The sequence below is a fragment of the Paenibacillus sp. W2I17 genome, assembly GCF_030815985.1.
Lineage (GTDB): Bacteria > Bacillota > Bacilli > Paenibacillales > Paenibacillaceae > Paenibacillus.
On the sequence record NZ_JAUSXM010000001.1, the window covers coordinates 6,339,704 to 6,397,374 of the forward strand.

46 protein-coding genes and 1 pseudogene (1 of these 47 cut by a window edge) are annotated in these 57,671 nt (G+C 43.9%); 31 read left to right on the plus strand and 16 right to left on the minus strand.

What is annotated here, in order from left to right; genetic code table 11:
• The 12 genes and pseudogenes from QF041_RS28255 to QF041_RS28310 all read left to right on the plus strand — a co-directional run.
• Positions 1-2,029, plus strand: the final stretch of a protein-coding gene (locus QF041_RS28255; RefSeq protein WP_307416481.1) for an SDR family NAD(P)-dependent oxidoreductase. Its footprint begins 6,938 nt before the window's first position; 2,029 of the gene's 8,967 nt are visible here — the last part of the coding sequence; its start codon lies off the left edge, out of view; its stop codon occupies positions 2,027-2,029.
• A gap of 27 nt (positions 2,030-2,056) precedes the next feature.
• Positions 2,057-2,909 (plus strand): annotated as a pseudogene (locus QF041_RS28260) (3-hydroxyacyl-CoA dehydrogenase family protein).
• A 35-nt stretch (positions 2,910-2,944) separates the two neighbouring features.
• On the plus strand, positions 2,945-3,178 hold the full coding sequence (locus QF041_RS28265; protein WP_017686948.1) for an acyl carrier protein: 234 nt from the start codon (positions 2,945-2,947) through the stop codon (positions 3,176-3,178).
• Positions 3,179-3,236: 58 nt separating this feature from the next.
• The gene (locus QF041_RS28270) at positions 3,237-4,307 is read left to right on the plus strand and encodes an HAD-IIIC family phosphatase (RefSeq protein ID WP_307416482.1); all 1,071 of its coding nucleotides are present in this window, start codon (positions 3,237-3,239) and stop codon (positions 4,305-4,307) included.
• A 30-nt stretch (positions 4,308-4,337) separates the two neighbouring features.
• Positions 4,338-5,612 carry an ACP S-malonyltransferase gene (fabD, locus tag QF041_RS28275; RefSeq protein WP_307416483.1) on the plus strand — a complete coding sequence of 425 codons (1,275 nt, stop codon included), beginning with the start codon at positions 4,338-4,340 and terminating at the stop codon, positions 5,610-5,612.
• 87 nt (positions 5,613-5,699) lie between these two features.
• Entirely contained in the window at positions 5,700-6,680 is a 981-nt protein-coding gene (locus tag QF041_RS28280) for an ABC transporter ATP-binding protein (protein ID WP_307416484.1), read from the plus strand.
• A complete protein-coding gene (locus QF041_RS28285; RefSeq protein WP_307416485.1) occupies positions 6,677-7,549 on the plus strand; it encodes an ABC transporter permease in 873 nt (290 codons plus the stop codon). Before QF041_RS28280 ends, QF041_RS28285 begins: the two co-directional genes overlap by 4 nt.
• Before the next feature lie 36 nt (positions 7,550-7,585).
• Positions 7,586-11,272 carry an amino acid adenylation domain-containing protein gene (locus QF041_RS28290; RefSeq protein WP_307416486.1) on the plus strand — a complete coding sequence of 1,229 codons (3,687 nt, stop codon included), beginning with the start codon at positions 7,586-7,588 and terminating at the stop codon, positions 11,270-11,272.
• On the plus strand, positions 11,265-12,290 hold the full coding sequence (locus QF041_RS28295) for a hypothetical protein (RefSeq protein ID WP_101314508.1): 1,026 nt from the start codon (positions 11,265-11,267) through the stop codon (positions 12,288-12,290). The genes QF041_RS28290 and QF041_RS28295 overlap by 8 nt, the downstream gene beginning before the upstream one ends.
• Before the next feature lie 154 nt (positions 12,291-12,444).
• Complete coding sequence (locus QF041_RS28300; RefSeq protein WP_307416487.1) at positions 12,445-13,677, plus strand: MFS transporter; 1,233 nt, start codon at positions 12,445-12,447, stop codon at positions 13,675-13,677.
• Between the two features lie 71 nt (positions 13,678-13,748).
• Positions 13,749-15,071, plus strand: coding sequence for an LLM class flavin-dependent oxidoreductase (locus QF041_RS28305; RefSeq protein ID WP_307416488.1), 1,323 nt, complete (start codon positions 13,749-13,751; stop codon positions 15,069-15,071).
• A gap of 145 nt (positions 15,072-15,216) precedes the next feature.
• Complete coding sequence (locus tag QF041_RS28310; RefSeq protein ID WP_307416489.1) at positions 15,217-16,044, plus strand: sugar phosphate isomerase/epimerase family protein; 828 nt, start codon at positions 15,217-15,219, stop codon at positions 16,042-16,044.
• Between the two features lie 70 nt (positions 16,045-16,114).
• On the opposite strand, the gene QF041_RS28315 is transcribed toward QF041_RS28310, so the two are convergent.
• A complete protein-coding gene (locus QF041_RS28315) occupies positions 16,115-16,993 on the minus strand; it encodes an SDR family NAD(P)-dependent oxidoreductase (RefSeq protein ID WP_307416490.1) in 879 nt (292 codons plus the stop codon).
• Between the two features lie 135 nt (positions 16,994-17,128).
• Here QF041_RS28315 and QF041_RS28320 point away from each other — a divergent pair, with 135 nt between their 5' ends.
• Positions 17,129-17,590, plus strand: a complete 462-nt coding sequence (locus QF041_RS28320) for a MarR family winged helix-turn-helix transcriptional regulator (protein ID WP_307416491.1) — start codon at positions 17,129-17,131, stop codon at positions 17,588-17,590.
• 130 nt (positions 17,591-17,720) lie between these two features.
• On the opposite strand, the gene QF041_RS28325 is transcribed toward QF041_RS28320, so the two are convergent.
• Both QF041_RS28325 and QF041_RS28330 read right to left on the minus strand, forming a co-directional pair.
• Positions 17,721-18,065, minus strand: coding sequence for a hypothetical protein (locus QF041_RS28325; protein WP_307416492.1), 345 nt, complete (start codon positions 18,063-18,065; stop codon positions 17,721-17,723).
• Between the two features lie 141 nt (positions 18,066-18,206).
• Positions 18,207-19,040, minus strand: coding sequence for an MORN repeat-containing protein (locus tag QF041_RS28330; protein WP_307416493.1), 834 nt, complete (start codon positions 19,038-19,040; stop codon positions 18,207-18,209).
• Positions 19,041-19,647: 607 nt separating this feature from the next.
• On the opposite strand from QF041_RS28330, the gene QF041_RS28335 reads away from it, so the two are divergent.
• The 5 genes from QF041_RS28335 to QF041_RS28355 all read left to right on the plus strand — a co-directional run bounded on the left by QF041_RS28335 (position 19,648) and on the right by QF041_RS28355 (position 26,253).
• Entirely contained in the window at positions 19,648-23,160 is a 3,513-nt protein-coding gene (locus QF041_RS28335; protein WP_307416494.1) for an S-layer homology domain-containing protein, read from the plus strand.
• Positions 23,161-23,384: 224 nt separating this feature from the next.
• The gene (locus QF041_RS28340) at positions 23,385-24,332 is read left to right on the plus strand and encodes a helix-turn-helix transcriptional regulator (RefSeq protein ID WP_307416495.1); all 948 of its coding nucleotides are present in this window, start codon (positions 23,385-23,387) and stop codon (positions 24,330-24,332) included.
• 66 nt (positions 24,333-24,398) lie between these two features.
• Positions 24,399-24,935 carry a DinB family protein gene (locus QF041_RS28345; protein ID WP_307416496.1) on the plus strand — a complete coding sequence of 179 codons (537 nt, stop codon included), beginning with the start codon at positions 24,399-24,401 and terminating at the stop codon, positions 24,933-24,935.
• Between the two features lie 26 nt (positions 24,936-24,961).
• Positions 24,962-25,438, plus strand: coding sequence for an EVE domain-containing protein (locus tag QF041_RS28350; RefSeq protein WP_307416497.1), 477 nt, complete (start codon positions 24,962-24,964; stop codon positions 25,436-25,438).
• A gap of 221 nt (positions 25,439-25,659) precedes the next feature.
• Positions 25,660-26,253, plus strand: a complete 594-nt coding sequence (locus tag QF041_RS28355; RefSeq protein ID WP_307416498.1) for a YdeI/OmpD-associated family protein — start codon at positions 25,660-25,662, stop codon at positions 26,251-26,253.
• Here the strand turns inward: QF041_RS28355 and QF041_RS28360 are convergent.
• The 4 genes from QF041_RS28360 to QF041_RS28375 all read right to left on the minus strand — a co-directional run bounded on the left by QF041_RS28360 (position 26,250) and on the right by QF041_RS28375 (position 30,318).
• A complete protein-coding gene (locus QF041_RS28360) occupies positions 26,250-27,290 on the minus strand; it encodes an alpha/beta fold hydrolase (RefSeq protein WP_307416499.1) in 1,041 nt (346 codons plus the stop codon). The genes QF041_RS28355 and QF041_RS28360 overlap by 4 nt on opposite strands.
• 219 nt (positions 27,291-27,509) lie before the next feature.
• Complete coding sequence (locus QF041_RS28365) at positions 27,510-28,169, minus strand: DUF554 family protein (RefSeq protein ID WP_307416500.1); 660 nt, start codon at positions 28,167-28,169, stop codon at positions 27,510-27,512.
• A 16-nt stretch (positions 28,170-28,185) separates the two neighbouring features.
• Complete coding sequence (locus QF041_RS28370) at positions 28,186-29,508, minus strand: amidohydrolase family protein (RefSeq protein WP_307416501.1); 1,323 nt, start codon at positions 29,506-29,508, stop codon at positions 28,186-28,188.
• 198 nt (positions 29,509-29,706) lie between these two features.
• Positions 29,707-30,318, minus strand: a complete 612-nt coding sequence (locus tag QF041_RS28375) for a TetR/AcrR family transcriptional regulator (RefSeq protein WP_307416502.1) — start codon at positions 30,316-30,318, stop codon at positions 29,707-29,709.
• 285 nt (positions 30,319-30,603) lie between these two features.
• On the opposite strand from QF041_RS28375, the gene QF041_RS28380 reads away from it, so the two are divergent.
• From QF041_RS28380 to QF041_RS28410, 7 genes are all read left to right on the plus strand, one after another.
• Positions 30,604-31,659 carry a ComEC/Rec2 family competence protein gene (locus QF041_RS28380; RefSeq protein ID WP_307416504.1) on the plus strand — a complete coding sequence of 352 codons (1,056 nt, stop codon included), beginning with the start codon at positions 30,604-30,606 and terminating at the stop codon, positions 31,657-31,659.
• 4 nt (positions 31,660-31,663) lie between these two features.
• Complete coding sequence (locus QF041_RS28385; RefSeq protein ID WP_307416505.1) at positions 31,664-33,019, plus strand: ABC-three component system protein; 1,356 nt, start codon at positions 31,664-31,666, stop codon at positions 33,017-33,019.
• Positions 33,016-33,582: an ABC-three component system middle component 1 gene (locus QF041_RS28390; protein ID WP_307416506.1), complete on the plus strand. Its 567-nt coding sequence runs from the start codon at positions 33,016-33,018 to the stop codon at positions 33,580-33,582. Before QF041_RS28385 ends, QF041_RS28390 begins: the two co-directional genes overlap by 4 nt.
• Positions 33,572-36,706 (plus strand): AAA family ATPase, encoded by a 3,135-nt coding sequence (locus QF041_RS28395; RefSeq protein WP_307416507.1) that lies wholly within the window; start codon positions 33,572-33,574, stop codon positions 36,704-36,706. Before QF041_RS28390 ends, QF041_RS28395 begins: the two co-directional genes overlap by 11 nt.
• Positions 36,707-36,844: 138 nt before the next feature.
• The gene (locus tag QF041_RS28400; protein WP_307416508.1) at positions 36,845-37,114 is read left to right on the plus strand and encodes a hypothetical protein; all 270 of its coding nucleotides are present in this window, start codon (positions 36,845-36,847) and stop codon (positions 37,112-37,114) included.
• 199 nt (positions 37,115-37,313) lie between these two features.
• Positions 37,314-38,351, plus strand: a complete 1,038-nt coding sequence (locus QF041_RS28405) for an ROK family protein (protein ID WP_307416509.1) — start codon at positions 37,314-37,316, stop codon at positions 38,349-38,351.
• 334 nt (positions 38,352-38,685) lie between these two features.
• Entirely contained in the window at positions 38,686-39,885 is a 1,200-nt protein-coding gene (locus QF041_RS28410; RefSeq protein WP_307417071.1) for an MFS transporter, read from the plus strand.
• Positions 39,886-40,083: 198 nt separating this feature from the next.
• Here the strand turns inward: QF041_RS28410 and QF041_RS28415 are convergent, their stop codons facing one another.
• Positions 40,084-40,689 carry a DedA family protein gene (locus QF041_RS28415; RefSeq protein ID WP_307416511.1) on the minus strand — a complete coding sequence of 202 codons (606 nt, stop codon included), beginning with the start codon at positions 40,687-40,689 and terminating at the stop codon, positions 40,084-40,086.
• Between the two features lie 290 nt (positions 40,690-40,979).
• On the opposite strand from QF041_RS28415, the gene QF041_RS28420 reads away from it, so the two are divergent.
• From QF041_RS28420 to QF041_RS28430, 3 genes are all read left to right on the plus strand, one after another.
• Positions 40,980-44,147 carry a GNAT family N-acetyltransferase gene (locus QF041_RS28420; protein WP_307416512.1) on the plus strand — a complete coding sequence of 1,056 codons (3,168 nt, stop codon included), beginning with the start codon at positions 40,980-40,982 and terminating at the stop codon, positions 44,145-44,147.
• Positions 44,134-45,012 carry an amidohydrolase family protein gene (locus tag QF041_RS28425; RefSeq protein WP_145323737.1) on the plus strand — a complete coding sequence of 293 codons (879 nt, stop codon included), beginning with the start codon at positions 44,134-44,136 and terminating at the stop codon, positions 45,010-45,012. Before QF041_RS28420 ends, QF041_RS28425 begins: the two co-directional genes overlap by 14 nt.
• A 264-nt stretch (positions 45,013-45,276) precedes the next feature.
• Positions 45,277-46,440, plus strand: a complete 1,164-nt coding sequence (locus QF041_RS28430) for an iron-containing alcohol dehydrogenase (protein ID WP_307416513.1) — start codon at positions 45,277-45,279, stop codon at positions 46,438-46,440.
• A 232-nt stretch (positions 46,441-46,672) separates the two neighbouring features.
• Here the strand turns inward: QF041_RS28430 and QF041_RS28435 are convergent, their stop codons facing one another.
• Positions 46,673-47,098, minus strand: coding sequence for a hypothetical protein (locus tag QF041_RS28435; RefSeq protein WP_307416514.1), 426 nt, complete (start codon positions 47,096-47,098; stop codon positions 46,673-46,675).
• A gap of 26 nt (positions 47,099-47,124) precedes the next feature.
• Positions 47,125-47,541: a hypothetical protein gene (locus QF041_RS28440; RefSeq protein ID WP_307416515.1), complete on the minus strand. Its 417-nt coding sequence runs from the start codon at positions 47,539-47,541 to the stop codon at positions 47,125-47,127.
• Positions 47,542-47,765: 224 nt separating this feature from the next.
• Here QF041_RS28440 and QF041_RS28445 point away from each other — a divergent pair, with 224 nt between their 5' ends.
• Positions 47,766-49,823, plus strand: a complete 2,058-nt coding sequence (locus tag QF041_RS28445) for a methyl-accepting chemotaxis protein (RefSeq protein WP_307416516.1) — start codon at positions 47,766-47,768, stop codon at positions 49,821-49,823.
• A 97-nt stretch (positions 49,824-49,920) separates the two neighbouring features.
• On the opposite strand, the gene QF041_RS28450 is transcribed toward QF041_RS28445, so the two are convergent.
• The 6 genes from QF041_RS28450 to QF041_RS28475 all read right to left on the minus strand — a co-directional run bounded on the left by QF041_RS28450 (position 49,921) and on the right by QF041_RS28475 (position 56,517).
• The gene (locus tag QF041_RS28450) at positions 49,921-50,307 is read right to left on the minus strand and encodes a RidA family protein (RefSeq protein WP_307416517.1); all 387 of its coding nucleotides are present in this window, start codon (positions 50,305-50,307) and stop codon (positions 49,921-49,923) included.
• 19 nt (positions 50,308-50,326) lie between these two features.
• Positions 50,327-51,703: an amidase gene (locus tag QF041_RS28455; protein ID WP_307416518.1), complete on the minus strand. Its 1,377-nt coding sequence runs from the start codon at positions 51,701-51,703 to the stop codon at positions 50,327-50,329.
• Positions 51,704-51,896: 193 nt separating this feature from the next.
• Positions 51,897-52,925, minus strand: a complete 1,029-nt coding sequence (locus tag QF041_RS28460) for an ABC transporter substrate-binding protein (protein WP_307416519.1) — start codon at positions 52,923-52,925, stop codon at positions 51,897-51,899.
• Between the two features lie 34 nt (positions 52,926-52,959).
• Positions 52,960-53,832: an ABC transporter permease gene (locus tag QF041_RS28465; protein WP_307416520.1), complete on the minus strand. Its 873-nt coding sequence runs from the start codon at positions 53,830-53,832 to the stop codon at positions 52,960-52,962.
• Positions 53,832-54,608: an ABC transporter ATP-binding protein gene (locus QF041_RS28470; RefSeq protein ID WP_145323717.1), complete on the minus strand. Its 777-nt coding sequence runs from the start codon at positions 54,606-54,608 to the stop codon at positions 53,832-53,834. Before QF041_RS28470 ends, QF041_RS28465 begins: the two co-directional genes overlap by 1 nt.
• Before the next feature lie 229 nt (positions 54,609-54,837).
• Positions 54,838-56,517, minus strand: coding sequence for a PucR family transcriptional regulator (locus QF041_RS28475; protein WP_307416521.1), 1,680 nt, complete (start codon positions 56,515-56,517; stop codon positions 54,838-54,840).
• 218 nt (positions 56,518-56,735) lie between these two features.
• On the opposite strand from QF041_RS28475, the gene QF041_RS28480 reads away from it, so the two are divergent.
• Complete coding sequence (locus QF041_RS28480; RefSeq protein WP_307416522.1) at positions 56,736-57,212, plus strand: hypothetical protein; 477 nt, start codon at positions 56,736-56,738, stop codon at positions 57,210-57,212.
• 103 nt (positions 57,213-57,315) lie between these two features.
• Positions 57,316-57,654, plus strand: a complete 339-nt coding sequence (locus tag QF041_RS28485; protein WP_307416523.1) for a hypothetical protein — start codon at positions 57,316-57,318, stop codon at positions 57,652-57,654.
• Positions 57,655-57,671 lie beyond the last annotated feature (17 nt).

The following is a 57,671-nucleotide window of genomic DNA, read 5'->3' on the forward strand; positions in this document are numbered from 1 at the left end:
CAGCTCTCCGGGTCAAGGAGATTATTCAGCAGCGAATAGTTATCTGGATGCTTATGCAGCGTATCGCAATCGCAGGGGCGGACGAACGTTAACGATCAATTGGGTGGCCTGGAAAGAGACCGGGATGGCCAAAGATTTTGGCGTAAATGATGACATGGTGTTCAAGTCTGTTTTAACAAAGTCTGCATTAAAGGCCTTTGACCAGGCTTTTGAGCGTAAAGTGCATCGATCTATCATCGGCGAATTGAATTATGACTCGGAATATATGGCCTACGTAGGTGATATGCCAATGATGATGTCGGAGGACGTATACAACACGATTCAGGATCAAAGTGCCAGCGTGATTGCTGAAGTGGAGATGAGAAAGGCAACGCTGAACAAAGAAGTCTCATTACACGGCCGCAATGATGGTCAATATACAGCCATGGAACAGATGTTATCCCGGATTTGGTCACTTCATTTGGGACTGACAGAAATGGATCTGTATGATGATTTTTACGAATATGGTGGAGATTCCATTATTGGGCTCAAGATGGCATCGGATATATACAGGGAAACGGGGATACAGGTTAATCCTTCGGATGTGCTGCAATATCCGACGATCTGGGGACTGGGAGTTCACCTGCAATCTCTGGTCGATGTAGAGAATGCAACAGTTGGACAACAGTCTATCCCTCATGCAGAAGTCAAAGAAAAATATCCACTTTCATCAGCTCAAAAAAGGATATTCTACCTTTGCACTCAGGGCCCGGACAATATCAGCTATAACCTGAACAAAGCGTTGATTATGGAGGGGAATTTTGACCCATTCACGTTGAACGGTTATATGAACACTCTGATTCAGCGCCATGAATCGTTCCGTACATCTTTTCACTGGGAACAAGGAGAGCCGATTCAGAGAATTCACGAGAACGTGGATTTTTCGATCGAAACTTTGCCAGATGTCATTCGTGGAACGGAAGCAGTGGAAGATGTAGTGAAGCAGTTTGTCCGACCGTTTGATCTGGAAGCAGCACCGTTGATCCGCATGATTGTCGGTTCGTTGGATGACGGTCGCCATCTGTTGATGTTCGATGTGCATCACTTGGTTACAGATGGCATGTCGATGGACAATATGATGCACGAAATCACGTCTATGTACAGTGGTTCACCTCTACCGGATATTCCTTATCAGTATAGGGATTACTCGGAGTGGAGCAACCATTATCAGCAATCGGATTCGATTAAATCACAGGAAGCCTTCTGGCTGGAAACGCTGAAAGGGCCGTTGCCCACACTGCAACTTCCAACAGACTTTTCACGACCTGATCGAAAAACCTATGATGGAGCCAAAATGACTTTTTATGCCGACGGCGTACTCACTGCTCGTATAGGCAAGCTCGGAGCACGTACAGGAACCACTTTATACATGTTGCTCTTATCCGCCTTAAATGTCCTGTTGCATAAATATACGAACCAGAGTGATATACTCATCGGTTCGCCTGTAACGGGTCGCCAACAGGGTAACTTTGATGCCACCATTGGCATGTTTGTGAATACAATCGTCCTGAGAAACGAACCTGTGCCTGATGACTCATTCAGGGAGTTACTTCTGAACGTGAAGCAGCGTACGTTATCGGCTTTTGCGCATCAGGACTGTCAATTCGACCGAATTGTACAGCTTGTGAATAGTACACGTGATCCGAGCAGAAATCCGCTTTTTGATGTGTATTTTGCACTGCAAAATGTAGGGATGTACACCGGAGAGATTGAGGCTTTCAAAGGCACATTAATCGATTATGACAGTGGAGTTTCAAGGTTTGATCTGGCACTGGATGCGATTGAGCGGGACGGTACGATCGAGTTTATTCTGGAATATAATACAAGCTTGTTCTTGCCTAGCACAGCTGAATATATCGCCAAAGATTATGTGAAAATTCTTGAGATAATTTCAGAGCAGCCGGATACATTGATCTATGATATTGAAGTTGATCGTGTCACGGATATCACGGATGAAGCTGTAGATGAAGAAGTGAATTTCAATTTCTAGCCAGATCACAGAGGGGCGTTGATAGGAATGAAGGTAGGTGTAATCGGAGCAGGCGTCATGGGAAAAGGGGTTGCGCAGAGCCTTGCCCAGTCCCGGCACAACGTGGTTTTGATCGATGTGAGTGATGAAGTTTTGGATCAGGCGAGAACAGCCTTATTTACCAATATCCGATTTTCGGGATTCTACAACAAGGATACCGAGGCCGAAGACCCGGAAACGGTGCTCTCGCGTGTGGAGTTTACGACACATTATGACTCGCTCGGCGATGCTGATTTCATTATTGAGAACGTGCCTGAGCAATGGGATGTGAAAAAAGAGGTCTATGCACAGCTTGAAAACTATTGCCCCGATTCTTGTATTTATTTGGTCAATACATCATGTATTTCGATTACAAAAGTTGGTTCGATCACCAGACGACCTGACAAGGTCATCGGTGTACATTTTATGAATCCGGTCCCGTTAAAGCCCGTAGTCGAAGCTATTCAGGGTTATCACACTTCGGATACAACGATTGAAGCGACCAGATCCCTGCTCCATACCATGGGCAAAGAAGCCATACTGGTACAAGATCTTCCCGGTTTTGTATCTAACCGAATATCCCATCTGCTCATGAATGAAGCTGCCTTTGTTGTTCAGGATCAGGTAGCTTCACCTGAAGAGGTTGATGACATATTCGTCAAATGTTTTCGGACATAAGATGGGTCCACTTCACACAGCGGATTTGATCGGTTTGGATACTGTAGTTCATTCACTGGATGTACTCTATGAGAGTTATCAGGACCCGAAATATAGAGTATGTCCCTTGCTTCGCAAGATGGTGGATGCCGGATTGTTAGGAGCAAAAAGCGGTCAAGGCTTCTTTGAGCACGTGATTCTGTAAGTGTATCCACTATAAATTATACGAGGTGACTGTGTATGGAGTCCAAAGTCAAAGTAAAAACATTTCTGAGTCGTTTCTATCGCAAACGTGAAATTCAAGATGATGAGGATATTTTTGAATTGGGTTTTGCCAATTCCCTGTTTGCAATGCAGATGGTGATGTTTCTGGAGAAAGAATTCAACATTCGGATTGAGACCCAGGATATGGATCTGAGCAACTTCCGTACGTTGAACAAGATTAATGAACTGATTGAGCGAAAGACAGCATAGACTGCCTGACGGTCTTGAAGCAATAGTTTTGAACAATATGCCAAGGAGGGGTTCAGGTATGGGTGATCCATCGGTAAGTTCGGTAATGGACAAGCAAAAGCAAGAGAAGGTGAAGCTGGTCGTCTGGGATCTGGATAATACAATCTGGGAAGGTGTCCTTCTGGAAGATGAGAATGTTGTCTTGAGAGAGGGAATTATTGATGTGATCCGGACACTGGACGAGCGTGGGGTCCTGCAATCCATCGCCAGTAAAAATGACCATCAGACAGCCATGGAGAAGCTTGAGGAATTCGGAATTCATGAATATTTCCTATACCCCCAGATTCACTGGAATTCCAAGTCGAGCTCTATTCAATCCATCATAACTTCCATTAATATCGGAGCGAATACGGTTGCTTTTGTGGATGATCAGATGTTTGAGCTGGAGGAGGTACAGTTTGAGCATGCTGAAGTTCGATGCATAGATGCTGCCCAGTACCTGGACATTCCCGACATGGAGATGATGAATCCCCGTTTTATTACGGAGGACTCCAGACTTCGCCGTTTAATGTACAAAAGCGATGAGATCCGTAATAAGGCGGAAGAGGAATTCACAGGTCCCAAAGATGACTTTCTGGCTTCACTTGGCATGATATTTACGATTTCACCCCTTAAGGGAGATGATCTGCAGCGTGCAGAAGAGTTGACGGTGCGGACTCATCAGCTGAACACCACAGGGTATACCTATTCCTATGAAGATCTGGAACAACTCAGTCAATCTCCTAATCACAAACTTCTCATTACAGGACTGGAAGACAAGTATGGAGCATATGGAAAAATTGGACTCGCTTTGCTTGAGATGGAAGAGGAGTACTGGACCGTGAAGCTGCTGCTGATGTCTTGCCGTGTAATGTCACGAGGGGTAGGCACGATTCTCATGAATTATATCCTAGAACAGGCGAAAGAAGCCGGGGTCAAGATACGGGCTGAATTCAAAATGACCGATCGTAATCGGATGATGTATCTGACCTATAAATTTGGCGGATTCAAAGAAATCCATCAGGAAGAGGACCTTGTCATTTTTGAACACGACATGAGCTATATTCAGAAAATTCCTTCATATGTGGAACTGAACATTATTAATAATTAATACACCAACCCTATTAATGGAGGTTACGACATGGAAAAAATAGCACTGCTGTTTCCGGGACAAGGTTCTCAGTATGTAGGTATGGGAAAGAGTTTCTATGATCAATATAGCATAGCCAAGCAAACGTACGAGGAAGCGAGTGACGTTGCAGGTGTGGATCTGGCAAAACTATGTTTTGAAGGAAGTTTATCTGAACTGAATCAGAATGAGAATATGCAACCTGCTCTTCTGGCAACGAATGTAGCGGCTTTCAGAGTGTATATGGAAGAAGTGGGGATTCGACCACAATTCTGTGCAGGTCACAGTATGGGTGAATATTCGGCGTTGGTATGTTCAGGCGCCATGACATTTTCCGATGCTGTCCGAATCACCAAATTGCGCGGTGCGATGATGCAGATTCATATTGATCGGGGCACAGGATCAATGACCATTATGGACGGTATTGACGCATCCATCGTGGAGCAACTCTGTGAACAATACAGCGGCGAGCAGGGTGTAGCTGTAGTCTCCTGTTATAATTCGCCAACACAAGCTGCCGTATCCGGTCATCAATACGTACTGGAGGAGATCGAATCAGCCGTATTGGATGCCGATGGTCAGGTTACTCCCCTAATGTCCAGTGCACCCATTCATAGTTCGCTGATGGCGGAAGATGCAGAGCGGCTCGGCCAAGAACTGGCAAAGTATTCGTACAATATGTTCAAATGGCCGGTACTATCCAATGTTACAGGTCAACCTTATGGTGATGTGGAGCGAATTCCGGGATTGCTGACAGATCAGATGGTCAAACCTGTGCAATGGACACGGATTCTTCAATACCTTGAGCGTTTCGGTGTCACACTTGCCATCGAAATGGGACCCAAAAATGTACTGAATAAATTGACCAAAACGAACTGTCCTGATATCAATTCGCTCTGCTTTGGCGAAAAAGCGGAACGTCAAAAATTGATTAGCATGTTTCAATCGGATGGCAAGAAGAAAAAAGGAGTACCCACAGTCATCACTAAATGTTTAGCAATTGCAGTGGCAACGCCGAACCAGAATTGGGATGAAGCAGAGTATCAACAAGGCGTTGTTCAGCGTTACAAACGAATCCAGGCAATTCAGGAGCAGGTTGAAAATGCGGGGGACAAGCCCTCAAAAGAGCAAATGATAGAAGCGTTGGAACTGCTCAAGGGCATCTTTGAAACCAAAAAGTTACCTGTTAAAGAAAGAAATCAGTGGATGAATCATATCATTGATGATACTGGACATCACTACGAACTGGCGGAGTATCTGGTACACGAAGCTGTCGGCGTAAAGTGATTACATTAGGGGCGAAATGCGCTGTAATAGCGTATTCGCCCCCACATGAATTCAGCAGTACAGGCAATACATAAAGGGGGAGAACAAGTGAGAGTGCTATCCGCTGAGAACGTCACGAAGTCCTATGGAAAACACCTAGCGTTAGATAACATGTCTTTTGAGCTTCGCAAGGGTGAGATCCACACAATTCTGGGAACCAACGGTTCAGGTAAAACAACATTTATTAAAGTGCTGGCGACTCTGTTGACCAAGGACTCCGGAATTGTCAATATCGGCGGCTACGATTTGGATACCGATGCGAACATCATCAGGAGACTAATCGGATACGTGGGTCAAGATACTGAACGCTCTGCTTATGCGAGATTAACTGTTCGAGAGAACTTGATATTCTTTGGAAGACTTACGGGACTTAGCAAACAAGAGATTTCTAACCAGATTGACAAATTAAGTACGTATCTGGATTTCTCGGAGCATCTGAACAAGCAATTTATGCAATTATCGGGAGGCCAAAAGCAAACCGTTGTCATTATGCGAGCCCTGCTGCATGATCCTGAAGTGATATATCTGGATGAACCGACCAAGGGCCTGGACCCCGTGATCTCCAGACGTGTACGTGAGTTCATTAAAAGTTATGTACGGGATGAGGGGAAATCCATTATTCTGACCTCTCACATTCTGACTGAGGTAGAAGACATGACGGACCGTGTGTCCCTGATGCGCAAAGGAACACTCCTTAAAACAGGTACAATTGCCGAACTAAAAGCCAATCTGGGCGCAGTTGAATTCATCGACATTCCCAGAGCAGACCTGCCCCCTTCCATTCAGGAGCGAATCACTGCTCTGCCGGAGGTAGCTTCCACCATTATTCGTGAGGAGGAAGACATGGTTTCCTTCGGAATCACGAACCTGTACGACGGGATGGGCGCGGTTATTAGTGAATTAAAAGAAGGGAATATCCATACGACCATTCAGCATAGACAACTAACACTTGAAGATTTGTTTGTTCAGCTCTATGTGAAGTCTGATGAGAATTTAGAGTACACATTGGCAGGAGGCAGAGAACAGTGAGTATCGAATACGCTAAAACCGGGACAGGTCAGGAAACGCTAAAGCTGCAAGCCATAGGTAGACCTACCGGATTTTTCACCGTCGTGTGGGCAACAACCGTGAAGGAATTGCAGATTGCTGTAAGGTATCTGCCCAACTTCTTCGGTAACTTCCTACAGTTGGGTCTACGAGTACTCTTTTTCCTGCTGATGTCCACGTTTGTTGTATACGAGGGAGAGAATGTACTTCAAGGAGATAACCTGTTTATCTTTTATCTGGGTGCAATACTTGTATGGCTGTTCTACGGAGTAGCGTTAAACGCTCCGCTCGGAGCCGTGACGAATGATCTCCATAACGGCACATTGGAGTATCTGTACTGCAATCCAATCTCTCGTTATGCGTATTATGTAGGGACGGTTGTAGCCAGTGCATTAATGAATGTCATTGTGTTCATACCGATGTATATCCTGCTTGTCCTGTACGCAGGTCTCAACTTTGCTGAATCCATGATGATTCTAGTCACCTGTCTTGTGGTCATCGTTGCATTAATGGCGCTTGGCGTCATGATTGCACTACTGGGGATTCTGTACCGCCAGGTCTCATCCATTGTGGGTATTTTGTTTATCATGTTTGAATTTGTAGCAGGTGCTTATTTCCCAGTGGACCAGTTTCCTGCAGTCGTTCGTTGGATCGCATATCTCCTGCCTTATACCTGGGGGTATGATATGGTGCGTTATTACAGTTTCAAAACAGATTGGGTGCCCCTTGCACCGATCTGGATGGAATGGTGCATCCTCATCTTTTTTGCCATTTCGTATACAATCATCTCAATCATTATGCTGCGCAAGGTAGAAAAGATGGCAAAGAAAAAAGGTCTCAACCTGATCTGATTATTCTTATCCCAAAGAGAATGGGAGGCGTGCTAATTGTCAGCAGAGCCAGGTGCATTCATGCAAAATTTGCTATTGTCGAGCCGAAAGTTCGAAGAGGAGAAGCAATATTGGCTAAACCATCTCTCAGGGGACCTTCAATTCAGTATGTTCCCTGGTGAACAAACGAGGGGAACATGGGGTGAGCAAGTGTTTGAGGAGATGCAACTTGCATTTCCTCAACCTGTTTCAGAACAAATATTTCGCATTTCCGGGAACACCGAAGCAGGGGCATTTATTCTTCTTCTGGCAGGTGTCACATACGTGTTACACCGTTATCTGGACAATGACGATATAACTGTAGGTATTCCCGCTTCGTCTGGTGCAGCAAATTCAAGTCAACTACGTGCTGTTCGCATCAATTTTGGTGAAGAGTATTCTTTTAAGGAACTCGTTCTTCAGCTCAGGACCCTTGTGGGTACAGCCAAAAAGTATAACCATCTTTCATTGGAAAAAATTCTTGAATTGCTTGGTCATGAGGGCACAGACTTGCCAAGAGTGGCCACTGTGGTTCGAATGGACAATATGCAGGAGAATCTGCAGGAAACAGGGCCCCTGGCCGATATGGTGTTTTCACTTCAAATGTCTAAAGTGGGGCTGGCGTTACGAATGAATTACAATGCTGCATTATATTCTCCAGCAATTATTGAACAGATTGTAGACCATGTGATGCGTGTGCTCTCTATTTGTACAACCCATCCAGATGAGGGATTACATCATATAAAGATGCTCTCGCTCAAGGAAGACCAGGTTATTCAACATCTGAATGATACGGAGATACGTTTTCCTGAAGTTCGTTCAATCATCCAGATGATCCAGTCTTGGTCTGCACAACAGCCGGATATTCCCGCAGTGATCTGCGGAGATAATATTCTTACCTATCGAAGCTTGGATTGCAAATCAGATCAACTTGCGAAATGCCTGCTAGCTCAGGGAGTAAGATCAGGTGCCGTTGTAGGAATTCTGTTAACCCGATCGGAAGACATGCTCTTGGCTATGCTGGGTGTACTTAAGGCGGGGGCTGCTTACATGCCGATGGACCCTGCATATGCAAATAATCGTTTGCAGTTCATGCTGGAGGATAGCCAGGCTGCGATTTTGCTAACTAGGCCCGATCTTATCGGCTCACTCATATATACAGGCCAAATAATCGATATTTCTCGCATGGAAGAATGGGATGACCAACATATCTCACTGCCTGTTATTTCGTCGGAGCAGTTGGCTTATTTGATATATACTTCCGGATCTACAGGCAGGCCGAAAGGGGTCATGATTGAACATCTGGCACTAAGAAACTTTGTGGAAGGTGTATCCCGCAGCATTTCTTTTGAAGCTGGCAAACGAATTCTCGCCCTCACAACATTCTCCTTTGATATCTTTGTACTGGAGACGCTTGGGGCACTCGCTAACGGGTTAACACTGATAATGGCGGTAGAGGAGGATCAGTTAAATCCAAGCCGTATTGCGCATCTAATTGTTACTCACAACATTGAATTAATACAAATAACTCCTTCTCGACTGCGAATGCTTCAGATTGGGCTTACAGTCGATTCACCGGTATGGAGCGTAATTCAGATATTGATGATCGGAGGGGAAGCTCTACCGTATGCCTTGTATGAGGAGGTCGCGGGGATGACCTCTGCCCGCATCTACAATATGTATGGTCCCACAGAAACAACAATATGGTCGAGCATTAAGGAACTTTCACCTACCTCGACAATTTCGATCGGTCATCCGATTGCCAATACCCGTATCTATATTCTGGATAAGCGGCATCGGCATATGCCAATCGGGGCAACGGGAGAGTTATGCATCGCAGGAGATGGAGTAGCCAGAGGTTATTGGAACAGACCTGAGCTTACGGCCGAGAGGTTTGTAAAGGATCCTTTTCATGAAGGCGCTTATATGTATAAAACGGGAGATCTCGCACGTCTCAATGCGAATGGAGATCTGGAGTATCTGGGTCGTTCTGATTTTCAAGTGAAAATACGTGGTTATCGGATCGAACTCGGGGAGATCGAGAACAGATTGCTCCAGTACCCGGCTATCTCGGCTGCTGCGGTCACAGTTCGGTCAGATCAGGATGGGCAGTCCCTGTTATGTGCCTATTACACAGTAACGGAGAGCCAAAGTATCAATCAGGAGCAATTGCGATCTTTTTTGCTGACAGAGTTGCCTGAATATATGCTGCCCTCCAGATACACCATGTTGGATCATATGCCATATACGGCCAATGGGAAATTGGATCGAAAAGCTCTTCCAGATCCTTTGCTCTTACAGGGAGAAGGGACAGATATTACACTTCCACGCAATGCATTAGAGCAGGTGCTCGCGGAATTGTGGTCGGATCTGTTGCAATTGAAAGAGATTGACGTTCATGCCCGCTTCTTCGAAATTGGGGGGCATTCACTGAATGTCATCAAACTTGAGGCCGATATGGAGAGGCAGAGTATTCCGCTTACTGCTGATGAAGTGATGCGGTATGAGACCATTGCATCACTGGCTGAAGTGCTTCGAAACAAGGGGTATGAAGCGGATGAGTATAACTCTGAAAAAGAGATACTTCTTGAAGAGCAGGATATGCCAGAGACAGATGGTGCAATGGAGCAATTTACCGAAGAAGTCGGGGCAACAGCGGAAGCGGATCATCTTATATTACATCATTCCCATAGGCCAATAGTTATCATCGCAGGAATAGAGCCGTTTAATGATGTTTTCTACAAAAACTGCTTCTATAATTCACTCTTTCCCGTATTGAACTTCTATTCTATTGGTGTACTGCCTGTGATGATCAACGACCGAATGCACTATAGATTCGATGAACATCAGGGCATACTCCGATTAGAGTATCAAGCTGTATTATCAGATGCCCAGCTAATTGAACGTATGGGGCTAACTTATGAAACGAAGACCTACAGCGAGGATGTACGAAAAGATATTATGGAGGCGGTTAATTTGAACCGCCCAGTAATTATCCGAGTGGACTGTTATTACGAGTCCTTGCGCAAAGACATGTATTTACGTACCCACTGGCCTCATTCCTTATTAATCTATGGGTATGATCTCCAGCGGCAAGTGTTCCATGTAATAGAACATGATCACCGGGACAATCTCACGTATCAACCGATGGAGATGCCTATGAATGATATTGTACAAGCTTATGAAGGATTCGTACGGCTTTTCATGGAGGAAGAAGAAGTACCCACGTTCTATGCATTTTCAGCTTGTGAAACTGTCGCACATGAAAGAAACAATATCATGCTGGGAGAACTGCGTGACATGTTTATTGATCATGTACGCGTTACACCAGGGGAGATTAATCAGGAAATGAGTCATCTTCTGTCCTTCATACAGAAGACGTATCAGTTCAATGAAGAAGAAGATTCACCTGATATGGCCTATGCTGAACTTGTTCTACAATCCATTGTAGACATTGTGAATGCCAAAAAGGTCGAAACCTATCGTATGCAACGGTTATATGAACATCATACCGATCTTGTTTCTGCTGCTCAGGCAATACAGGATCATTGGAGTGAGTTACGTAATGTACTGGCGAAGGCGGTATATCGGGAGAATATGACACATAATCAGTGGAGAAAATTCACAAGCAAGCTGGAAGCCATTCATGAACTGGAGAAGCATAACTTAATAAATTGCTCAGGATTGGAGATCAGTCATGATTAAAAAATTGCAAATGAACGAGCCTTTAATGACTACCTACCCACATCATGCGAGTCTCTTTTCGATGCTGGATTTGGACAAGCGTTCACGTAGCTGGATTTATCATAATTTTCTATTGGTCATCCTGAGTCACAATGATGAAGGGGGCTATGGATTGGATGTCTGTTCACAATATTATCCTTGGCACAAATTCAAAATGTCGACATGCCCTATGTTGATTACAAGGGTGTACGATAGAGATATGATTTTAAAACAGTGGGAACTGCAAGATTTTATAGTGGAACTAATTCAAAAGAATAATTATATTTATTTCCTGAGAAATATTCCTGGCGGTGGTAAACATGAGGTATTCATCTCTGGATTTGATTCGGATCGTAAAGAGTTTCTGTGCCATGATTTTTGGGATGGATTCTACGGTGAGAAATGGCTTCCCTATGATGAGATCACTGTTATTCAAGATTCGAATTTCGATGCTGAATGGTCTACGGATTACCTAAACGGAATATGGGCCATTGAAAAGACAGATGAGTATAAGGAACCAAGTGAATATTATTATGAAACGGTTCTCCAGTTCTCCAAAGAGGATCTAATGAATATTTTGAAAGAATACGTAGGAGAGACTAATCAAGTTCGCAGTATTCTGAGAAAGGATCACCGTTATCTTGGAAGTGAAATATACGATAAGATGATTGATATGCTGGGGATGCAGAAGGAAGGGATGCAAAATCAGCCGTTTGCTATACATCCTTTTCACCTGCTTTACGAACATAAACAACTGCTTGCTCAAGCCATACTTGACTTTCTCCCCGATCCTTCGTTAAAAATCCGATTGGAAGAACTGGTAAGCGAAGCTTTGAAACTCCGTAATCTGGTCATGTATATGAATGAATTCATCATGGAGCAGGGTGTATACAAAAAGTATGATGTCATGCTTGATAAAATCATTGAATTGAAAAATATGGAATTGGCTATTATGAAACATGTATTCGAATACGAGTATCAATCACAGTTAGGACAATAATTAAATACGATGTATCGCCGATAAGATAGACCCATTCATTTAATTCTTGAATGGGTCTATTGAACTTTTCTATTATACTTTCCGATGACGTTACCCTAATATGGATAATAACCTACTTTTTATATAGGAATTATATAGTATGGAGAATGCCAAGATGCCACAATGGAAGAGAAATCTGTATATTCTGTGGTTCGGCCTGTTTTTTAATCATATGGCGTACTCGCTGTCCGTTCCGTTCTTTCCTATATTTCTGCAAAATGATCTTGGTATCCAGAGCGGCCTAGAAGCTTGGTCCGGTATTTCGATCTCCATCAGCTTTCTGATCAGTGGATTATGCGCACCCTTCTGGGGATCACTGGCTGATAAATATGGCAGCAAACTGATGCTGGTCCGTTCTGGTGTAGGGCTAGGCGTTGCACATCTGGCTAACTTCTTTGTTTACGATCCGTATACGTTTATCGCGGTGAGGGTCTTTCAGGGACTCATGGCTGGTTTTCATCCCGCCTCGATTACACTGATTGGCACCAATACTCCGGAGAAACAGGTGGGATATGCACTTGGCGTAATCTCCACGGCCAGCGCTGCGGGCGGGATTCTGGGTCCTCTTGCCGGTGGTGTGTTGAGTCACTGGATCGGACTGCGGGGATGTTTCATTGCATCGGCTGTCATTACATTACTCGCGGCTCTGATGGTCCTCGGTGTTAAGGAGTCACGACAAGCTCGGACGATAGTTCCAACGAAGATCATAGGGGATTTGAAAAGAGCGGCTTCCACGCCAGGTTTGATGCGAATCTACGGTTTGATTCTGCTAGTCTCGACCTCCGTACTTATCATCGAACCGGTGTTGACGCTCTATGTCGTCCAGATTGGCGGAGATGTTGGCAGTGCAACACTTAGTGCAGGTATTGTTTTCTCGGCAATTGGTGTGGCAACCGTCATTATGGGGCCGCGATGGGGGAAGATTGGTGGAAGGATCGGATACGAGAAAACCCTGTTTATCGGTCTGATTGGCGGCGGAATTGGCAGTCTGCTGCAAATGACAGCAAATAATCTGATTTATTTTGGCAGCTTGCGATTTGTTTATGGTTTGTTCTTTGCCGCGGTTTATCCGGCGCTTAATGCGCTGATCATCAAGTATGCTGATCATGATTTTCGTGGGAGGGCTGTCAGTCTGAGTCAGACGGCGAGTCAGTTCGGTATTGTACTTGGACCGTTAATCGGTGGTTTTCTAGGTGGATGGATCGGCATTCCGTTTATTTTTCTCTTCACAGGCATTGTATTGCTTGGAGCGGCTTGGGCAGTCAGAGTTAGTGATGTGAAGAAGGCGGATAAACGGGGATTAGGCATGGCAGCAGCAGAAGCTGGCGGAAACAGCATAAAGAAATGACGAAACGACTCTCAGAGATAAAAGGATACTCGAACTGAATGGTCATCACTACAACATAAGGAGTAATATATATGTCACAACGACAATTGAAGTTGGGAGCTAATCTGAATGGAGTGGGTAACAGCATTTCCTTTTGGCGTCACCCGGATATTCCCATTAACGCGAGTGTTAGTCTGGAATTCTACAAGAAGCAGGTGCGTATCGCGGAAAAAGGCAAGTTTGATCTGCTCTTTATTGCAGATGGCCTCTTCATTAACGAGAAGTCCAATCCTCATTTTCTCAATCGCTTCGAACCTCTGACGCTTCTGTCTGCACTCGCCTGGGCAACCTCCCACATCGGGCTGGTTGCTACATTGTCTACTTCCTATAGTGAACCCTTCACGGTTGCGCGGCAATTTGCCTCGTTGGATCAATTAAGCGGTGGGAGAGCCGGATGGAATGTGGTTACTTCACCTCTGGAAGGATCGGCACTGAACTTTGGCAAAGGAGAACATCCGAACCATGCGCTCCGCTACGAGATTGCGGAAGAACATCTGAATGTGGTCAAAGGCCTTTGGGATTCCTGGGAGGACGATGCCTTTGTCGGAGACAAGGAGCAGGGCGTATTTTTCGATCCTGCCAAGCTACATACGCTAAATCACAAGGGAGCGCACTTCTCAGTACAGGGTCCACTTAATGTGGGACGTTCGAAGCAGGGTTATCCGGTGATTTTCCAGGCGGGCTCATCTGAATCTGGTAAAGACCTGGCCGCCCGATCGGCGGATGCCGTCTACACAGGACATGAGACGCTGGAGGAAGCAAGGGAGTTCTACCGGGATGTGAAGGCAAGAGCAGTAGGATATGGACGTCAGGCAGCGGATATCCTGATCTTCCCGGGCATCGGCCCGATTGTGGGTAGAACAGCGGAAGAGGCGGAGCAGAAGTATCAGGAAATTGCCAAACTGGTGAGTATTGATCAGGCGTTGAACTATCTGGGGCGGTACTTCGATCATTATGACTTCTCCCAGTACGCCCTGGATGAACCTTTCCCCGAGATTGGGGAGATTGGCAGCAACAGCTTCCGCAGTACAACAGATAAGATCAAGCAGCAGGCACGAGAAAAAGGGCTGACCCTGCGTCAAGTGGCATTGCTGGCATCTACCCCGCGTACATCGTTCATTGGTACACCGGATCAGATCGCAGATCGGATTCAGGAATGGTTTGAAGGCGAAGCGGCAGACGGATTCAATGTTCGTACCGTGGTGCCCAATGGATTGGAAGATTTCGTGGAGCTAGTTGTCCCGGTTCTGCAAGAACGAGGGCTATTCCGTACGGAGTATGAACATGAGACGCTAAGGGAGAATCTGGGTCTTGAGATTCCGCGTAATCGATATACATTAGAGCGTGTGAGATAGAGAAGCTAGAGCGGTAATGACGTTAATTAACGTTGTTGCGGCTCTTTTTTGATGGTTTCTTTTTCGGAGAGTACTGCTATTATAAAATGATAAAGAAAATGATACACAAGCTGCAATTCCAGACGAGTCACAGGAGGAGATTGGGATGATTAGAGGGTTAACGAATGCGGGACTGGGCAACATCGAGTCTGATGAACAATATATCATAGATGCGGCCAAGCACGGATTCGGATCTGTAGATTTGAATCCGCTCTCATTGATTGAAACGTATGGCAAGGAACAGGCGCAACATCTGCTGGAAAGCAATCAGGTGATCATCGGTTCATCGGGGCTGACGGTGGAGTGGCGGACGACAGATGAGCAATTCCGTGAGGGATTGCAATCGTTGGTCGCTATGGCAGAAGCTTCTGCTTCGCTGGACTGTTACAGCTGTTGCACGTATATTTTACCCTCAACGGATCAACCGGCAGCGCAATTTATGGCCGCGGCTACGAAACGCTTGAGACTCTGCGCAGATATCTTGGACGCTTACGGGATTAAGTTGGGTCTGGAGTTTGTTGGCTGCCACCATTTGCGGACGCAATGGAAGAATCCGTTTATCTGGCGTATGGAAGATACGCTGGACTGGATCGAGACGATCCATGCGCCTAACGTAGGTTTACTGGTAGATTCCTATCACTGGCATACAAATGGTTTACCGATGGAAGATCTGTTGAAGTTGAAGAAAGAGCAGATTGTTCATGTGCATATCAACGATGCTTATGATTTGCCAATCGAGGAATTGAAGGATGGAGAACGCTTGTACCCCGGCGAAGGGGTCATTGATCTGAGTGGATTTCTGAGAAACCTGCAGGCGATTGGTTACAATGGTGTGGTGGCACAGGAGGTGCTGGCTCCGGCGCCGACCCTAAATTTGAATGAAATATTGGCTAAGTCGAAAGCAGGTTTTGACAAGGTATTCGCGGCAATCTAAGGTACTGAAAAAAGGAGGGGGTGTTCCTAGCTATGTTTATGGCTTATGGAACCCCCCTATTCTTGTTCAATTAATCCAGCACGCCGTGATCTTTCATCAGTTGTTTCGTAACGATCCACAGTCTGTTTTGCATGCCCTCATCTCCACCAGGATGTATAGGAACAATAGATGCTCCAGTTCCCACATTGAAATATCCTCCCGAAACCTCGCCATACTTCGAATCCACAGCCAACCGAGTAATGATATCCGCACCCCGGCGCGGGTCGCCAATGTGCAAAAAGGTTAACATGCGTTCAAGCACACTTGCAAACCATAGCTCTCGTCCTAGACCCGTAACATTAAAGCCAGGATTCAAGGCATTTACGCGAATTCCGGTTTCACGCCATTGTCTCGCTAGTTCACCAGTAAACATAATATTGAGCAGTTTGGTTTTGCCATAGATTGGAGAGGAACCACGTGCAGTAAAAGGAGTGATATCCGTTAAGTCATCTGGCAACACCAGAGTGCCGTGATTCCGCGAAGCTTCAGATGCAACATTGACGACACGGGCACGCCCCGACTGAATCAGGGAAGATTGCAATGTGTGCGTTAACAGCCAAGGTGCCAAATAGTTGACGGCAATCATCTCGGCATATCCTTCGGACGTGACTCTCTGTTCAAAAGCATGAAGTCCGGCATTATTCAAAAGTACGTCTATACGCGGATAAGCGGCTGCAATCTCAAGTCCAACACGTTTTACATCACTCAGTAAGGACAAGTCTCCATAGAAAAATTCAATTTTGGCAGAAGGCATGATTTCCTTGATTTTGTACCTGGTAGCCTCGGCACGTTCCTTGCTTCGGGCTGTGAGTATAAGCTGTGCTCCGCGTTTGGCGAGTTCCATGGCAGCAAGCTGCCCTAAACCGCTTGTTGCTCCGGTAATTACAATAATGGGATGTTTAGTTTTCATAAGAAGATCTCCTTTTGACACGAATAGATTCGGAATTATATAATGGACATAAATCAACTATAAATATTAATTGATATTTGTCAACTATATTTCAAGAGTCTACTTTCATGTTTCAGGGAGAGGGAGTTAACAATAATGAGTGAAAATCCAGTCAAAACCAAAGATAGAGCAACCCTCGAGCTAGCGCTGGGTGAGCAGATTCATGCACTGATCAGTGCATCGCATGCGCTTAACGTTCGATCTGCCGAGCGTTTTGATGGGAACCTGCAACCTGCCGCTTTTCAACTGGTACGGTGGCTCTACTCCTATGGCCCAACAAGTGCCGCGGCTTTGGCAGAAGCGAATGCAATGGACCGCAGCTCGGTGAGCCGATTAATCAAACAACTCGAAAAGTCGGGATATGTAAGCAAAGAGCAAGACCCTAAGGATCGGCGCGGGGTGTTACTGTCTCTTACGGAACTTGGTCAACAATCGACGGTTGCTGCGCTCAAGGAGAAGGAGTCAGCTTTTTATGACCGTATATCCAGATGGGATGATAAGGAATTGGAGCGTTTCACCGCCATGCTCAGGCAGTTTAACGGATTGGAAGAAAAGTGAGAGGTTCTATAGTGTGGATTGTATTTGATACCCGAACCATAGGACATGTCACCATTGAGCGAGGTAGACTACAAATTCATAGCAAAAGCGGACATCTGGTGATGTCCGCTCGTGAAGTTCCCAGATCATTTTATAGTTTCCAGGGAAGCTGCGGGATTTTATATCGGAAACCCTGATGGTTTCCTTTTCTCACATATATCCAAGGTGGTGGGACAGGGGTGCCTAGTGCTTTATACAAGACCGTTCCTTCATCGCTTGCGGAATATTCTTCGATAATACTTTGGATATCCTCCCAATGAACCTTACCTTGGTAAGACAGTGTCTGCCCTTGAACGATAACATGAGGTGCACCTGAAATAACTCTCTGCGTTATGTTGAGAACGCCAACCTTTCCTGAGGACAACATCATCAATTCGCTCATGAAAAGTATGATAATCAAAATGACTATGCTCACAATCCATCGCCTTTTTCTCATTTTGTGACCTCCCCTACCTAGGGGATTATTCCCTCATAGTTAATGTCTTTTAATGACATAATCTCGTCAGAGATGGTATTGATTTTAACTGAATAGGGCTTAATAGCTTGCAGGAATTCATTAATGGTCTTCTTGCGATCTTTATGAAAGGCTGTAGATGTTATGTGAGTTCTCTTTTAATACGTTATCTTTCATTATGACTTGTTTAGAATAACTTACTGAATTACTATAATCGATTAGATGCGTAACCCCCGTGAATTTGCCACTAGTTAATGTACCTTTGGAGAATTCGGATGGTTTAATCCCAATATATTTTTCAGATGAACCGTGTTTCTTTTTATAATTGATAATCGTGTCAAAAAAGTCTTTATCCCCAGTTAACTTTTCGTTGAAATAATCATTTTTGAGAGCAATCGTAGTTGTATGATCAGTATATCCTAGTGAGACAGTATCTGAAGAGTGGATTGCGTAAAATCCTTGAGACATCTTGCCCTGATTGAATGTTCCATCGTTAATGGTGTTGTTGTAACGGTCATGTACAGGGTAAACCTTGCCATCAGAAGTAAGATACTGTACTTCTAACCATTGCGTAATTTCTTTTCCTTTACCATGATATGTACCATTAATCCATGATCCGGTGTAGGTTTTTGTAGTGAATTCACCTGTTCCATGGCCCATATTAGATTCATTGTAATCCTCAAAGGGGACACCTCCACCTTCAACTAATGTATATGTATACTTGCCTTTTCCTTGCCGCGTACCACTCACCCAATCTCCAGAGTAAACTTCGGTTTCTCCCCATCTTGCGGTTCCTTTACCATGAGGTTTCCCGTTTAAAACTTCACCATAGTACGTCGCTCCATCTGACAATTTTAAGTTTACTTTCTTCGATGCTGCTTCTGTTGGAGTAGAGCTTGATAATAGTCCAATGATAATAGTGATCGTTAATCCAAAACCTAGATAGAATCTTTTCAAAAGTGTGCAACTCCTTCAATGAATAATGATTGTTGCGTTGTTAGCTATCTTCAACATTATCGGTTTATGTATCGTATTTTTCCAGTATGAATATAAAGTGGAGATAGGTCTGATTTCACAAACAACTCGTCCCCAGTTCACAAAAGTAAAGATGTAAATGCTGAAGCAAAATCCCGCTCAACCCAAAGTACCTGCGGCTTCATGACATATTATGCCTGTAGTTCGTGGGTACTTTTTTTCTATACTCAGCGTATACGTCATTCTGATTTTTTACAAAACCCACTATCTTCTCTAATTCATCATTCCGCTACACCAGTTCTCCTCCTAATGATCCACAGCAGTGGTGGAACTTTCCTGAATCGTGAACAATCTCTGAATTTTGTATCGCCTCCTATTTGCTGCGTTATCCCTAGATTCACTCCCCCAATATGGAGCAGTACAGAGCATGACTCTGTTAGAAAAAGCTTGAGAAACCTTTAACGGAATATGAAAGAATGCAGGTATATGTAAAATTTTAAATACATGCTTCCAGGCCGTTGACCCTGCCCCCGAAAGTCTCTTATATTTACTCCCGACACAACAACTCAGAACGGGTGGTGGGATGATTTTGTTCAATAATAAAGGCAAGAAAATGCTCGCTATGCTTACACTTATACCCTTGGCTACAGGGATGGTCATGGGTGCTTTTCCTGCGGCTGTATCCTATGCAGATCAGGCAACAGGTTCTTGGCAAACGGGAGATTTGCATGTACATACGTTTGAGTCCGATGATGCACAGGTTTCACTGGAGAACGTGCTCGATGCGGGTTTAACCAAATATGGGCTGGACTGGATCGCGCTTACGGATCATTTGCGGTTATCCAAGCGAGATCACAACGGGAACGACATTTCGGGTGGACCAATACCGATGTCCCAAGGAATGAATGAATATCAGGTACCACAGATCAAGGCACTTCAGGATGCAGGCAAATACGCAGGTAAAACGATCTTTTCCGGTTTCGAATGGGACATGCCGACACATGAACACGTTGGGGTGGGGATTCTTACGGATGAGCCGAATTCAACCGAAGCGCTGAACGCTGCCAAGGAATTCGAATACCGTTTCACGAATCGAGCAGCGAACCTGTTTAATGCGGCAGACGTAACGAAATGGGATCAGAACGGAGCACGTGCTTACACGACTCATCAGGATGCCTTAACCGCCATCAATTGGCTCGCAACGAACTATCCAACGACAAGTTATGCGATGATCAACCATCCTTCACGCGGCAAAAACAAATATACCATCGCGGACTTCCGTGAGTTTAACGATCTGGCTCCACAAGTGGTTTTTGGTATCGAAGGCATGCTGGGTAACCAAATGGAACCGGATCGTGGAGGGTACAACACAAGCTACAATGTAGCTAATCCGACCGCAGATGATGGATACAAATATCGTACATACGGCGGTGTAGACTATATGGTCGCCAAGGTTGGCGGACTATGGGATGCATTGCTGGGAGAAGGACGTCACTTCTGGAACTATGGCAATTCGGATTACCACTTTAAGACGATTGGCACGAATTCCAGTGGTTATTTTCCGGGCGAATATGCTAAGACCTATTCGTGGGTTGAGGGTACAGGTATGCAGGCTGTTCTGGATGGACTGCGTTCGGGGAAATCATTTTCCGTATTCGGCGACCTGATCAACGCACTGGACTTTACAGCTTCTGGAGCGGGTGCTCAGGTTGAGATGGGCGGAGACCTTCATGTGACCCAAGGCGATGAAGTAGAGTTGAAGATTCGCTTCAAGAGTCCAACCACGAGCAACAACTATGAAAAACCAATCAACAGTGGCACGTCCGCTGGACAAGTACCCGTGGTGGATCACGTCGATCTCATCGCCGGGGATGTGACAGCCAAGGCCCAGAAGGGTACAGCCGCATATACCAAAGACACCAACGACTCTACCAAAGTACTGGCTACCTTCACATCCAACGATTGGACGACAGACGCCGAAGGCTATAATGTCATCACAACCAAGATCAAAGCCACAGACCAGGACAAGTATTTCCGCCTGCGCGGTACGAATCTGGGCATGAACGTGACAGGTGAGACTGTAAATGGTGAACCACAGCTTGATCCAAAAAATACGACAGCTGATGCAACGACCCGTTTTAATCAAATTAACGATAGCAACTATCGCGATCTGTGGTTCTACTCCAACCCAATCTTCATGAGTGCCACACCTTACAGTGACGCACAGGCGGTAACCGATACACTTCAAGCAATCGATCTGGGCGATCTGAACGCGGTCCATTCCGATCTTACCCTTCCTGTTGAAGGGAAGCATGGTGCAACCATTAGCTGGTCCAGCTCCAACCCGGAACTAATGAATAACGAGGGCAAGCTGCTAACGCAACCGCACAATAATGAGCGATTGGAACTGACGGCAACCGTGCAGCGTGGCTCGGAATCTCAACCCAAAACGTTCACTGTCATTGTGGAAGGTACGAATAATCAGGCGCTGGTGTTAAAAAGCAACATGACAACCGCTGACGGCCAGCCGTATCACACGGATACATGGACGAACCAGTCCGTAACGGTTAGTGTAACCAGCGCAGTATACGCGCCTGCTACTTCCGCGATCATCGAGTTGTCTCGTGATGGAGGGCAGACGTACGAACTATATACAGAGAATACACCTTTGGAGATAACGGAGCCGGGAGAGCACAACCTTTTATTCCGAGCAACAGATGATCTGGAACAAACGTATACTTTACCTCTGGTCATTAAAATAGACCGTGAGATTCCCGTCATCACCCTGCAAGGTAGCAGCCAGATGACGCTGAACGTGGGAGATACGTACAACGAGCCTGGAGCACAGGCTTCTGATAATGTCGGCATCCGTGGTTCCGTACAGATAGATGGCACGGTGAACACACAAGCAGCAGGGGTCTACACCCTTCGGTATAACGTGAAGGATATCGCTGGTAATTCTGCACAGGAAGTTATCCGTACCGTGACTGTACAAGCCCGCTCAGGCAATGGTGGCGGGGGTTCAGGTGGAGGTAATGGAGGCAACTCTGGTGAGAATTCTGGAGGAAACACACCAAGTGTGCCAACAACGCCTACCATTCCAACCACACCAACCAATCCGGAAACGGGGTCAGATTCATCCACTGAAGTGAAGGTAGAGGTGGAAGCGAATCAGCCGGTCCAAACGGGTCTGAAAGACATCGTGCAATTCAATGTTCCATCGGGAGCCATTGGTTCCAAGGATACACTGCAAGTGTCTGTGGTTGCCAAGGACAAGTTGCAGAATACAGCTTCCCTGAATGTACTTGGACAAGCTGTACAGATCAGCCGTAGTGGCGGAAGAACGTTGAATGATCAGGCGGCATTGAGCCTGAATGTGGATTCGGCAGATCTGCCTAACGGCACCCAACCTGCGATCTACTATTATAATGAAGCTCGTCAGAGCTGGGTATTTATCGGTGGCAAGATGAATGCAGCAGGAAGCATAGCGGCCAATGTGAATCATCTGGGTACATTCGTTGTGTCCAGTTACACACCGGTGAATCTGTCTGACCTGAATGGACACTGGGCTTCCGACTATGCAGATCGTTTGTTGGGCATGAACGTGATTCAAGGTTACACAGATGGTACGTTCCAACCATCGAAGAAGATCACACGGGCAGAGTTTGTTACGTTGCTCAGTAAGGCGCTGGCACTGAAGTCCGTGGAGTCGGATCTGACATTTGCAGATCAAGGTAGTCTGCCAGACTGGGCAAAAGGTGATATTGCCGCAGCCGTGCAAGCCGGAATCGTGAAAGGCTATGGTGATAACACATTTAAGCCTGATCGGACCATTACCCGTGCCGAGATGGCTGTCATGATGGCGAATGCGCTGAAAGTAAGTTCAGATGCACAAGCCGGAATGTCTGGTAATACATCCGTTAAACCAAACTTCACCGATGCATCGCAGACGCCATCTTGGGCACAAGAAGCACTGGATGCAGCGGTGCAGGCCAAGATTGTGAGCGGATATACAGACCATACGGTTCGTGCAGGAAGTGAAACGACTCGAGCAGAAGCTGCGACGATGATCTACAACTTGTTGCTGGCCATGTACGTGTAAGAGGTAACGAAGAGAATTAACCGTATATAAAGCAGATATAAAGTAGATATAAAGCAGATAAAAAAACTGATATCCTTTTGGGGTATCAGTTTTTTTTGGATTAAGACTATCTCATCTTGGATGATATTTGAGACGTTCCATAGCTTTAATTCACGAAACGAAAGGGCAAGTTACTGTGATAGAATGAGTTAGGTTTGGATGATGAAACGGTGGAGGCTTAGAAAATGAACAAAACGGAGCGGCAGCTTGCGATTACGCTTGAATTGCAGCGAAGAAAGATGCTACGAGCAGAAGATTTAGCGGCTCAATTTGAGACAAGTGTACGTACGATATATCGAGATATTCAAGCATTAAGTGAGGCTGGTGTTCCGATTATGGGAGCTCCGGGTCATGGGTATTCCCTCATGGAAGGATATTTTCTGCCCCCGGTAAGCTTCACCGCAGAAGAAGCCGTATCCCTGCTCATGGGAGCTGATTTTATCGAACAGAGATTGGATACAGAATACGCGATGGAGGCTAAGTCGGCTCAACGAAAAATTGAAGCGATTTTACCAGAATCCGTTCGTAACGAATCCACACGTGTTCGGGAAACGATGCGACTGCTTCATACGGTTGAACCCTTAACCAGAGCGAGGGTGAAAACATACCTTAACCAAATACGTAATGCCATTTTGGAGCAACGTAAAATCAGTTTTATGTATCTGAAAAAAATGCCAGGAACGGATGGGAATCGGTATAATATGCGTGAGGTTTCACCATACGGACTCTCACTTGTTCAGGAGAATTGGGTGTTAATTGCACGTTGTGATATGCGACAAGACATCCGTCATTTTCGTTTGTCACGGATGACTGAACTTTCCGTGCTGGAGGATCACTTCCTGTTGCCACCAGATTTTGATCTGAACAGTTATCGACCTCCTGAAGATCGTAACGAACAGGTAATAATTAAGGCGAAACCCGAAATTGCTGACAAAATTATGGAGGCACTTCATTTTTATATGGATGCATTTGAGGAGCGAGAGGAAGGTATCATTTTTCAATTTCGTGTCCGCTATCCGGAGGAAATCTTGCATTATTTACTTGGCTGGGGTGGAGATATCGAGGTCTTGGAGCCGGAGTCTTTACGCTTCCGAATGAAGGAAGTAGCCAAAAACATCTTAAAACACTACTGACATACACCTGTCAGTAGTGTTTTTTTATACTTTGATATATCACAGATAAATGGAGTTGATTGAAGGATGAGAAGTACAACGGAAGTATTGAAATCATTTGCAACGGCAGTAGAACGATATTTGGCAGAACTGAACAATTTGGATATGTCTAGCTTAAATAAAAAACAGAATGACGAGGAATGGTCCATTGGACAGATGTATGTACATTTGATTCAATCAGCGCTTTTCTTGCATCTGCATAATATTGAGCAGTGTTTGAGCAGCGAGGATTCGACGTTAAACTCGAGTGAGGAAAAAACAGAACAAGGTAGGAAAGTGTTCGAATTAGGACAATTCCCTCCCATTCCAATTAAGGTTCCTGCTTCCCCGCAGTACACCCCGCAACCACCCGAGAGCATGGAGTCCTTGATCGATGGGCTTCACGAGGTAGTGGACCGGATGAGAAGCACGGCATCTGTTCTACACCAAGCGTCCCTAAGCAACAAAATATTTCATCCAGCTCTTGGAGCTCTAAATGCTCAAGAATGGTTTTTGTTGATAGAGATGCACTACAGACATCATTTTTTGCAATTAGATCGATTGAAATCGAATCTGGAAATGTAAACGAGAGAAGGGAATGGGATGTATCCATGAAACCAAATCAGGACAGCAAATATTGGATTGGCGTTGTATCTGCTTCTCATGTGAATGTAGCCGTAGAGGGAGGGTTTGCGCTGTTGTGCCATGGTAAGTCAGCACTTTTGCGACAAATGTCCGCGGGTGATTGGCTGATATACTATTCTCCACGCACAGACATATCAACAGGCAAGCCACTTCAGGCTTTTACCGCTATTGGTCAAATTACCGACGACAGGATATACCAATATCAAATGTCGGAATCCTTTATACCCTTTCGCCGAGATCTCCGTTATTTTCCGTGTCGAGAAGTAAAGATCGCAACGTTGTTAGAACAACTTAGTTTTACACGTGGAAATCGCAATTGGGGGTTTCCATTTCGTAAAGGTCACTTTGAAATTGGGGTTGAAGACTTTATGATGATAGCTTCATCCATGTTGGAAGATGAGACACAGTCACTACTGGATATTAGCTTAAATCAGACATGTTAACCAAATTAAAAGGTAGATTATCTATGGGTCTTTTGGTTTTACGGTTAATCCAATCCGCCACCGTTGATATTACATTTATTAAGATGCTTGTCTTAGTTTCTGGTAAGGTTTAATTCGTAGTGGAAAAGTCAATAAAAGCTCTGTAAGCAACGCTGTACAATCCACTGAAAACCAGTACAATTGAACCTATAAAACCATGAGATAAAGAGAGGTATTTCTCCATGACGGATACAAGTGGGAATCGCAAAGTTGACGGCTATCTAAAGAAACTTAAAACGTGGAAGGAAGAGTCCACAAAGCTGAGAGAGATTATTCGGGATTTTGAACTGACAGAGGATATGAAATGGATGCACCCTTGTTACATGCTGGATGGGAAAAACATCGTACTAATTCATGGATTCAAAGAATACGTGGCCATTCTGTTCTTCAAAGGTGCTCTACTGAAGGATACACACGGCATTTTGGTCCAGCAAACGGAGAATGTACAGGCAGAACGCCAGCTTCGTTTCACCAGTCTGGAGCAGATTGTGGAGCAGGAGGATATGATCAAAGCCTATATCCAGCAAGCGATTGAAGTGGAACAGGCTGGATTGCAAGTGGAAATGAAAAAAACTGCCGAATATAACGTTCCCGAGGAACTTCAGCAGCAATTCGATGAGAATCCTGCTTTCCAAGATGCATTTGAAGCACTGACACCCGGACGTCAGCGGGCATATCTCTATTATTTCTCACAACCGAAGCAATCCAAAACAAAAGTGTCACGAATCGAGAAGTACATGCAGCCGATCCTGGAGGGCAAAGGATTGAATGATTAAGGTGTTTGCTTGATAAAGGTATCTACCATCCAATCAAAGAATCTTTGCTTCTCTTCATAATGTGGGTAGTGAGCCGAGTTTTTATAGGCAATGAATTCCTTTTGATTTCCTTCAATCTGGTCAAAAAACACCTTGGCGGCATGGGATGAAGTCATTAAGTCGTAATCTCCCATGACAAAATAAAAGGGTAGGTCCAGCTTCGTAATCAAGGATGGCAAAGGACGGCTCAGGGCTTCACTTATCAGTATTTCTTGCGAATAAATGATCCCTTTATTAAAACGAATGGCATCCAGCATATTATATTCAGGGCTGAACGTCATTCCCAGAAAGCTGGTGTCAGGGCTGTCCATCAACCTTGATGTGCCCCCATAACGTTTAACGAGATCTCGCGGCGTGAATGCCTGTCCTTGTTTGATCGGTTCATAGATCTGCTCCAACTGGTCTACGTCTTCATGATTATCAGCCAACTTGGCTTGCTCCATAACGTAATTCCATCCGTCCATCTCGCTCAGTTGTGTATCTGCCATCTGCCCGATCCCAATGTAGGCTTCATATTTATCGGGTGCCCGATGCGCAGCAAGAGTTCCTATGTATGTTCCATATGAATGACCAATTAATATTACCTTTTTCTTCCCCAGACGTTGAGTAATATAATCGGTGACGGCCAGTGCATCCTCAACCAGCACATCAGCTGAGAGATTGGAATAGTCCTCGAAAAAATGATAGGATTTGCCGCTTGCTCTCTGATCATAGTTCACAATCGTAAACTGAGATTCTAATAAATCTTGGTACTTTTTCGCGTACGGAAGTTCAGATGCACCCGGTCCACCGTGTAAATAAAGGATAACTGGGTTGTCCAGATCCTGTCCTCTGATCATGATTTCATGTCCCGTACCGTTGATTTTAACTTGTTCCAATACATGAATACTGTTTGTGCCTTTTATTTTTGGCGTCCATGTTGGAAAATAAAGAACTGCGAGTGATAGCGTTAGGGTTGTGACGCCTAGCCACAAACCTGTTTTCTTCATTTTGTTCATAGGATATGTCTCCTCTGGTTCAATGTCTTGATGTAATTATTGTTCATAAACTCATAATTCTATCTTACGTGACTCGTCATTGATTCAAATCGTACGCCAGATTGAATTTGTTCTCAGTCTCAGGTTAGACATAAAAGACCTCAGTCCTGAAGAATTCAGGACCAAGGCCGCCGCTTAACTATCTTTTTATGTTTATGAAAAGACCTCGATATAATGAAGCTACAGCAGAAAGATCGGAATAAATAAGGCAGGCAGCAGATTCAATACCTTGATCTTCGTAATCTTCAAAATATTTAACCCCGCACAAAGTGCCAGGATGCCACCAATCAGGGTAATTTCGTTCATGATGTTCGTCGTCATGAAGACGGATAAGAAATCAGCTGAGAAGAAGACCAGCACTTCGATGACCAATAAAATGAACGCTGAGAAGATGATGCCGATCCCGAAGGTGGAGGCCAGAATCAATGACGTAATGCCCGAGAAAATCGTATTGATTTGCAAAAAGGTATTATCCCCCTGTAATGCACTTTGTAGTGGCCCCAGAATCGGGATCGATCCCACGCACAACAATGAGATGGCAACCGTTAATCCTTCATTTAGGCCATTGGACGAGAATTTGGTCATGATGTTGGACAAGATGTTCTCGAAATTTATGAGTTGCCCAATGACCCCACCTAATGTAAGGAAGATGATAAACATAATTTGATATTGGCTGGTCGATATGCTGCTCATGGTTGTACTCATGCCTATGATGAGCGCGCTGATCCCAATCACTTGATTGAGTATGGACTTATAACCGTCATTCATGAACCTTTTGGAGATGGCCCCAAGGGTACTTCCGCATATAATTGAAAAACAATTGATCAATATACCAAGCATGATTTCACTCCTGAATTCACCAAACTGAGTTTAGAACATCGTCGACTTCTTTGATTCTTGTGACAGATGGTGTTTGAATTAGATTTCCTTTGACCATGACCATAGAGATGTCTGACAAGGCCTCGATATGTTCCAGCGGATTTTGCTCCATAATAATTAGATCAGCATGTTTTCCGATATCCACCGTCCCTGTAACATCGTCAACACCGAGGATTTTCGCATTGGCTCGGGTTACCATGTCGATGACCTGTTTGTTGTTGAGGTTGGCCTGTCTCATGTAATGGTCCATCTCTCTCCACATATCATAGTGAGTCACATAAGGCATAGCGGCATCAGTACCGATACCAATGGTGATGTCGTTTTCGATCGCTTGTTTTACGCCTTTGAGCATGGAATCGTAGACCAGTCTGGAGTTCTCTTTTACCGTTGCACTTACCTTCGTTACGCTAGTATCCAGTGAAGCGGATGGATAAGCGGCTTGCAGGGTGGGGATGAGTGCGGTGTAGCCATTCAGGGCATTGGGATTATTTTTGTACAAACGAATGATTTCGTCGTCCATCTCCGAACCGTGCTCAATCGTATCGACGCCACCCATCAACGCAACCCTTACGCCTTCCGTGCTCTCCACATGCGCTGCCACCCGCAGGCCAATCTTATGCGCTTCATCGCAGATCGCTGCAACTTCGTCCACCGTCATCTGTAAACGGCCAGCTTCGCCCACCATTTTCGCATCCGTCACGCCACCCGTCACACAGATTTTGATCAGATCCACACCGTGTTTCACATTGATGCGCACATTTTTTCTGGCTTCCCACGGGGAGTCACCAACCAGAGCCAGGAATGGAGCGCCGTGTCCGCCTGTGACACTTAGGAAAAACCCAGAGACAAGCAGATTAGGGCCGACAAATTCACCGTTATTAATCTCATCTCGCAGCTGGACGTCGGTGTAAAAAAATTCCCCCACACTGCGCATCGTCGTTACACCCGCATGGAGTGCGGTCAGCGCGTTGCGTTTCATGCGTTTTTTCAATACGTTTCTACCAAACTTAGTGTTCAATATCCGATCATAGGCAAACTGCAACAAGCCTCCACTGACCGAGAGACTGAACGGTTTACCGTCTGCAAAGAGGTGCACGTGGGCGTTGATCAGTCCAGGCATCACGTATTTCCCTGAGAGGTCAATTGTTGTGTAGTGACTAGGGATAAGCTGTTCATTTTCTTTGCCGATATCCTGGATAAGTCCTTGTTCATTGACGAGAATGGTCATGTTTTTTTGCAGATTGCGGCTTGAGTCGCCGTGGATCAGATTGACGTTTTTCAATGCGTAAGCGGTGTTCATGTTGTGTTCCTCCTTAGAATGTGGGTTAAAGCAAGTAGTTAGGGTAATGGTAGATACTTGATTCAATAATGAATAATTAATTCATTTTTAGGTTAAAAAAATAGGCAGATCTATGATGAAGTTTTTTGCGTGCAAACCAATTGGAGTTGATCTGATCTACACGCTTTGTCTATCCGGCATAAGTGATGAGATGGAGCGTTATTCGTTGAGACTCTTCATACCGTACAGTCTGTATACATACAACGCTTCGAATATTTGCTTCCGGCTGTCCTCACTCATATCCCGCTTCAATAGATCCAGGTTCATATCGATCACGTTATGTGCGAGGATGTTCAGCAAGATCAAATTCTCCTCGGTGCCAATCTCATACCGTTTATATTGGTTCTTGAGATAGGCTTTCTTGGTTTCGATCATCAGCTCAACAAGTTCATTCTTGGCGTTGGTGTAGATGGTGCCTTTATTCTTTTCGAAGATGATGACAATCTGATTCCGGTATTTCCGTAATACGTCTACCTGTTCCTGCAACAGCGCCGACTTTCGCTCGCTATCCGTTTCCTCGAACAAGGTCTGATTATCAAAGTGAATCGTCTCCACCAGCACATTTTTCAAATAATCTACCAGATCCGGCGGCACGACAGCGTAGAATAGTTCTTTCTTGTTCTTAAAATAAGTATAGATATTGCCCACGGAAATATTAATCTCATTCGCAATATCGCTCATCTTGGCCTCCACATAGCCCTTTTCAAAAAAGACTTTGAGCGCCGCGTATTCAATCTCTTTCCTGACTTCATCTTTCTTGGCTTGCACCATCGAGAACGACTCCTTAATAGTGAATGGTTAGTTCGTTATTAGGATAGAGTTTTTTTGGGGGTTTGTCAATGAGGTGAGGAAGGGGACTTTATTTGAGAAATACTCTAACACAATAAATATTGTTCCAATTTCTTGATAATATTTCGGAACAGTAAATATCAGCATAAAGAAAGAGAACACTAGTTTGGAAGGTATTGGGTAACATTATAGCGAAATCTGTAGAACCAATACCATGAATGTTGTGTTGCTTTATGGTGAAAAAATTAAATTATGCATGGAGGTAAGATGAATACTGAAATAATGGCGCTACCTGCGTTGGATGGAGACTGTTTTTTGATAAGATTTGGGGAAAAAAAAGATATAAAAAATATCTTAGTTGATGGAGGAAGAGGGCCTATTGGTTTTCAAAAATTAAAAAAAGAAATACATAATATGATTTTAAAAAATGAATTCATTGATCTATTAGTTCTTACACACGTGGATCGTGATCATATTCAAGGAATATTATCACTATTTAAAGACAAAAGTATACCCAAAAATATATTTAGGAAAATTTGGTTTAATTCAGGAAGGGTTTTATATGAATATTTTAGTAACGAAATACAACAAAATAGGGATATCTACCTAACAGACACCGAATCATCAAGAGTTAGTATTGCTCAAGGCATTCAATTTGAATCTATTATTGAAACTTTAGGTATTTCAAATAAAGATATAATTAAATCACTTGATTACTTTCAAATTGAGGGTGCAACATTTACTATATTATCTCCAAACATAGAAACTTTAACTAAATTACACGAAGATTGGGAAACCGAGTTGGGTGAAGGGACCTCTAAAATCAGTTTTTCTACACATTCCAAAGATAGATTTGATATAGATCAGTTGATAAATGATAAATTTATTGAGGACAAAAGCTTACCCAATAAAACAAGTATAGCTTTTATATTTGAGTATAGAAACAAAAAAATACTGATGTTAGGCGACTCTCATCCATCCATTATTGTAAATAGTTTAGAGGCATTAGGGTATTCAAAAAGAAATAAGTTGAAAATTGATTTAATGAAAGTATCTCATCATGGAAGTAAGTATAATACTAGTGATGAGCTTCTTCAAATTATTGAATGTAAAAAATTTTTGATTAGCACTAACGGAGTAAAACATGGTGTTCCTGATAAGGAATGTTTGGCGCGTATCATTAATTCTAATAAAGATAAGACATATTTATATTTCAACTATAAACAACGAAGTGATATTTTCACAAAAAAAGATATGGAAAACTATGATTTCGAATGCATTTTGCTAAATTCAAATCAGCACAACTATCATTTGGAGGTCTAATAGATTGTTAAGCGATAATTATTCTCAGATGGCTGTTAGAATTCAAGTGGGTGGTACTAAACCTTCTCTAGGTAGTGGTTGTTTGTTTCAGCCACATTCAGATGAATATTCATATGTCTTAACAGCAAAGCATTGTCTAATAGGTAAAGATTTTGATAACCCAAATGTTTTTGAACTATCTGATATTAGTATATTCAGAGATTCAGATTTTGGAGGAGAAAAATTGAATGTGATATCTTATAAGATACATCAAGATGACTCTTATGATATTGCTTGTATTATTGTGAAAAAAGTTAATGATCTCCCCAATCTATTAATCGGTGAGCCACATAGGAACTGTGAAATTATCTCTTATGGATACCCGTATATCTTGAATGATCGAAACATTTGTGGGCAATTATTTGAAGCTAAAATTATGCATATTCAAAGAAATGAGCAAAAGCGGTTTACAGCGAAGGTAGATGTAGGATTTTTAACATATGAGAATGATGCTTTGACAAATATTGAAGGATACTCTGGATCGGCCGTATATATTCAAGAGAATGAAGGTTTACTTATAGTTGGCGTAATAATAGAACTTAAACATCCATCAGGTGTTTTTTCTGAGTTTATTGTTGAAAATATATCAAGCTTCAACGAGTTCTTGTTGGCAAATTCGTTGAAGCCATTGGAGCCAAGTTGTTTATCAACATTTGATTATTATTTCCATAATGCATTTTTAGGATATAGTGAATTCGAAAGGTCTTGGTTGAAACAAAAACTGCAAAGTTCGGTTAGTGCGGAAGTTACTCCAGCAAAAATTAAAGATGTTCTTAGAGAGAAATTATTGGTTCCTTATTCGGATTATAGTGAATCGGTATCTATTCATGATGATTTATGGAGGGGATGGGTATTATTATTAGTTGCGCTAAGTCATGATAGTAATTTTAAATTAGAGTCAAAAGACCTATCATCCCCTATTCTTTTATATAAAACTAATTCTGATGCCAGAAAAGATCCAATTCATCACTTTTTCGTTAAAAGATTTTATAACTTCCATGACTTTATTGAACACATTGTTACTAAAGATAATATTTATGATGATATTCGCCAAGACGGAATAATCATTGTAAATAACTCTGGATCATTCAAAGCAGCGGCTCTAAATAAGTCTCAGATAAAAAATATAATAACCGATATTTCACAAACTAAACCACTAAATGGAGTAATTAATATTGATGACCCAGAGATCGACAAAAATATTTCTGTATTTCATTTGAAGAAATTTGAAAATATTTTCGAATCGGTAGACTGGAATAAGGATCTTAGTACAATCGATCAAGAATTAAAAATAGAGTTAGAAAGGGTATTTGAAAAATGATAGAACAGAATAATATTATAATCCCTAAATTAGAACTAGATAGTCAACAAAGTTTAGAGCACCTGCTATGTTGGGAAAAAAAAGATCCTAACTTCTCATTTTATATATTCAGTATTCAATTTCATAGCAATGTTCAGTTGGAAGAAATGTGGAGAAAAATCAATAACATCATAGCTACATATTTTCAAAGCAATCTAAATAAAAATGTTGAAAAATGGAATATTTATTTATTTTTCTTTGTTGTAGATAAAGTATCAAGAGATGTTAAATATAAGATTGAACAAGATAAATACTGTTCAAGGAAAATAATAATTGATAGTAATGAAGAATGGTTAGATGAAAATAAGATAATGAATTATATACAAATGCAACTATTTACCTTGAAAATTGAGAAAAAAATTGATGGATTGAATGATATTGCCTTGGCAAGTAAATTATTTAACTCAGATAATGCTGAATTAGCTAATCTATTCCTAGAATTCATACAACTGAATAACAAAAAATTAAAAAAAGAAAAAATACAAAATTACTTAAATGAAAGGAGAAAAAGAAATGAAATTTAAATCGATTGAGATTGAAGCATTCCGGGGTTATAACGAAAGTCAGATTTTTGATTTTACAGTAGAAGAAGAAATTATGAATTTGATAGTTATCTATGCCCCTAATGGTTTCGGGAAAACTTCTTTTTTTGATGCGGTTGAGTGGGGGTTCTCTGGAAATATAAAGAGGATATATGGCAATAATCGAGTAAAAGAAATTGCTAATCATGATAAAGGTTACATATTGAAGAATAAAAATAGTTTGAATAGATATGGAAGAGTAGAGTTTATATTAGAAAATAATGAAAAAATTGTTTTAGGAACACCTGTATTAAATGGTAAAAGACAACGTGATGATGATAAGCCAGTTATCTTTCAGTCTAGTGAATTCTTCAAAGAACATCGGAATAAATTGTTTATAAATCAGAATGTATTAACACATGATAAGATAGATTCTTTTTTAAGATTTTCAACTTCTACTGAAAGATTCAATGCATTAAAAGAATTTTGGGATCACAGTGATGATACTCTGGTGTACAGTAACTTAATCCAAATGTACAAAGACGTTCAAAAAAAATGGGAGGATATCTCTAATAAGATAAGTGCTCAGAGGACTGAACTCAATGCCATTAAGCCTAATGAATTAGTAATTTTGAATGTGCATAAATTGGTAACTGAGGTTTTCAGAAATGATCCGGATAACATGCCAATTATTATGGATGAATCTTCAGATTATGACCAGGCTATGCAAAGTCTTAACAAAAAGTTGTCTGTGTTTGAGACAATAGCGACTCAGAGTAAGAATGAAATTGAAAGGGCAACTAACTTAAGTGTAAGACTTAAGAAGGACTATATTAACTCCAAGAGTTCAATTATAGAAAATTTTAGTCAGAAAAATGAGTTGAATAAAATTTTAAATACTTTCAACAATTTGAACGTAGAACAACAGAATTTCAAGCAGTATGAAGCAAAGATAGCAGAATTAAATTTAAAAATTAGAGGTGTCACATACTTAATAAATCAATACGGTTTTTATGAAATGATGAACAGTAAAATAGCTGGATTAAGTGCGAGTAAATCTGAGTTAGATAGAAGAATATATAATATTAATGAAGAGATGTTTCTTATTGAAAAAGAGCATATAAATGAAAATCAAGAATATGAATTTCTTATAGAGAAACGAAAAAAGATAAAAAACGACCTATCTTTATTAGAAGATTGCTATAGCAAAATTTCGTCTTTAGAAAAGAAAATATTCTATGAAAATAGAATAAGGAGAATTGAACACTGTTTAATCGAGCAAAGGAAGAAAGAACAACAATTAGAATTTATTATCAATAAGTATAAAGAATATAGAGCTGCAGATAATAATTCTTTATGGGGAAAAGTATCAATGGAACATCCGTCAGATGATATTGAAGTTCTATATGATCAATGTGTAAAACTGTTCAATAGAAATGTTGAGCTTAGTAATTTAATTGACGAAAAAAACAGTTTATATTCTAAATACAATGGTTTAAATGGTGATTTGTTAGAATTAATTGAGTTAGGGACTAAACTCGTTACAGAAACAAAAAATTCTTCTTGTCCCTTGTGTAAACATCAATATAACGATTTCAATGAACTCTTAAAAAAAATAAACAATGACACGAAGTATCTCTCAGAAATAGATATCCTTACTAATCATATAAATATGTTAGAAGAAGAGAAAAATAATAATACTAACAAGCTAATAATACTTAGAGAAGCTTATAACGAAAGTATTAGTACTACTATAGAAAGTCTCCAAAGTAAATACGTGAGGTATATTGATAAAGAGAAGTATTTAATTGGAAAGTTAAAAAATTCAAAAGAGCTATTCAATAAACATCAAGATAATATAACTTTAATCTATGATTTTCTTATAGGCTATAATAAATCAAACTATTTCGAGGAGACTCGTCAAAAGCTTGATTTAGTTTCACTTGAAATAAATTTAAATCTTGAGCGAATGAAAGAGACAATAGGTGGAATTGAAAATTCTATAGAAATTACGAAAAATATAATAATAAGTAAGAAACATGAATTAACTAAATTAAAAAGTAACTTTGAATTTATTAACAATCAAATCTCTGATCTTTTAAATAATAAAGAGTTTAATGAATACAGAAGAATTTTATTACATGAGTATGAATTGTTAGAAAATGAGAATTTCATTGAGACACTAACACAAATGAAAGATTCTTTTAATGCATTACTAGTTACCGAAACTTTAGGTTTAAATGAAACAATTAAAAATTACAATAATTTTTTAAAGGAGTTAGAAGGTAAGAATTATGAAAACATTGTTAACAGTGTTAATCAAATTGATGTATTAAACCATGAATTAAATAATATCAAAAACCAATTTTTCACTGAATACAAACTGCTCCTTGATGTAGATGATGTCTCTCTGAATCACTTAGAGCAATTTATATCACAAAAAAATAAAACTAAATCCCAAAATGATAAATTAATACAGGTGTGTAAAGAAGCTATTAACAATCTCGATGTTCTAGAAAAAAATGAGTTATGGATAAGGAAAAAAAATATCTTAAATGATTTATTGGCTGAACAAGAATATGTTGATCAGTTGTTAAGAGATACAAATTCATTAGTTTTAACTGGCAAAGAGCATATTGAAAAACAAATAGAAACAAAATTTAATTTAGCAACAATCAACAAAATATATCAAATGATAGAGCCTCACCCCGACTTCACCAATATTGAATTTAGAATAATACAACAAGAGGATAGTCAATTAGGCTTAATGGTTTCAGCCTTGAATAAAGAAAAAACAAAAGAAGAGTCTCCAATACTATTCTTTAGTTCTGCCCAAGTAAATATACTTTCTTTAAGTATATTTTTAGCTAAAGCTCTTGAAAGTAATAATGGTTATAACACTATTTTTATGGACGACCCGATCCAACATTTAGATAGTATAAATTTACTTTCATTTATAGACCTGTTAAGAATAATCACAACAGAATTGGACAAGCAGGTTATAATTGCTACCCATGATGATAGATTTTTTAATTTAGTGAAAAGGAAATTAGATCCAAATTTTTTTAAGTCTAAATTTGTACAACTAGAGTCTTTTGGGAGAATTAAATCTGAAGATCATTATTGATTTTGAAGAAGAATTAATATAGCGCTCTAACTGTTAATGCGCTTTTGTACAAAATTATTTATTTTCAATTGTACGTCTTCGCGTACCACTTTCGCCTTTAGTCTATGTTAATCTCTTTTTAACAAAGGAGAGATTAACATGACAAGTACCAACAGCGAAGACCTGTCTTCGCAGTACGCACAACTCGTAAAGCAAGAAGACGATTACGTAGACCAACTAGTCACATGCAACAAACTCATCCTAGACGCCATGGACATTATTGCGAAGCAGGCAGGTGTGCTAGAGATGGATACCGTGAAACAAGCAGCATATCACCTTCATTCCATGGAACAGGATCTGAACCGAAAGTTATTTAAAGTCCGACTGGAGAAGAGCATCTTGGCAAATCAAATGAGTCAGTCTACATAAAACCACCTTAACTAAAGGACAGTGCAGGATCATATAAGCTGATCTTGAACTGTCTTTTTGCCTTTCCGTCCAAACGTTTCTCACTCTCAATTTAGCATTGACTTTCCTCCCAAATCCCCCTACACTTCAATTATTAAAATACTTTTAAAAACATTCATTGAATGGTTCGAAATGAATGAAAGGAGGCATATAACTAAGCATGTTACCCACATCACACAACACCCAACAGGTCAAACGTATTAACGTTGAACTGGTGAAGAATACGCTTCGATCGATGGGCGTAGGCACGAAGGCTTCCATTGCAAACTTGACGAAACTCAGCGTAGCCACATGCGGCACGATCCTGAACGAATTACTCCAAACGGGTGAGATTATCGATCTGGGTCCAGACGAATCAAGCGGGGGAAGGCCAGCGAGTCGGTATCAGTTTAATGCGGACTACGCAAGCGTACTATGCCTGATTATTCGAACGGAGGGCGGCATTCACTCAATCACACATACATATGCCAATCTGAACGGAGAGATGGCGGACGAACAGACGCTCATTTTGGATGAGATTAATGTAACTGTGGTAGAGGATCTGATTGCAAACCTGATTGAACAACACCACAATGTGCAGGCGATTGGTATCGGTATACCTGGTGTAGCACACAACGGTGTTATTGGCATTTGCGATGTACCGGAGCTGATGTATCAGCCACTTGGGCCAAGGCTTAAAGAGCAATATGAAGACGTGGAAGTGGTCATTGGCAACGACATGAACCTGACGGTCTACGGGCTGTATAACCAGCAGCAATTTGAGGAAGAGAAGAACTTTGCGGTGGTCACGTTTCCAGAGAACCATTTTCCGGGTGCAGGCTTTATCATAGATGGTCGTCCGCTGACCGGGAATACGCAATTTGGGGGCGAGGTGTCGTTTTTACCTTTTGGCGTGTCACGAGAAGAGCAGTTGCGAATGTTGAAAACGGCGGAAGGGTTGCAGGAACTGGTTGTACAGACGCTTGTATCCATCATCGCAATCATTAACCCGGCTACGATTGTGGTTACAGGCGATACGATGGACCCGGCTATGAGGGATGGACTGACGAAAGGTTGTCTGGATCGAATGATTCCATTGGAGCATATGCCGGAGTTAATCATCCAGAGAGATACTCGGCGCGAATATGTTACGGGGTTGGTCGCGGTTACGCTGGAGAGCCTGACCTACCGCATTCAGGTAATTGAGAAGCAGTGGTAAAGGAACTGAACGTTGATCGAAGGATGATCTCTCATCAGATCGAATAAATTGTAGTAACCCTTTTATATAAAATGAACTATTTCATTAAACAGGTAACGGAGAGGACAGAAAAAACCTGAAAAAACAAAGTGTTCGCCTTTATCACCGGATTTTCCCTTTGGAGAAGGGAATTCAAAAAATCTGGGGATAACAGCGATTGGAAGGTTATTCTGTCATTGGAGTGTCCAAGTTAATGACCGTTGTCTCAACTTATATAGACACAATGGAGGAACTTATTTTGAATGAGCAAGCAGGTACGCAAGGCAACAAACGAAAGTTCAACAAGCTGTACGCCATGCAACTGGCAACAATCTTTCTGGGATTTATCGTATTTGGCATATCGGAAAATATTAAAGGGCCGGCCATTCCGCGCATTCAATTCGACTTTAATCTGGATGAGAAACAACTCGGGACATTATTGTCCCTGAACGCACTCGGTTACCTGATCGCCTGCTCCTTCACGGCTATTCTGGTTCGCAAATGGGGCATCAAGGCGGTTAGCATCATATCGTTTGCATCGATGATCCTATCGGGTGTGTTCATTTATGTGTCTCATACCTATCCACTCTTTGCTTCATCGTACTTCTTCATGTACATCGGTAACGGCATGCTGGAGATTGCTTTGGCGATTCTGGGTGCGCGGATTTTTGTGAAAAACACAGGTACGATGATGAACCTGTCTCATTTCTTCTATGGACTGAGTTCAACGGTGGCGCCTTTGCTGGCGACGGGTGTGATGTCCTTGACGGTGTTCGGACACGAATTGGACTGGCGCGGTATGTATCTGGTGATGTTGTCACTCTGCCTGCTGCCGATTATTGCGGCGCTGCGCAGCAAATTCCCGGGGGACGATCTTCCACATGAAGATCGGACTTCACTGAAGACGCTAACACGTGATCCTGCCCTTTGGCTGATGGTGCTCATTCTTTCTTTTGGCGTGGTATCGGAGCTGGCGGTTGGGGGTTGGCTGGTTAATTTCCTGGAAAAAGCCTACACGTGGGACACGGTCAAAGCCTCTGGGTTATTATCTGCGTTCTTCCTCACGTTCTCGCTGGGACGCCTGCTGCTCGGACCATTGACGGACCGGATCGGATTTGTATTGTCACTGATTCTGTTCTCGGCTTTCTCGGGAGTATGTACGTTCGTGGCGCTTGGAGGGGGAGAACGTCTTGCGATTTTCTTTGCAATATCTGGCGCAGGAATAGCGATGATCTATCCAACAGTTATGGCATTTATCGCACGCAGATATCCGAACGGCAGTGACACCGCGATTACGTTCACGGTTACCTTGATGGGGGTTGGTAGTGTCATCGGTAACTATGTGATTGGCTGGGTGATTGAGGGCGTGAAGAATTTGTACGGTTCAACGACTCAGTTGGGACTGCTGCGCGGACTTCAAGCGGGATATGGATTCATCGGTTTATGTGCTGTGATCTGTGCGGCATCGGGAGTAGTGCTGTATGTGTATTTGAAAAGACGAAAGGAATTGATTTAGAAATCAATTGAACTGATAAAGCCCCACTGATCGCCATGATCGGTGGGGCTTTGCATATGAATAACCAAGTTAGATTAGTACGGTGTATCACCTATCGCAGTATCTTCAACAAATCATAACCACGGGCCATGTAGAGTAAGGTTTTTTTCAACATAAACCAGCTACTCTACTATACAGCCCGCATTTCCTCAGGCAAGCCTATGACTTGTTCAAAGCCGTTCTTCTTTTCCAACGTTTCAGCAGCACATACAAACCAAAAGCACCTAAGAAAATCACCGCTGCCGGAACGATATAAGGTTTAACAATCTCGTCCACATGCTCCCACTGAGAGCCTAGTTTGAAGCCTAAGTAGATGTACAATGTGGTGATCGGAAGCATGGCCAAGAATGTAAAGATACTGAATTTAAACACATTCATCTTCGCCATACCACAAGGGATGGAGATCACGGTCCGAATGCCGGGGACAAAACGTCCATAGAAAGCTACCCCGCTGCCATATTTCTCGAAGAACTTATCGGAAGCGTCCAGATGGTGGGGGCGAATCAAGAAATACTTGCCGTATTTTTCGACCATCGGTCTGCCGCCGTATCGTCCCAGGGCATACAACGTCAGAGGTCCAAACGTTCCACCTACGGTACCAGCCAGAATCGCCAGCCAAAGCTTCATATCTCCAAGATACACCCAGTATCCTGCCATGGGCAGCACAAGTTCAGCGGGTACAAATTCAAACGACAAGGCAATAACCAGACCTGCGTATGACAAATCTTTAAAAAAGAGTATAAATTGCGTGATCCATTCTGTCATGCTTTCCCTCCATGAATCTATCTTTTTTATATATAAAAGAAACACTCCTGTACAAAGAGTAACAATAGCGAATAGAGCTTGTCAAAGCTCACATGAAAGGCCTTTTCGGTACATGCTTCAGCAATATGTTTACCTGTACATAAGGTTTGACATGGATTCAACGGATGGCTAATACAGAACTTCGTACGGAAGCAAGGATATAACTCTCTGAAAATGTTTCCAAATATAGTATGATAAGACTATCACTAGCTTCTTCACCATCCTATACATAAAGAGAAGGAGATCAGCACATGACCGTAACTTCGATTATCGAACAAATTCATATTATTGAATACGATCCCTCTTACGCTGCCGCACTCGCGGATATGTGGAACCGTAGTAATGAAAGCTGGGGAGGTGGCACCAACCATAGAACAGAGGAAACGGTTCGCCGGGAGATGGAGAATTCGTCCAATCTTCATGCATTTCTAGCTGTTCATGGGAAAGAGGTGGTTGGTTTTTGCAGTTTTGCCCACTACCGCTATGACGAGAAAGCCCTATATGTACCGCTGCTGAACGTACGCCCCGACTATCACGGGTACAAGGTTGGACGTAATCTGATCCTGAATGCTGTGCGCAAGACCGTAGAGGTCGGATGGCCCCGCTTGGATCTGTTCACATGGGCAGGCAATACAAAGGCTGTACCGATGTACAAGAAATGCGGGTTCTTCTGGGAGAAAAAAGATGATAACGTGCATCTGATGAATTTCATCCCTACCATCTTGCAGACCGAAGCACTCGCTCCTTATTTTGAGGAGTTGGATTGGTATGCAGATAGCACGCGTGAACTCGTCATCGAGCCGGATGGCCGACGGGAGCGCGGTTTTGATTTCTTTGACTACACGTGGAAAAAGGGAGATGTCTCCCTGCGGGCTGAATTTGAAAAGTCGGGTCGCGGGCTGACTGCCCTCGAAACACCGGATTACGAAATCTCAACAGAGGTCGACGATCATGATCTGGTTTTCGGTTCCAGCTATAACGTTCGCTATCGCATCAAGAACACTTCCGCGTCCGAACTGGCGGTTGAGATCAAGGGTGAGGATAACAAAAACATTCGATTTGCGCTGGACACTGCACGAGCAGTTGCTCCGGGAGAAACCATCATCGTGGAAGGTGAGTTTCACCTTGATCCGATTACAGAGGAACAGAATAACAATAAGACGCATCCCGTTGTTGCCAGCACATGGTTAATCGGCGGTAAGAAAGCGGAGTTCAGGTTGGGTATCGCCCCGAAATTCCCAGCCAAGATCAAGACCGTCTTGCCCGAGAAGGAGCTCTATCCAGGCATCCCGGCGGAGTTGGTTCTGAACGTGGAAAATAATGTGGATGCAGAAACGGAGTTCAGCTTGGACCTGCCTGAGGATGAATTCCTTGAATGGGCGGAGCGTTCGATACGCTTTACGGTGCCTGCCAAAGGCAAAGTGTCCGTGCCGGTGCCTTTCACCTTGCGTTCGTATGGTCTCTATTCTGAAGAAGTTGAAGTGACGGCTGTCCCAGTGGGGAACCATGCGATCTCTTTTACAAGCAAACTTTCTGTACTGATGAAGGGAATCGAAGGGAAATATGGCGGGCAGATTGAGGATCAATGGGTAGCTGTCAACGGCGCGTTTTCCCTTCATATGAGCAAGCAGGATAACATCATGTGGATTGAATACCCGGGCTCCCGTCATTCGTTCTGGTGGACTTATCCGAAGCTGGGTAAGCCGTTTGCCGAAGAGTTATCCAAGAAACAAGCAAAAGAAGTGAAGATCTATCCTGAAGGGGAACGTCAGGTTCTTGAAGCACTGTATGACTCGGAGGATTTCCCTGGCTTGCAGATCAAGTCCCTGGTCAAGCTGTCTGCGAATGGAATCGCCGAATTCCACCACGAGGTTGAGAATACACGAGACACCGCCTGGGAAGAGGACCTGTATCTAATGAATAACTTCGGTTTCTATGGTAACAGGTTAATCCTTCCTTATCAGGGGCGCTTCGTGGATATGGGTGATGATTATGCGGGGGATCCGAACCATTGGGACAGTTCACAGATTACGGAAAACTGGCTGTTTTGCAAGGAAGAGTATGGCGCGTGCGGCATCTATTGGGACCCTTCTCTGAAGCTGCTTCGTCCGGAATACACGCTGGGGTTGCAGCATGAGCTTGGACGCTTGGAGGCTGGGGCTGTGGCACAAACCAAGGAAACGGTGTTTGCCCTGAACACGTTTGCCAAATGGTCGGATTTCCGTGCGTTTGCACGGAAGCAGCGTAACCCGGTCATTCCGTTGCTGGACAGTCATCTGGATCTGACACTGAGTGAGGGGAATCCATTTGCTCCGGACGTGCTGCAAGCAACATTGACTGAACACAAACTGGTTCCGCTTGCGGGCAAACTGGAGCTGTACGTACAGCAGGGTGCCGAACCGGAGGTTATGGCAATTGCGAAGGAGTTCAATCCGGAGCAGAATCTTAACTCCGCCAAGCTGACATTTTCACCAGACGAAGTGGACCGCCACCAGCACGTGAGTGGTTGGAAAGTTCGTGGGCTATATCGGGGTGAAGATCGGATTCAGGAGCGAACTGCCCTTTGGTTCCCGCAGAGCGGAACAGAGGTGAAGAAGAAGATTGAAGAAGGTTCATCTGGACCTTTGTACACCGTAGACAATGGAGTATTGTCGATCGCCGTTGCTCCTGAATTCGGGAGTGTAGTACACTCCCTGAAATATGCAGGAGAAGAATGGCTGGACAGCTCGTACCCTGAACCGTCTCCACGCTCGTGGTGGAATCCGTGGTACGGCGGACTGGGTGTGGGGATTCCGGGCATGAATGGTTTCAGCCGTCAGTTGGAACAGAGGGCCGCTTCCTGGACAGAGCAGAAGGATCAATACGGCAACGTCTGGAAGGGTGTGAAACTGACCACCCGGATTGAGAAGCATGAAGCGAATCGGGGAATCACGATCCACCAGCATTATCTGATGCTGCCGGGTGTCCCTATACTCTGCACCCTGCTTGCCGTGACGAACGAAAGCGGACTGACGCTGACGAATTACTCGCTTGCGGAGGAACGTTTCCTCCAGCCTTCATCTGTATTTGCGGAAGGTTGGATAGAGCAACCGGGTAAAGATCGATTCCCGCTGGGCAAGGTGGATGTGGGCCTGCCACTTGAAGACCTTTTGCGAGTAGGATCGGTTTCGCGTGAAAACATGCTGCATGCGGTCCATCGTTACCCGAATCAGAGTGCGTGGGGGTTTGCCAATAATCAGGTGACAGGTCTGAACGTGAATCATCATCTGACACTCCATCACGGGGAGACGGTCTGGACGGAGCCAACATATCTTGTCCTGGGGCCAATCCCGCTGAGTTCACCGGATGTGCATGACCTTCTCAAACTGAATTTTGCAACTTCTACCGATGAAAAGGAGGCTTCACATGCCGATCATTGATATTCACATTCATCTGTCGGACATCGACAGCTTTCACCGAACAGCAATCGATCTGTCTAAAGTGGATTACTCTGCCGCTGGTCTTAAAGCGGAGTTTGATAAAAACGATGTCATTCTTGGCATTGGAATGGGGGTTACGGAGCAGACGAAGGGAGCGTTCCCGGATTCCAGTTCTCCTAACCCGATGGGACTTGACCTGGAAGAGAAGGTTCCGTCATTCCTCATGGAGTGTGTGGGGATCAATCCCAATGCGCTAGATGGTAAACACGCTCAGGACGAGCTTGACCGGATTGAAGCTAGACTGCAATCCCCTGAGGTAGCCGGAATCAAACTCTATGCCGGATACTATCATCACTATGTGTATGACAAAATCTATACTCCGGTCTATGAACTCGCAGCCAAGTACAACTTGCCTGTCGTGATTCATACGGGTGACACGTACTCCATGAACGGGTTGCTTAAGTACTCGCATCCACTGACGGTGGATGAATTAGCCTTGCAGCAACGCGGTGTGAACTTCATGATCTGTCATCTGGGGGACCCCTGGGTGATGGATGCTGCTGAAGTGGTGGCGAAGAATCCTAACGTGTACGCGGATTTGTCTGGTCTTGTGGTGGGGGATCGGCCTCATTTTGAACGGTTCATGAACGAGCCTTTGTTCATGGATCATTTCCGCCGGGCCTTGGTCTATTCGGATCATTACGAGAAAATGCTGTTTGGCACTGACTGGCCGCTTGCGCCCATCGATCTATACGCCGAATTCGTCCGCCGGCTTGTACCGGAGCAGCATCATGATAAGGTGTTCTACGAGAATGCTTTTGGGCTGTTTCCACGTATTGGACAGCGTATTGCCGATCTGGGGTAGAACCTAAGTCCCGAATTAATAATATCTGAGGGGATGTATACCAGGGATGTTATGGAAGCATGCGATGGTTATATTGAATCCCTGTGATGTAAGCTCCTGCCGCTTTGCTGGCAGGAGCTTTTTTGTCTAGGAAAACAGTGTTTAGCCATGACAGACTCCACACTCATCTGTTATCTCCTTCTTGCCTGTATTTGTTTTTACGAATAAAGAGAACTATAATGGTGGATGCACAAAATTTCAGACTTCTTTGGAGGAACATACGTTATGAGATCTTTTCAGTTTTATAATCCGACCCGGCTGATTTTTGGCAAAGGGCAACTTCAAGCACTACAAACCGAAGTTCCAAAATACGGAAAGCGTATTTTGCTTGTATATGGTGGTGGAAGCATCAAACGTAGCGGGCTGTACGATCAGGTAATCAGCCAGTTGAATGAAATCGGAGCAGAGGTTACGGAACTGGCTGGTGTAGAACCGAACCCTCGTCTGTCTACGGTTCATAAGGGTGTAGAGTTATGCAGAACACATAACATTGATCTGGTTCTTGCGGTTGGCGGCGGCAGTGTACTTGACTGCGGGAAAGCCATCGCAGTAGGAGCCAAATACGATGGAGACATGTGGGATGTTGTTGTGCGCGAAGCAACCCCGGAAGGCGGACTTCCACTGGGTACAATTCTAACGATGGCAGCGACAGGCTCCGAGATGAACAACGGTTCAGTAATAACCAATCAGGACACGCAGGAAAAATGGGCATGGTTCAGCGAGTATTCTTTCCCAGCGTTCTCCATTCTCGATCCGGAGTACACATACACCGTACCACTGGATCAGACTGTATACGGCATGGTGGACATGATGTCTCATGTGTTTGAACATTATTTTCATCTGGATACCAATACACCGGTTCAGCTTGGATTCTGTGAGACGATTCTTCGTACTGTCATTGATACGGCCCCTCGTCTGATTAAAGATCCAGAAAACTATGAACTGCGTGAAACCATTCTCTACTGCGGAACAATGGCGCTTAACGATGTCCTGAATATGGGTCTTGCCGGGGATTGGGCTTCTCACAATATTGAACATGCCGTATCGGCTGTGTATGACATTCCCCATGGGGGAGGCCTTGCGATCCTTTTCCCACACTGGATGAAGCACAATCTGGATGTGGATGTAGATCGATTTAAACGTCTGGCCGTTAATGTATTTGATATCAACCCTACTGGAAAATCGGACAAACAAGTTGCTGAAGAAGGCATTGAAGCGCTGCGCAACTTCTGGACTTCAATAGGTGCTCCTAGCCGTCTGGCGGACTATGACATAGACGACAGTCAGATTGATGTGATGGCTGATAAAGCGATGCGATTCGGTCCGTTCGGATTCTTCAAAAACTTGCAGCGTGAAGATGTAGTACAAATTTATCAAGCTGCACTGTAATTGTAAATCTTACAATCACTTTGTATAGTGAGTCACCTTAAACAAGGACCTTCCTTTAATACTAAGGAACGTCCTTGTTTTTTATTATGACATCATATCTTGTGCGCTCTACCGTTTATACCAGATCATATCTTGCCAGCACCGTAAGGTTGCTGCAATGATCACAATGACAATCGTGGATATCAACGTCACGTTTTTCTGGACTTCAATGTCATGTGATCCCCTTCTCGAATTAATCCTTGGCTTTAACTACGGCTTCATCGACATGGATATCCTTTCGTTTCAGATACAACTTGCTTGGACGATGCAAGAGCACGATGAGCAGGGCGAAGAGATGAATCAAAGTGAACAGGTTACTCTCATTCGGAATGGCAACGAACAGCGCCAGACTCAGAAACGTCACGGTGAGCTTGAACTTTCTCTTGGTGATGAATATAACAGCGAGCAGGCTGGGACCGATGATAAACAACATTCTCGCTATGATTACGCCAGAGGCATAAGCCAGATCATTTCCTTTGCGTGAGAAAGCAAGATAGGCCTCCATGTTCTGGTTGAAGTCAATGAGGAACGCGATAAAGGACACAATCACGTAGATCAGTTTTACACTTAACAAAATGCGCACGACATTTAATAGCGTGGGTAATGCTGTTTTTACCATACCACTTCTCCTATTCTACTTCGAATCTATAACCGCAGATTCTCCTGGTTGTATTCTCGCGGAGGGCCTTCCTGCTTAAGATACACCTTGCTGGGTTTATGAAGCAACAGACAGAGCAACATGAAGATGTGCAGCAAGATGAGGAAGTTCTGAAAGAACACAACGCCCAAAAATAGGGCCAGGCTCATGAACGTAATTGTTGGCTTATAGCTTCGTCTTGAGATAAATACGATGGTCAGAATGGGCGGAACTAGAACCATGAGGACCCGGAACCCGATACTTGTAAAATAGGCGACCTGATCAGATAGCGGAAACGCGGAGTAATCCGCACTATTACGGAATAGATCTGCAATAAGGAATGTCATGGAAATCCCAATGAAGATGGATTGTACCCCTAACAGGGCACGGATGACGTTTAATAAAGTGGGCATTTTCGTATTCAATAAGTCGCCCCTCTTCCTGCACGATATGTATTTCATACATTATACGATGTGGATGTCATATTTTGTATTAACCCAAAGTCTACATTTTCCAATCGTCTGCAGTGGCCTTTGGCCTAGAATAACTGGGCAACAGCTTACAGATTATTTGATATCGACCGATATAAAGTAGATACATAGATTGGACTTCATAATGACGAAAATGAAAATGGATGGTGGATGTAATTATGGTATTTAGCAAGGCTAGAGAACGCATGCTCAACATGTCGTTCAGAATCAAATTGCCGCTTATGATCAGTTTGCTGGTGTGTATCGTGCTGGCGGCAACTGCGGTAGTGTGTTACAGCGTAGCGGCAGTTATTACACTGGACAAAAGTAAAGATGAAATTAAAGCAACCTCGGACCGGGTGGGTGCAGGGTTGTATGCTTCACTAAGTTTGGAAGAACAATCCACCTTTCTGATCACAACGCATCGGACCTTCCAGGATCTGCTGGAGATTCGGAATACGGATGGGCAGGAAGGTGAGAATTTTTTCTCGGAAAACAATGAATTGCTGGATAAGGCAAGTGGTATTCTCGCGGACAGTCTGGCAGGTATGGAAGGTAACAATAGTCTAATTTTGTTGGATCGGAATGGCATTATTATTGCAGCGAATGATCCGGCAGTTATCAAGGCGGAACGCGGAGATCGGGCATATTTCCAAGAAGCAATTCAGGGTAAAGACGTGATCAGTGAAGGGATTGTAGCCAAGTCCTCCGGACAACTGGGTACGGCTTTCGCCATGCCGATCTACAATGAGAATCAAAAAGTACAGGGAGTGCTCGTATCTGCAGCATCCACCTCGTTCTTCGTTAATCAGCTACAAAATATCAATATTAATGATGAGGGAAAAGTGATCATTCTGGACCGTGTAGGTACGGTCATCTACGATTCAGCGGATGAGAAGTTGGCAGGCCAGAAGATGGAGTCCGGCGAATACCAATCATTGATTGATCTTGCTCCAAGTGCTGAACTGCAGCAAGGGGAGGTTAGTACAGACGAGAAAGTGGCGTATTACTCCAAAATCCCAAGATCCGACTGGACCGTCGTTGTTGAAGATAAACTGAGCGATGTGCAGAAGCCTTTACGTGCGATGGCAAAACAGATGTATATTGTTCTGTTTAGTGCTATTGCAGTTTCCGTCATAGCCGGTATTCTGATATCTTTGCTGGTAACCAGACCCATTAGCCGAATAACGCTGTTGTTCAAACAGTTGGCCGGCGGAGATCTGACCGTGCAGGCACAAGGCAAGTACAGCGGGGAATTCAAGGAGCTTGCAGACAGCTTCAACACGATGGCCGAAGGGAACAAGCAACTGATCTCCAGCATGAACCAATCCATCGGAATCTTGAAAACTAGTACATCTGAGCTGGAACAGTCCACTCAGCAAACCTCGACCACGATTGCCGAAACAACAACAACAGCATTTGAGATTTCACGAGCCATGGAATCCCAGGCAAACGATACGGAAGCCATTGTGGACAAATTCATGAATGTTGGTAATAAGATTGCTAACGTGAATGGAATGTCGCAGGCGGTGAAGTTCAAGGCAGATGAGATTACGGATGCATTCAAGAATAATCATGAAGTTATTGATGCACTTATTGCGGTGAACGGGCGGAACGAGATTGAAGTTGGTAACATCTCCAAAACTACGGTGCAGCTCGCCGAGAGTTCCTCTGGCATTCACCAAATCACGGGTACGATTGCTGAAATCGCAAATCAGACGAAGTTACTGGCATTGAATGCTTCGATCGAGGCGGCGAGAGCTGGTGATCAGGGACGTGGCTTCGCAGTCGTTGCTTCCGAGATCCGCAAGCTGGCTGAGCAGACAACGGCGCAATCAGAGGACATCAACCGAATTGTGACGCAGACGATTGAACATGTGGAGCAAAATAACCGAAGTGTACAAGCCATTGAGAAGATTGCGACACAGCATAAGAGCAGTGTTAGCCAGACCAAGGAGACATTCAATTTTGTCACCGAGAATATGAATGAGATGATGAATCAGGTTCAGGCCATTGCCATGGAGATCCAATCCATTGAACGTGATAAGGATGACGTCATTGGAGCTGCACAGAACTTGTCTGCTTCAGGTGAAGAGGTGTCGGCTTCTGTAGAGGAAGTCACAGCAACAATGCAGGAGCAATCCGGCATGACAGAACATTTGGCAGATATGGTTCAAAGAATCGATGGATTATCCAAGCAACTTGCCGAAGAATCATCCCGCTTCAAAACAAAATAGAAACACGAAGAAACCCGCTTCTCCAAAGAGACCGGATTTCTCGAAAATGTGAGCATCTGTACCCATTTACGGGTACAGGTGTTTTTTGTGTGATGTGCTACTCTCCACGAACGGATGGTGCATACGCCAGCACTTCCATTTCAATTAAATAGGGACCTAAACCGCTGCATACGGTAATACGGGCAGGGTATGGTTGCTTAATCATTCGCGCATATACTTCGTTGTATTCGGGCTGATCCTCTACTCGGGCCAGATGCGTGGTTGCCTTCACAATATGATCAAGTGTAAGTCCGGCTTCTTGCAGAATAATCTCAATATTGCGAATGCACTGTTCGGTCTGTTCCTTAATGCCACCAATGGGCTCAAGCGTCTGTGGATCAACGCCTACTTGACCTGCCACGTAGACCATATCTCCTGCGCGGACAGCATGGGAGAAAGGAAGCGGGAATTGGGGTGCAGCACTTGCATGTATGATGGTAGACATAGTCGTTGTCATTCCTTTCCTAATGAGTGTGTATGTTTGGTGTTAACTGATGCCAGTTCGTAGCCTGCTGATAATGATGAGCGATGGACAATAAGCGGTCTTCTCGCATAAGTGGACCAGCAAGCTGCATGCCGATAGGCAATGGCTTCCCTGAGGTGGTATCGAATCCGATGGGAACGGTGATGGACGGTAGCCCTGTATTGGTGAACGGTCCGTTGAAAATAGGGCTACCCGTCTTGTAGCCATATGGGGCCGCATATGGTGTTGATGGAGTCAATAACACATCCACTTCATCGAACAGCATCATCATCTCACTCCGGAATATCGTTCGGATGCGCTGTGCCTGCAAATAATCAACGGCACTCGTCTGGTAACCAAGCTCAAGCTGCTCCCGCATCGTATGTCCGTAACGATCAGAGGCTTCTGCGAAGCGTTCTTGATGGAAGGCGGCTGCTTCTGCCCGCATTACCGTACGATGAGCAGCACATGTCTCTTCCATATAAGAAGGCAGGTCTACCTTCTTCCATTGCATGCCCAGCTTCTCAAGTACGGTGATTGCCGACTCTACGGCTAACAAGATCGCTGGTTCATCGGTCTGGAAGAAGTTGCTCGGCAGACCGATGACCATTCCTGAGATAGGATGCTCAAGAGCGCTTGTTAAGTCTGGCTTGCCATGAGGAAGCGTGAAGGAGTCCATCTCATCTTGCCCGGCCATCGCTTCAAGAACGATCGCGTTATCTTGTGCGGATCGAGTGAAGGCGCCAATATGATCCAGGCTCCAACTGGCTGTGATGACACCGTTACGGCTAACCCTGCCGTAAGTGGGCTTCATACAGGTTAATCCGTTGTAAGCTGCGGGTCTAAGCAGAGATCCGAAGGTCTGTGTTCCGAGTGTGAAGGAAGCCATGCCTGCCGCTACTGCAGCGGCAGAGCCGGAGCTGGAACCGCCTGGGGTATGTTCTAGATTCCATGGGTTGCGGGTTGGCGGTTCTCCTCCCTGAAAGGCATATTCCGTCGTTGTTGTCTTGCCGAGCAGGATAGCGCCTGCAGCCTGAAGCTTATGAATTACAGTAGCATTCGTCTCGGGTACAAAGTCAGGATAGGTACTTGATCCAGCCGAGGTGCGTATGCCAGCGGTATGGATAATATCCTTGGCTCCATATGGAATGCCATGCAGAGGACCGAGATATTCGCCATTCATTAGTTTGCGCTCAGAATCTCTTGCCGCCTGCAAGGCTTGTTCTGCGGTGACTGTAACGAAGGCTTGCACAGCAGGTTCTACTTTCCCAATGCGATCCAAATAGGATTTCGTAAGCTCGACAGGAGATATCGTCTTGTTTTTGATCAGTTTTGCGGCTTCAGCAATCGTCAGCTCGTTAAGTGGTTTCGTAATCATCGCAGAGGCACTCTCCTATGCGGGGGATTGGGACCTACTTCTTCTGGCAGCTTGAAGCTTCGAATCAGCTTCAAGTCGGCTGTAAATAGGGCAAGCTCCTCGCTGGTAATAACTCCGTTCGCATATCTGGCGCTTTCTGTACGTCGGTGTGTGAGATAGTCGTCCTGCTTCAGAGTAATCAACCTTTCTCTCTCTATTTGGTGAAGCTTGAATCGATAATGGCCTCGTAAGCGAGGTCTTCCTTCAAATTGCCGATGAAGCGCTGCATATCGATTGCGGTCTCGAATGCTGATTCATTGATGAGCCCATCAGCAGGATATACCTTGCTGTCGATCATACGTTGTACGGCTTGCTCCACGACTTTCTTCTCTAGATTCGGGAATTCCTTCACTGCGACAGCTTTGGCGCCTTCAGGATTAGATTGAATATACTCCAGGGCTTGCTCGATAGAGGTCACGAAGCGCTGGGTAAGATCAGGATTCTTTTCAATGAAGTCTGCGGTTGTATTCATCGTTGCAAAGGCAAAGTCTGGATAATCCTTCGTAAAATCATGGACAATATGCAGCCCCTCTGCAATGCCTTGATCCAGTTGAGGTTCGTAAACGATAGCAATATCAGCTTTGCCTGCTAATACAGCACCAAGCTCGGAGCCATTTTGAACCTCTGTGATCGTCACATCCTTGTCGATATCGATGTTTTTATCAGCAAACAGCTTCCGTAGTAAACTGTTGGAGCTTGTAGGTGCCAAGCCTACTACGATGGTCTTACCCTTGAAGTCCTCTGTGGTGTTTACCGTTACTCCTTCTCTCGCGACTGCCCATACTGGAGCGCTGCCGGATAGAAGGACCAGTGAGCGAGCATCTCCGCCCTTCGCATTAGCGAATGCGACATGCTCAGGACCGTGGAAGGAAAATGCGGACTCGCCTGAGATGACCGAAGACAATGCTGTTGGTCCGCTTCCGGCAGCACGGATGGAAGATAGCTCAATGCGATTCTCCTTTAGAAAACCTTGGTTGTTCGCTACATACAAGGGAAGATAGAGCAGGTTGTGATAAACCTCGGACACCATAATTTTGTCCACCTGCGTATTTTCTTGCCCCTCGCTATTAGATGCACCTGCGCCGTTAGCAGGTATGTTGGCATTGCCGCCACACCCGCTGAGCAGTGTAGTCAATAGAAGTGTCATCGCTGCCAGAATAGCTATCTTTTTGAGTGTACGCATTAGTCATCAGGCCCCTTTTATGGTTGTAGGTCAGCTATACAGATGTGGATTTGCTGCTGGTCTTGTTGTCATTCCATAGGAGGAGACGGGATTCGATATACCCGACACAGGTGTAGAGGAGCATGGCGACCAGCATAAGCATGAACACGCCAACCCATACGGCCGGAAGGTTGAACAGGTTACCTTCGACGAATACCATGTGTCCGAGTCCTTTATCTGAAGAGATGAATTCTCCGCCTACGACAGATACCAATGCCAAGCCGATATTGATACGGAAGGCTGAGATGATCCATGGCAGAGAGGAAGGAACGATAATTTTGCGGAAAATTTGTGACTTCTTTGCACCGAAGGATTTCATCAGATTAATCTGGGATTCGTCGATCTGATGAGTCGCTTGGTAGGCGGATAACAGCGCTACGATAAATGTTGCCACGGAGGCAAGAGCAATCTTGGAGAAGATGCCTGAACCGAACCAGATAATAATCATGGGAGCGAGCGCAATTTTCGGAATGCCGTTCAGCGCTACGATGAATGGATCGAGCACACGGGCAACGGACTTGGAATACCACATGAGCAGTCCTGCTAATGAACCAATTAAGCTTCCGGCTACAAAACCGATAACGGTGGCATTCACCGTTGCGAACGCGTCTGTAAGCAGTTGCCCTGAGCTAGCCATCGTGATGGCGGCATCGAAAATGGCGCTCGGTGACCCCATGAGGAAACCGTTAACCAGTTTCAAGCGAACGGCGGATTCCCATATCACTAGGATGACTGCAACGATAATGAACCGCCACAGCATTGTTACCAGCCATTCTTTGGAGAAGGTGGACTGTCTGCGTTTGCTCTTGCTCTTCGTAACTCCAGCAGGCTTTCCGGCAAGGGTGATTTTAGGTGATGTGCTCTTCATTAGCTGATCCTCCCCATCTGGATATCAAGCTCTGCCCAGATCGATTCAAAATACTGCTTGAACTTCTGGTCGGAGCGGGCTTTCAGTGCTGAGCCGTATTGCGAGGCGAGACCAATGTCATACACCTGCTTCACGGTCGTTGGTCTTTTGCTCATAACGGCAATGCGGTCGGAGATGGCAATCGCTTCCTCGATGTCATGCGTGATCAGGACGCCTGTCTTGCCCTCAGATTTTAGTATGGATAAGATTTCATCTTCCAGAATGAGTCTGGTCTGATAATCAAGTGCTGAGAAGGGTTCATCCAGTAATATAATATCGGGCTGGGTAACGAGGGTGCGTATGAGGGCTACACGTTGGCGCATACCGCCTGATAGTGTGGAGGGATAGGCTTCTGCGAATGAAGCCAGGCCGTAGCGATCCAGATAATCCATGGCAATATCGCCACGATCCTTTTTGGACATGCCCTTCACTTCCAAGCCTAACGTGACATTATCCAGGATGCTTCTCCAAGGAAGTAACAGGTCCTTCTGCATCATATAACCGACATGCCCGGTGGTCTGATCGATCTCTTCGCCACAGACGATTACCTTGCCATTCGTTGGCTTAAGCAGACCTGCGATAATATTGAAAATCGTACTCTTGCCGCAACCGCTCGGTCCCACGATACTGAAGAATTCCTGCTTCTTGATTTGCATCGAAACCTCAGCCAGGACCTGAATATCTTCTCCGGTTGCACTGACAAATGATTTGGATACGCCTTGTATCTGTATAGCCATGATAGGTAGCCCCTTTCCTACAGCCTGTTGGTTGTTGTTTCTTGGCGTGAGTTTGTGTTAATTAATATGACATTGATGATTATATTCCTAATCATATAGACTGTTTGCCTAATTGTCATTAGTTACTATGAACATAAAAATAGAATTGAATCAGCTAAAATGTACAAAATAGGTAGGGTTGAGAAAAGAAAATAAAAGAACGTGTCATTATACATGACACGTTCTCGGTTTAAGACGTATGATTAGCTTCGCTAGGGGCTGGATTGACATTCAGCAGCGACTCCAGTGCGAAGGCGAGGCGGAAGCGCAGACTCTCACTCGGATCCTTGATGTTCCTGCCGGTCAATTTTTCACATTTCTCAAGCCTGTAGATGACGGTATTGCGATGTACGAACAGCTCTTTCGCCGTATCGACGATCTGGCAGTGATTCTCATAGAAAGAGGACAAGGTTTTCATCAGTTCGCTGCGCTCGTTTGGATCTCGGCCAGCGAAGGCCTTAAAGGTTTCTTGATGGAACTGAAGCATTTCATCATAAGGTATCATGCGCAGCAGGCGGCTTATATCCATGGTTTGATAGGAATGAGCGAAGCGGGTCTTTCTCATCTGATAGCCGGATTGAAGCGCCTTGACTGCTTCCTTATAGGATAATCCGATATCCAGTACATTCGTGTAGGGATTGCCTATGCCGAAGGATAGGCTGAGCTGCGATTCCGTATATAGGATGCTCGCGATCTGTTCAAGCTGCTGAACAACGATGTGTTCGTCCCAAGACGATTCGGCCAAAAAGACGAGTATGCCGAACTGGTCATTCTTCGTGAACATGACGAAGGAGAGATCCAGTCTGGCGAACTCCTGTTTAATCAGCTCGTAATAAGCGTCTCGTTCCGAGATTTGTCGCTCTTCTCCAGGGGGAGTGAGGCTCTGGTTAGGCATGCTCGATAAAAATTCATCCTTTTTAGCAATGATGAGAACGGAGCTTCCTTTGGCTTGTAGCCCATATTTCTTGCCACGATGCAGCGCTTCTTGTTCAGAACGAATGAAGCCCTGAATGAGATCGGAGAAATATTCATTTTTGTAGCGGCGGGAACGTTCCTTGACTGCTTGCTTCTTGGTTAACTCCAGACCGATCACATTGACGGCTTGTTCCAGTGCCAGAGTGGAGAGGTTAGAGTTTGCGGAATTGTCGAATAGTGCGATCAAATAGCCTTCGTGCCGATCAGTAAAGATGGGATGTAGCTCAGCATGTCGATATTTATCGGCAGTAAGCAGGCAGATCGAGATTGCGGTATGGAAGGAAGGGTGCTCATCTATAAATGTCAGTATGGGCGCGGCGAGAGACTGGCGATCCATCTGTTGTGCATAATGGGAGCTTGCCGTAATCTGCTTCTTCGAACCAAGCAGAAGCACAGGTGAGGATAGCAACTGAGACAGCGTATCTACGATGGAGGGTATACCTTTTCCCTGCATAACCATCGTGGAAAATTGTTTGTGAATAGATAAGGCGTAGTGGAGCTCATGGGTTTTATTCTGAAGGATGGCGCTGATCGATTGTTGAAATATTTCACCGAGTGTATTGTCTATCTCTGACAGTTCGATGATGGGAAACCCCAGCTTATCGGCTGTCTCGAGCAGTTGCGGGGATAATTCAAGAGAGAAGCGCTGTGTCTTGACCGCAAGCGCCGCACAACCAATCGCGTGCATATCTGTAATGAATGCAAGATGAGCATCGGGGCGGTCTTTCAGGATATAGCCGTTCGTCAGCAGCATATCTCCCGGCTTCAGGAAATGGACAATATCTGGCGCATCCATAATATTAATCGATTGCACCAAGCGATCTAGTCCACGATGTCCAGCAATAACCTTTGCTTTGGAGAGAATGGGGATAGTCAATAAATGTTGCAGATCCATCTTCAACCCACTCGCTTTCATAATGATATGTTATAAAATCTAACATTAAGTAAGGTGGGCGTAAAGAAGAGTTTGGATAAAGAGGCTAAAAGATAGATGTAAACAAATTTCTCATAAATATAAAAACTTTCCAATAATTCAATGCGTTATACTAAATAGATCTAAAGAAAATTTGATCACTATTACCAATTCTATCACTAAAAAGGAGTTCTCAATCCATGAAACGAAAAGGATTAGTATCGCTTTTACTTGCCAGTGTTGTTGCTGGTTCTATTTTAGTAGCATCGACTACAACTGCGGAAAGAGTCGTAGCCCAAACTCCGATGGAAGCAGCAACGGAGTACTTTCAGGCTTACATTGCTAGGGATGTAGAAGGAATGATGTTCTATTCTAAAGATACAAATTATTTGGATGAGAAAAGTCGTGAAGAAGGATATGTGAAGGATTTTAAAACCAATCCAACTACAGGGTATGAAATTGTGAAAACCAGACAAATCAACACGGATGAAGTTCAATTTTATGTGGTTCAAAAGTATGCAGGACAAGACTACGAACAGTCACCACCACTCCCATATAAAATTTTCAAAAGCGAAAATGGATGGAAGGTTTTAGTAGAGCCACTTGAAATCAATACATTGACAGGTGAAGTCACTAAAGGTACACCGATTCACGCTTTGCAGTATACAGATCATTAGTTATTTTATCTGGTTTCTACTAAAACAAAGGCCCAGTTGAACTAGAAGGCAAAGGATTTATGAATGCACACACATTATAGAAACGATTGAGGAGTGACCTCCAATGAAAAAATTCTTTATCAGTACGGCATTAATAATAACTGTTTCAGCAGTGACTGCTTTAAGTATTTATGCTAGTAATTATTATGATGATGCTAAAGCGGATAATCCAAACTATCCGGACTTTGGTCCTGCAGTAAAATTATCAGAAGAGGAAATTAATAGAGCTCTAGAAAATGTCAGTGGTATAACGACATCTTTCGGAACATTTAATAGGGTACCCGAGAAAGACGCCTTCATTTCCGAGAAGGAAACGGTGGATAACTTAGATCATTTAACTGCTGATACCAAACAGATTTTTTCTCACGGTAATTACTTTGTGAAAAGCGATTCCGAGGAATAAATTTATCAGAAATTAAG

Excerpts from the sequence above, each read along its gene's own strand:
- QF041_RS28265 (WP_017686948.1), top strand. The coding sequence starts at position 2,945 with ATGGAGTCCAAAGTCAAAGTAAAAACATTTCTGAGTCGTTTCTATCGC.
- QF041_RS28270 (WP_307416482.1), top strand. The coding sequence starts at position 3,237 with ATGGGTGATCCATCGGTAAGTTCGGTAATGGACAAGCAAAAGCAAGAG.
- fabD (WP_307416483.1), top strand. The coding sequence starts at position 4,338 with ATGGAAAAAATAGCACTGCTGTTTCCGGGACAAGGTTCTCAGTATGTA.
- QF041_RS28295 (WP_101314508.1), top strand. The coding sequence starts at position 11,265 with ATGATTAAAAAATTGCAAATGAACGAGCCTTTAATGACTACCTACCCA.
- QF041_RS28300 (WP_307416487.1), top strand. The coding sequence starts at position 12,445 with ATGCCACAATGGAAGAGAAATCTGTATATTCTGTGGTTCGGCCTGTTT.
- QF041_RS28305 (WP_307416488.1), top strand. The coding sequence starts at position 13,749 with ATGTCACAACGACAATTGAAGTTGGGAGCTAATCTGAATGGAGTGGGT.
- QF041_RS28310 (WP_307416489.1), top strand. The coding sequence starts at position 15,217 with ATGATTAGAGGGTTAACGAATGCGGGACTGGGCAACATCGAGTCTGAT.
- QF041_RS28315 (WP_307416490.1), bottom strand. The coding sequence starts at position 16,993 with ATGAAAACTAAACATCCCATTATTGTAATTACCGGAGCAACAAGCGGT.
- QF041_RS28320 (WP_307416491.1), top strand. The coding sequence starts at position 17,129 with ATGAGTGAAAATCCAGTCAAAACCAAAGATAGAGCAACCCTCGAGCTA.
- QF041_RS28325 (WP_307416492.1), bottom strand. The coding sequence starts at position 18,065 with ATGAGAAAAAGGCGATGGATTGTGAGCATAGTCATTTTGATTATCATA.
- QF041_RS28340 (WP_307416495.1), top strand. The coding sequence starts at position 23,385 with ATGAACAAAACGGAGCGGCAGCTTGCGATTACGCTTGAATTGCAGCGA.
- QF041_RS28345 (WP_307416496.1), top strand. The coding sequence starts at position 24,399 with ATGAGAAGTACAACGGAAGTATTGAAATCATTTGCAACGGCAGTAGAA.
- QF041_RS28350 (WP_307416497.1), top strand. The coding sequence starts at position 24,962 with ATGAAACCAAATCAGGACAGCAAATATTGGATTGGCGTTGTATCTGCT.
- QF041_RS28355 (WP_307416498.1), top strand. The coding sequence starts at position 25,660 with ATGACGGATACAAGTGGGAATCGCAAAGTTGACGGCTATCTAAAGAAA.
- QF041_RS28360 (WP_307416499.1), bottom strand. The coding sequence starts at position 27,290 with ATGAACAAAATGAAGAAAACAGGTTTGTGGCTAGGCGTCACAACCCTA.
- QF041_RS28365 (WP_307416500.1), bottom strand. The coding sequence starts at position 28,169 with ATGCTTGGTATATTGATCAATTGTTTTTCAATTATATGCGGAAGTACC.
- QF041_RS28370 (WP_307416501.1), bottom strand. The coding sequence starts at position 29,508 with ATGAACACCGCTTACGCATTGAAAAACGTCAATCTGATCCACGGCGAC.
- QF041_RS28375 (WP_307416502.1), bottom strand. The coding sequence starts at position 30,318 with ATGGTGCAAGCCAAGAAAGATGAAGTCAGGAAAGAGATTGAATACGCG.
- QF041_RS28380 (WP_307416504.1), top strand. The coding sequence starts at position 30,604 with ATGAATACTGAAATAATGGCGCTACCTGCGTTGGATGGAGACTGTTTT.
- QF041_RS28390 (WP_307416506.1), top strand. The coding sequence starts at position 33,016 with ATGATAGAACAGAATAATATTATAATCCCTAAATTAGAACTAGATAGT.
- QF041_RS28395 (WP_307416507.1), top strand. The coding sequence starts at position 33,572 with ATGAAATTTAAATCGATTGAGATTGAAGCATTCCGGGGTTATAACGAA.
- QF041_RS28400 (WP_307416508.1), top strand. The coding sequence starts at position 36,845 with ATGACAAGTACCAACAGCGAAGACCTGTCTTCGCAGTACGCACAACTC.
- QF041_RS28405 (WP_307416509.1), top strand. The coding sequence starts at position 37,314 with ATGTTACCCACATCACACAACACCCAACAGGTCAAACGTATTAACGTT.
- QF041_RS28410 (WP_307417071.1), top strand. The coding sequence starts at position 38,686 with ATGCAACTGGCAACAATCTTTCTGGGATTTATCGTATTTGGCATATCG.
- QF041_RS28415 (WP_307416511.1), bottom strand. The coding sequence starts at position 40,689 with ATGACAGAATGGATCACGCAATTTATACTCTTTTTTAAAGATTTGTCA.
- QF041_RS28420 (WP_307416512.1), top strand. The coding sequence starts at position 40,980 with ATGACCGTAACTTCGATTATCGAACAAATTCATATTATTGAATACGAT.
- QF041_RS28425 (WP_145323737.1), top strand. The coding sequence starts at position 44,134 with ATGCCGATCATTGATATTCACATTCATCTGTCGGACATCGACAGCTTT.
- QF041_RS28430 (WP_307416513.1), top strand. The coding sequence starts at position 45,277 with ATGAGATCTTTTCAGTTTTATAATCCGACCCGGCTGATTTTTGGCAAA.
- QF041_RS28435 (WP_307416514.1), bottom strand. The coding sequence starts at position 47,098 with ATGGTAAAAACAGCATTACCCACGCTATTAAATGTCGTGCGCATTTTG.
- QF041_RS28445 (WP_307416516.1), top strand. The coding sequence starts at position 47,766 with ATGGTATTTAGCAAGGCTAGAGAACGCATGCTCAACATGTCGTTCAGA.
- QF041_RS28450 (WP_307416517.1), bottom strand. The coding sequence starts at position 50,307 with ATGTCTACCATCATACATGCAAGTGCTGCACCCCAATTCCCGCTTCCT.
- QF041_RS28455 (WP_307416518.1), bottom strand. The coding sequence starts at position 51,703 with ATGATTACGAAACCACTTAACGAGCTGACGATTGCTGAAGCCGCAAAA.
- QF041_RS28460 (WP_307416519.1), bottom strand. The coding sequence starts at position 52,925 with ATGCGTACACTCAAAAAGATAGCTATTCTGGCAGCGATGACACTTCTA.
- QF041_RS28465 (WP_307416520.1), bottom strand. The coding sequence starts at position 53,832 with ATGAAGAGCACATCACCTAAAATCACCCTTGCCGGAAAGCCTGCTGGA.
- QF041_RS28470 (WP_145323717.1), bottom strand. The coding sequence starts at position 54,608 with ATGGCTATACAGATACAAGGCGTATCCAAATCATTTGTCAGTGCAACC.
- QF041_RS28475 (WP_307416521.1), bottom strand. The coding sequence starts at position 56,517 with ATGGATCTGCAACATTTATTGACTATCCCCATTCTCTCCAAAGCAAAG.
- QF041_RS28480 (WP_307416522.1), top strand. The coding sequence starts at position 56,736 with ATGAAACGAAAAGGATTAGTATCGCTTTTACTTGCCAGTGTTGTTGCT.
- QF041_RS28485 (WP_307416523.1), top strand. The coding sequence starts at position 57,316 with ATGAAAAAATTCTTTATCAGTACGGCATTAATAATAACTGTTTCAGCA.